The sequence below is a fragment of the Paenibacillus sp. FSL R7-0216 genome (assembly GCF_037969915.1).
Taxonomy (GTDB): domain Bacteria; phylum Bacillota; class Bacilli; order Paenibacillales; family Paenibacillaceae; genus Fontibacillus; species Fontibacillus rhizolycopersici.
In genome coordinates this window covers 4,760,321-4,817,991 of record NZ_CP150222.1, presented here as the reverse complement: position 1 = coordinate 4,817,991, position 57,671 = coordinate 4,760,321, and the positions used below count along the sequence as shown (strand labels likewise).

Below are 57,671 nucleotides of genomic sequence, written 5' to 3'. Positions count from 1 at the left end.
GCGAAGCGCCGTTCGACTACGGTATCCAAGCTCGGGATTTGCTAAGAACCTGTCTGCACCAAGGCGAAAATGGGGTGGGTTATCCAATGTGGAACCCGGACAACAAGCTGATCAAGTTTATTCCGAATTGCGAGTTTTCCGATCCTTCCTACCATTTGCCTCATTTCTACGAGTTGTTTGCGTTGTGGGCGTATCCCGAGGACCGTCCGTTCTGGAAGGAAGCAGCAGAGGCGAGCCGTCAATACCTGCATCTCTCATGCCATCCGGTCACGGGGCTTGCGCCGGAGTATGCCTACTACAACGGTACGCCAAACAACGAGCGGGGGTTTGGCCACTTCTATAGCGATGCATATCGAGTGGCGGCCAATGTGGGCCTCGACTGGGAGTGGTTTGCCGCCGATCCTTGGCAACGGGAAACAGCGGGAAAAATCCAGGCGTTCTTCGCCGATAAGCACCCAGAGGATTACCGCCGTTACACGATATCGGGCGAACCGTTTAATGAACCGGCACTGCACCCGGTCGGACTGCTCGCCACCAACGCGATGGCCTCGCTGGCGGCCGAAGGCCCTCAAGCGAAAGCGAGCGTCGAGTTGTTCTGGAACACCCCGGTTCGAACCGGCAAGCGCCGCTATTACGACAATTGCCTGTACCTGTTTGCGCTGCTGGCGCTCAGCGGGAACTACCGGATTTGGATGCCGCAGGGCGAGGAGGCGTGATGGGATGCCTGCGAATTTTCAGGCAGATCCCGTCAGCTACTTAACGAGGCACGGTTGAAGTAGTAACGGACTCCAGCGCCGTTATTTCGTTGATTCGGGAGGATTCCGGATGCTAACGGACCGAGAAGACGTTATTTCCACGTATTCTTCCTTGTACACCACGGTTGGGGCCAAATAAGGGCATCAGGGTCCGTTAGCATGGGAAATAGTCGGGAAATAAGAAAATAACGTCATTACGGTCCGTTACAGTTCCTGCGATGCAAAAAAACGCGAGCCCGGATGACTCCCGGGGCTCACGTAATCTGAGAAATTCGTTGGTGCTCGGCGAAATGTTGTACAATGGGCATCATTTTGCTGGGCTGAACCAACTTATATCGAATAATGTTGTAAAAACTAATATTGCATAAACTACAACATTTCGCAGCGGCGGTGAGGAGTGGGCGGTGACCCAAGTGTGTAGACACGCTCAGTGCACGCGCCAGCTCCCTAAGCACCCGCTAGCTCCACCCACGCCTGCTGTGCGCCACGCGCCAACGCGCCGCGCGCTTCCCGATCAGCCTTTCACGGCGCCGGCGGTCAGGCCGCTGACGATGTATTTTTGACCAAACAAATACAGGATAAACACCGGCAGGGACGTTAGCACCAGATTAGCGAAGATCAGGTTCCACTCCCGACTGTACTTGCCGTAGAAATTGTAGATGGACAGCGGCATCGTCCAGGTCGAACTGTCGGTCAGGAAGTACAACGGAATCGTGATATCGTTCCACACCGACATGAAGACCATGATCGCGACCGTGGCATTCACCGGCAGGATCAGTGGCGTTACGATCCGGAAGAACACGCCAAACACGCTGGCCCCTTCAAGGAACGCAACTTCGTCGAGCGCTTTCGGGATCGTTTTGATAAAGCCGCTGTACAGAAACACGCTAAATGCGGTGTTCAGCGAGGCGTAAATGAGAATGACGCTGGTGATGCTGCCGTAGAAACCAAGCGCCTGCACGATCCGGATGGTCGTGATCGTCGACATCGGGGCGATCAGGCCCATAAAGAAGTACATATACAGCGTATTCGCGAATTTCGTCTCGCGCCGAGCCAAGATAAAAGAGGCGGCGGAAGAGGCGACGATGTTGATCACGGACGAAATGCCAGTAATCAATACGCTATTCCCGAAAGCCCGAGCGATCCCCCCCTCTTCAAATACGCGCGCGTAGTTGGAGAACATCCATTTTTCGGGCAGCTTTAGTGAGAAATCGAGCACTTCGGCGCTCGTTTTGAACGAGCCGAAGATCATGATCAAGATCGGTAAAATGATGAGCAACGATGCCAGTAGCAGAAGGCCTTCGACGATGTAGTTACGAATGGCGAGTTTGCGCGTGAATCCCATTATTCGGTGACCTCCTTACGCCGCATAAAGATGAGCAGCGGGATGGCAATGATGGTTACAGCCACGAACAATAGTGTATTGATGGCCGTACCCAGCCCCCAACTTCCTTCGCCGAAGGACCGCAAAATGATTGTACCGACGACCTGGGAGGCGTTGCCCGGCCCCCCGCCCGTCAAGACGAAGACCTCCGAGAAGACCTTAAGTCCGCCGATGAGCGTGAGCATCAGGTTAATATTGATCGCTGGCAGCAGGAGCGGCAGCGTGATTTTCGTGAACTTCTTCCAGGATCCGGCCCCGTCGATGGTCGCCGCTTCGTAATACTCCTGGGAGATAGATTGGAGTCCAGCCAAGTAAATCGCCATTTGGAAGCCGGCATGTTGCCAAATTGAGATGATAGCGATGGTCCAGATGACGATATGCGGATTGGTGAGCCAAGCCTGGCTCAGGGCGTGGAGTCCGACCGCATCGAACATCCGGTTGATGGCGCCTTCGGTGCGTAAGATCGGCGTAAAGACGATGCCGATGACCAGGATGCTAAGGATGGACGGGGAATAAAAGATCGCCCGCAGCAGGTTCCGCGTTTTCAATCGCATGTTGAGCGCGACCGCCAGCACAATGCCGATCAGGTTTTTCCCGACCACGGTGACGACGGCAAAAATCAAAGTGTTTTTAAGCGCCAGAATCAGCGTTTTGTCGGAGAAGATCTTTCGGAAGTTCTCCCAACCGACGAAGTCGATCGTTAGGCGATCCAGCCGCCAATCGGTAAAGGAATAATAAAAGCCCGTAAACGCCGGAATGACGAAAAAGATCGAGTAGATCAATAACGCCGGTAGTACGAGATAATAGGAATATAGATTTTTGACCGATGCTTTTGATTTCATGTTCTCCCACCCCATTATAGACTGGGGCAGCATAAAACCCCGGACGGGACTTTATGCTGCCTGCCATTCTTCCGATTTAGAAACCGGGGATTTCTTTATCTTTCATCAGTTGGCTGAACTTTTCGTCCCAGGATTTCAAGACTTCTTCCGGCGTTAATCCACCGGCAAATTGATCCTGCAGCAGCCGGTACAATTCGCTGCGGTCTACCAGCATGAAGGCGTCGGTCGTCAGCACGGTTTTCTTCGGCGTGATGTAGTTGTCGACGATCTCCTGCTTGTAGGCCGGCAGTTCCGGCGTGTTGACGTCATTCAAGTTCGATACGTAACCTTTGGAATCGACAATTTTCTGAGCGATTTCCTTGGAACCCATGAAGTTCAAGAACTCCTTCGCTTCTGCCAAGTGCTTAGCTTTCTTCGGAATGAACAGTTGGCCGCCAAGCGGGCTGGCTCCCAGGCTGGCATCCTGCTCGGAAGGGATCGGGAAGACACCCAGGTGCATGTTAGGGTCTTGCTTAAGCACGCCTTCGATCAACCAGTCGCCCATGAACATCATCGCAACTTCCTTGTTCAGGAATTTGCCAACCGCCATATCGTAGCTGTCGCTGAGGACGTCGGTGTTGGTGTAGCCTTTTTTATACACTTCATATTGCTGTTCCAGGAAGGTTTGGAATTCCGGAATGTCGGACCATTTTCTCTTGTTGCTGTTCAATTCATCAAAGAAGGTTGGATCGTTTTTGGATACGAAGTTGGCAAAAGCGGCAGCCGGCCAAATATTGGCGGACCAATTGTCCTTATACGGCATGAATACCGGAGTAACTCCGCTCGCTTTGATCTTCTCGCAAACGGCCAGGAACTCTTCGAAGTTGGTTGGAATCGACAGTCCCAAATCATCAAAGATGTCCTTGTTGTACACGACGCCCTGCATCCCTGTATCCTGGCTGACATGGAAGCTATAGATATGCCCATAAGCGGAAAGGACGTCTTTGTTCAGAATCCGGCTGGCCCAAGGCTCGTTATCCAGAATCTCGAAGTTGCGCTCCAGATTCAAATCCGTGGTGGCGCTGGCCAAGTTGTATTGAATGATGTCCGGTGTTTCCTCAACGGCCAGCTTGGTTTGCAGGACCGTTGTCGTTTGCTCGGCTGGAATCAACTGAAGATTCACTTTGATGTTCGTTTGCTTCTCAAACTCATCCAGCAGATCTTGTTGAATGAAGGCGGAGTCCTGTGAGCTCTTGGAGATCGCTAACTCGATGGTAACTTTGTCTCCTTTGGCGGCACCGGTGTTCGTACCTTCCTTCGCGGCATTGCCGGACTTCGCGCCTCCCGATCCGCAGGCTGCGAGCGATACGGCCAGCAAACCGGCGACAATCGCGGTGGTCGTTCTTTTCATTGTGTGATTCAAGGCAAATCCCCCCGTCTTTATGATGTGGCTTTGAATGCGCTTGCAACTTGATTATAAAATCCAGGGCAGCTAAGGTACATGTCTGAGGGTGACAGATCATGTGTAAAATTGTGAACTTGAAACCGTTGTCATGACGTGAAGCGAAATGGTACAGTTAAACCATCCAACAAACGCATAAGGCACAGCAAGGAGGCCTAAGCCAACGTCATGAGACCTTTTTCCCCTCGCAAAAATCAGCTCAGTCTGCAAAACAAAGTCTTTTTAACTTTTGTGGCCTTGCTCTTGTTTATACTCGGCTGCTTTATCGTATACGTGAATCTGGTCGTCATTAAACCGTTGAAGGAGAAAACGGTCGAGGCCAAGCTGGCAGCGGCGACGAAGGTCAGCCAGCAGCTCGACGATTACGTCGACAGCCAAAACCAGCTGTCTCAGCGGATCTTATCCAGCAAGGACATCTTTGCCATCCTTGAACGAGGGTATCAAACCGATGTGAACATCGAACGGCTGAATCAAAGCCGCAGACTCAAGGATCTGATGTTCCAGGCCATCGGACCAAGGATGAACATCAAGGATATGGTGATTTACGACAAGGCAGGACGGCAGATCGTGTCTTACCTTGGGGAACGGGGCGACGCGGCTTCTTTGGAAGGCTATTTAAAGAAAAGCCTGATGAACGGGAGCTGGAGCGGCAGCGGATTTGTGCTGGAACGACAAGGAGATACGGTCTCCTTTATTCGGCCCATTAACAACCAGAATGGCAAGGTTTTCGGGTATCTCAGCATTCTATTGGACGAGACGTTTCTGCAAAGGATGACGCATGGCATAGGTGCTGGAGAGGTGTATATCTTGGACCAGGTAGGCCGGTCCGTAGCCGGTTCCATGTCGGAAGCGGAGCATGCGGAGCTTACGGCAAGAGATCGGGACAGCGGAGTTTACGCGGATAATTACCGGAATTACGTAGCCTATTCCCGCTCGGAGAGCACCGGATGGACAACCTATCTCGTTACGCCAAAAGGGGACGTGCTGGGGCCGGTGAACTCGGTGAAGTACCTTTCCATCCTGTTGATAACGTCGTTGTTGCTATTGTCTTTCGTCTATATTTATTTCTCTTCGCGAAACCTGTTGTTGCCCATTCGTAAGCTGCGCAGCCAGATTTGGAGGATCAGCTACAGTAACATGAATATCAAAATGGACACTCGTTCGCAAAACAATGAACTGATCTTGCTGAATGAGGCGTTTCAGGATCTCATGGAACGTCTGCAGGAGTCGATCGAACGGGAGAAAATCGCTCTTCACGAGGAGGTCAAAGCGCGAAACTCCGCGCTCCAGGCCCAAATCGCGCCGCACTTCATCCATAACGTGCTCTATTTGATCAGTATCGCTGCCCAAGAGGGGAAGACCGAGGTCGTTTCCGATATGTGCAAGCATTTATCGGACAGCTTGCGTTACATCGTGTCTTCTCCCTACGCTCACGTGACATTGGCCGATGAACTGGAGCATACGCGGCACTACTTGTCGCTCGTACAGCAGAAATACGAAGAGGACCTGGTATGGGAGATTCATGCGGACGAATCCGTGCGGAACGTACAGTTGCCCCGGCTGGTGCTGCAGCCTTTCGTAGAGAATTGCATCGAGCATGCCTTCTCCCGCAGCGACCCGCCTTGGCGGATTGATATCACGGTGAAGCAGTTCAACGGACTATGGGCGGTGGAGATCAAGGATAACGGAGATGGCTTTCCTTCCGGGAAAATAGCTGAGATTATGGATAACCTGCGGGCGGCGGACGCCGATAGAGAGGGAGAAGCACGGGGGACCTCAATCGGCAACATGGGTATCGTGAACAGTGTGGGACGGCTGAAATTGATGTATCAGAACCGGCTGTTCTTTAACGTGTTCAATCACGCCGACGGAGAAAAAGGGGCTACGGTGCAGATCATCGGATCGTTAACGAAAGACTTCTACTGAACAAGGAGGGCACAGCATGTACAACGTGATGATCGTGGAAGACAGCAAACCGATCTTGCGGAACATTCGAACGCTGCTTGGCTCCCTGGAGCTCCCGGTCCAAGTGGTGGCGACGGCGACGAATGGAGAGGAAGCGCTGGAGCTGATCCGACAACAGCCCGTGGACCTGGTGCTGACCGATATCCGCATGCCGAAGATGGACGGGTTGACGTTGATTGAACAAGCAAAGCAACTCCGCCCGCAACTGTTGTTCATTCTGATCAGCGGGTACAACGATTTTGAGTACACGCGCAAGGCCATCAATTTGCAGGTCTTCGATTACTTGCTGAAGCCCATTGAGCGCAAACAGCTGGTGGAGGTCATGAATCGGGCGATCGAGCGGCTGCAAAGCCGGATTCCCAGCGAAGCGGAGCTGTTCAAGGAGATTGTGGAGCCCGGGTTTTATGAGGAGCTGCAGCTTGGCGACCAATTTCGCCATTACGGTAAGGCGCTGATTCTCATCCGGAGACAGCCATTTGCAGGAGGACGAGAGCTTTGGAATCTAGAGGGGCTGCAGCGCAGGCTGGGGGAGTTATTTTCCCCGCATCTGTGCTGGGTGTTTCCAACCCAAATGGCTAGTCAGTTCCTCGTGTTGGTGCAAAAAATGGCCGTGGAGCCCTATTCCTCGGTGTATGAATGCTTCGAGTCGATTCGCCGTACCTTAGAGGCTGAAGGGCTACCGGTATCGGTTGGCGGGCAGCTGCAGTCCGGCGATCCGGACAAACTCCCTGAGTTGTATCATCGCGTATCGGGGATTTTGGATAAAGAGCAACGTATTCACCACGGCGTGGTGATCGATACGGAGACCCCGCATGGGCTCGGCGGTTTGGACAGCCCGGAATTGGATCGGGCGACAGTGGCCGCCTTCACCGAGCTCATCCAGGGTCGGGGGAAGGAGAAGTTCTTGTTAAAGCTGAACGAGCAACTGGCGAAATGGGCCGTCGACAATATCCGGCTCACGGAGCTGGAACGGTTCGTCGCGTTGTTGGTGGATGCCTTCTCCCAAGCCTGGAACGACCAAGGCTCCGGACACCGTTTGGAGCTCGAGGCGACATCACGGGGGTTGCTTTCGGTAGATAGCTTCGAGAAGTTCTGCCAGGGGTTTCAGGAATGGGCAAAGCAATCCTTCGAACGAGTTCAAGCGCAGAACCGGAAAAGCGGAGAGGAGCTGTTTCGGCAGATTGAGGAGTACGTCAGGCTAAACTTATACTCGTATCTATCGATTGCCGATGTAGCCCTCAAATTTCATGTCAGCCCTTCGTATATCAGCCGGGTGATGAAGAATTATGCGCAAAACACGTTTGTGCAGTATTACACGGGACTAAAAATCAAAGAGGCCTGCAGGCTGATGGCCTGCAAGCCGGAAATGCGAATTAAAGAGGTGTCCGACGCCTTGTCTTTCAGCGATCAGCACTATTTCTCCAAAGTGTTCAAGGAATATACGGGGTATAGTCCGACGGATTATAAGGAACGTTGTCCTCCAAACAGTTCCGACAGCAGCTCGTAGGAACGCAAGCGGGCCTTATGGTCGTAGACCTGCGCAGCGACGATGATCTCGTCGGCCTCGGTCTCCGCCAACAGGTGTTCCAGCCGATTCCGCACGGTCTCCGGCGACCCGATCGCCGAATAGCTAAGTTGGCGTTCGACCAGGGCTTGCTCCTGCGGCGTCCAGTCCAGTTGGTCGACCGGCGGGCTAAGCTGCGCGGTGCGCCGGCGGATCAGGTTGAGGAACTGCTGCAGCTGGGAGGTCGCCAGGCGGCGGGCCTCCGCGTCGGTATCGGCGACGATCACGTTAACGCCGATCATCGCGTAAGGCTTCGCCAGCTCCTCCGACGGGCGGAAGTGCGTGCGGTACAGATCGAGCGCCGGGAGCAGGTAATCCGGCGCGAAATGGCTGGCGAAAGAGAACGGCAGACCGAGTTGGGCGGACAACTGTGCGCTGAAGCCGCTGGAGCCAAGCAGCCAGATCGGGATATGCAGACCTTCGCCGGGAATCGCCCGTACGCGCATGGAGGAACCCGAGACGGGCTGGAAGTAGTTCCGCAGCTCGGAGAGCCGCTCCGGAAAGTCCTGCCCGTCGCTGCCGGGCCCGCGCCGCAGCGCATGCGAGGTCAACGGGTCGGAACCTGGCGCCCGACCGAGACCGAGATCGATCCGCCCCGGGTATAGCGACTCCAGCGTGCCGAACTGCTCGGCGATGACCAGCGGCGCATGATTCGGCAGCATGATGCCGCCGGAGCCGACGCGGATCTTCTTCGTGCCGCCGGCGATGTGGCCGATGACGACCGAGGTCGCCGAGCTGGCGATGCCGGGCATGCCGTGATGCTCCGCCAGCCAATAGCGATGGTAACCCCAGTCTTCGGCGTGCCGGGCTAGATCCAGCGAGTTGCTCAGGGATTCCGTGGCGGTGCTGCCGGCCGTGATTGGCGCCAGGTCGAGAATGGAGACGGGAATATGGGATAAACGATGCGATGAATCGTGTGAATGTTGTGGGTTGGGCATAAATACAAGCCTCCTTAGGCATGAAATAGATACGAAAGCCTAATTTCTATTATAATCGAATTTTAAGTAAATGAGAAAAACAATCACCAATCCGATAACAGTTATGAATAGGAGGAAATAACATGAGTGAACATGCTAGCATCACGAATCCCATTTTACGCGGTTTTAATCCGGACCCCTCGATTTTACGGGTCGGTGACGACTACTATATCGCGACGTCCACCTTCGAGTGGTTTCCAGGCGTACAGATTCATCATTCCCGGGATCTTGTGCACTGGCAATTGATCGGTCATCCGCTGACTCGGGTTTCGCAGCTCGACATGCTGGGTAATCCCGGGTCCTGCGGGGTATGGGCTCCGTGTCTCAGCTATGATAACGGTTTGTTTTATCTCATCTACACGGACGTCAAAAGCCGCCACGGCGCATTCAAGGACACCCCGAACTATCTGGTCACGGCTACCGATATTCACGGCCCTTGGTCGGAGCCGGTGTATTTGAACAGCAGCGGTTTTGACCCTTCCTTGTTCCACGACGATGATGGGCGCAAATGGCTGGTGAATATGCTGTGGGATCACCGGAAAGGAAAGAATCATTTTGCCGGCATCGTTCTGCAGGAATATGATCCGCAGCAACAGAAACTGGTTGGCCCGGTCAAGAATATCTTTGTAGGCACGGAGCTTAGGTTAACCGAAGGCCCGCATTTATATAAAAGAAACGGTTACTATTACTTGCTCACGGCGGAAGGGGGCACGTATTACGATCATGCGGTTACGATGGCCCGATCGCGCACGATCGACGGACCGTATGAAGTCGACCCGACCAATCCGATTCTGACGTCGTCGGGTAAACCGCATCTGGCACTGCAAAAGGCGGGGCACGCCTCGCTGGTTGAAACGCAAACGGGCGAGTGGTACATGGTACACCTAACCGGGCGGCCAACGAAAGACATCTATTGCACGCTTGGCCGGGAAACGGCGATCCAACGCGGTGTCTGGACGGAAGACGGCTGGTTCCGGCTGGAGACCGGCGGGAATGATCCGCGGGTCGAGGTGGATGCGCCTGCGTTGCCGCCGCATCCGTTCGAACCGGAGCCGGAGCGCGACGATTTCGACGGCGGTGGGTTCGAGCTCGGCGTTCACTGGAGCACGCTTCGCGTTCCGCCTACGGAGGATTGGTTGACCTTACGTGAGCGCCCCGGCTTCCTGCGCTTGTATGGCCGCGAGTCGATGAACTCGCTGTTCCGGCAAAGCTTGGTGGCTCGGCGGCAGCAGTCGTTTCATTGCCTGGCGGAGACCGTGGTGGAGTTCGAGCCGGAGACGTTCCAGCAGATGGCCGGCTTGACCGTCTTTTACGATACGAATGATCATGTCTACTTGCGGATCTCTCGGGATGAAACGAAGGGGAACAGTTTGAATCTCATCCAAACGAAAGCCGGGGTTTATGACGAGCTGCTGGAAGAGGACATCTCGATCAAAGGCGCTACGCGCTGCTGGCTGCGAGTGACCATCGAACGAGAGTTGGCGCGTTTCGCCTACAGCCTCGATGGAGAGACCTGGCAGGCGGTCGGCAAAGCGGTTGACGTTAGCCACTTGGCGGACGATCCGGCGGAGAAAGTACGCTTCACCGGCACCTTCCTCGGCGTATGCGCCCAGGACCTTAGCGGGATGCGCAAGCCTGCCGACTTCGACTATTTTATTTACAGGGAGCTCGATTAATTCACACCGAAGGGAGAGGACGTGGGATGTATTTAAGAGAGGTGACGCTCCTGAAAGACAATATGCCTTCATCGAGAGAATACCCGTTCTCTCTCCCGTTAGTCCGGAAGTTGAACAAGCTTCGTCTTAGCCGTCCGGTCACGTTTTTTGTCGGGGAGAATGGTTCAGGTAAATCCACCCTGCTGGAGGCGATCGCCTACCAATGCGGGTTTAATCCGGCCGGAGGCGGGAGAAATAACGTCTACGAGGTGGACCGGTCAGAATCTGCGCTCGGCGATTATATCCGCCTCTCATGGAATCCGAAAGTCACGAACGGCTTCTTTCTGCGGGCGGAATCGTTCTATTCGTTTGCCTCGCATATTGATGAGGTTGCGGCAACTCCGTCCTATGGAGGGCGATCTTTACACAGTCAATCGCATGGCGAATCGTTCCTCAGTCTGTTCAAGTACAGATTTGGCAGCCGGGGCATTTATCTGCTGGACGAACCGGAAGCCGCGTTGTCTCCAGCCCGGCAGCTGGCCTTGATGCGGATCATTCGCGACTTATCGGATCGCGCCCAGTTCTTGATTGCTACGCATTCGCCGATTCTGATGGGTTATCCGGATGCGGACATCTTAAATTTCGATGGAGCTCAGCTGGATACGATTCGTTACGAGGATACGGATCATTACCAAATCACGCGCCGTTTCCTCGAAAACCGGAACAGCGTTCTTCACACGCTGTTTGAGGATGAGGACGAGGATGACACGGTTTAGCCGAAATAACTGCAAAAATGCAGTTCTTTAACCGAATAACGCCGATTTACGCGAAATAGCTGTAAAAATGCAGTTTTTGACTGTTTTTTTCGGCCTAACCGCAAATAAGTCCAAAATACCAGCACTTTTGCAGGTATTTTGGACATTTGTCGATTTTACCCGCAAATAACTGCAGTTTTGCAGTTATTTGCTAAGCAACACGACAACAGCCCCCGGTCCGTTGGACCAGGGGCTGTTCAAGTTCCGCTTTAAAAGAAGATCAACCTTTCACCGCGCCGGCGACAACGCCTTTGACGATGTATTTTTGCAGGAAGATAAAGACGATGATCGAAGGCAGCACGGCCATAACCATGGCGGTCATCGCGTATTGCCAGTCGGAGGTGTATTGTCCGACGAAGGTGTAGGCGGCCAGCGTTAGTGTCTTCGTTGTCGGCGAGCCGTTAACCATAAGCAATGGAAGCAGGAAGTCGTTCCAGATCCACATGACGTCGATGATGATGATCGTGGTGGTCACCGATTTCAACAGCGGGAAAATCACGCTGAAGAACAACCGGAAGCCGGAGGCGCCGTCGATTGTGGCGCTTTCGTCGATTTCCTTCGGAATCCCTTTCACGAAGCCGTGGTAGATGAATAGGGCGAGCGGAGCGCCGAAGCCCCAGTACAAAATGCCGAGTCCCCACGTGCTATCGGAGAGATGGAAGTTCTTCGCCATCTGCAGTACCGTCAGCATGATCGATTGGAACGGAATCAGCATCGGCATGATACAGATGAAGTAAATGATCGAACTGGCTTTCGATTTCGTACGGGCCAGCTTGTACGCGGCGATGGACGAGATCAACACGATCCCGGCCAAGCCGAGGACGGTAATGACCGTATTGTTGAGGAACAGCCGCGGGTAGTTGATGAACTCCCAAACATAGCTATAGTTGGCAAAGGTTAATTTTTTCGGTAAAGCGATCACGTCGGTCATGACCTCGGAGAAGCTCTTCAATGAGTTGATGATGGTCAGGAACAACGGATACAGGAACAAGATTGAGAGGAGCACCATCACGATTTCCAGGACGATGCGGCCTGCACTATTCTTTTTCATTACGCCTCAACCTCCCTGCGTTTGAAGATAGTAAGCTGGATCACCGTAATAATCAGCACCGCTACGAATAGAATCAGCGCTTTGGCTGTACCGTAGCCGTACAGGTTGTTCTGGAACGTATCGCGGTAAATGTCGTACGCCACGCTGTAAGTCGTACCGCCAGGGCCGCCGCCGGTCAAGGACAGGATGACGTCAAACACCTTGATCGAGTTGGTCAGCGCCATAAAGACGGAAATCGTAATCGATGGAGCCAGCAACGGCAGCGTGACGTTAAAGAATCTGCGGATCGGGCCGGCACCGTCCACCGTAGCGGCTTCTTTCAAATCTTCCGGAACCGATTGCAAGCCCGCAATGTAGATCACCATGTAAAATCCGATCGATTGCCAGATCGATACGAACAACACCGAGATAAAAGCAAGTCCGGGTTCACCCAACCAGCTTAAGGCGAATACCCCCCAGCCGGTGCTGGCACCTAGCGATTCAAAGCCTTGCATGAAGATGAACTTCCAAATAAAGCCGACGATAACCAAGCTGAGGATGTAAGGAATGAAGAAGGCTGCTCTGAGCCAGGTTGTGGTCTTCAGCTTCATATCGAGCACCAGCGCCAGCAAGATCGCCAGCACGTTGATCAACACGATATAAAGGATGGCGTATTTGATCGTAAACCAGGCCGCATGCGAGAAATTCGCATCGCCCATAAAAATCTGCTTAAAGTTGTCGAGCCCGACAAATTTCGGATGCTTGGAGATCCCGTTCCATTTGGTCAGGGAATAACGTATCGTCATGATGAACGGATAATAGAAGACGGCGATGATGGAAATCAGAATCGGCAACGTGAATACGCCAAACTCCAATTTCTCGCCCCGTTTTCTCCCTAGTTTGAACATAATGGCACCTCTTTTTCGTGACGTATTGTTTAAAGATCGGGTGAGGTTGGTTCCCTGCACACCTTGACTTTTTCGGCTATAATGATTATAAAACAGCGGTATTGCCGCCAAAATGGATTTAAGAAAACAGTTAAGGGTAAAAAGGTGAACTCGCTTTTTTCCCCGACGTACTAGAAATGAGGGGCTATGTTCAACCGCATCTTAAGCATGCTAACGACGCTTACTGACCGGATTTCGCGCAGACTGGTCAATAAGCTTATTTTGTTGTTTACAACGATTATTATTCTGGTGGTTGGGCTCTTGACGGTCATCTCCTATCAGATGCTGGAGCGAGAATCGGTAAACCATAGCATGGCTAGCACGACAAACAACCTGAAGTTGATCAATCAGAAGCTGGAGGATTATCTCGCCGGCATCGAGCAGTTGTCCTTGCCGCAAATCCACTATGAAGAGATCCTGCAGGCGATTATGAACGAAGAATCGGATTATGCGTCGAAAATGTACCTGGAAGATTATTTGCGCGAGCTGTTCTATTCGCGAAATGACCTGGAGAGCATTTATCTGTACCTGATCGATCAGCAGAAATACTACGCCATCACGCGAGAAGCTTATAACATCACGGTTCGGTCGAGCTATCAAGAGGGGATCCCCGAGCAGCCTTGGTACAAGCAGGCGATGGAGAGCCGTCACAACCAGTCTTATCAGTCATTTATCGTTCCCGGGTCCAAGTCGGGGTATGTCATGAACGAGGAGCCTAGCTTTATGGGTTATCACCGTGTCTTGCGTTCCTTGGTGACCCGCGAACCGAAAGCGGTGATCTCGTTCTATTTAAAACCGACGGTCAAGGACCAGATTCTGAAGGATGTTCCATTCGAGAATGGCGAGCACTTGCTGTACCTGGATCCAAACAATGTCCCTTTTCATGTGGATGAGCCTGCTTTCCTGGATCAAGTGGGACAAGCGCCATGGCTTGCCCGGCTTGGGGAGGATGCGTTGATGAAGCCGCTGACCTGGACCGACGAGGCGGGCGATAAGTATTTAATCGTCTATAACATTGAAGCGAACGGGGGCTGGAAGCTGGTTAAACCGATCCCGTACAGCAATATCTACGCAGCCGCCAAGGCAACGCGAAATTTGGGGTATTTGATCGGTTTGATTTTTTTGCTGATTTCGCTCATTCTGGTCGCGTTATTCTCCAATAAAATTACGAGCCCGCTCAAAGATTTGTCGCTTCAGATGCGCCGCTTTAGCGAAGGGACCTTTGACGCGGAAATTCCGGTGAAGGGCCGGGATGAGATTGCCTATTTATCACGGCATTTCAACCGCATGGTACGGCGGACGAACGACTTGATCAATGAACGCTATAAGATGAAGCTGGTGGAGAAGAACGCCATCCTCAAAGCGCTGGAGGCGGAGATTAACCCGCACTTTTTGTATAACGCGCTGCAGGCGATTTCGACCAAAGCGTTGAAGAGCGGGGACGAGGAGGTGGCCGAGATGGTGGATGCCTTGGCATTAACCCTAAGATATTGCATAAGTGGAAAAGACATCGTAAACGCTAGGGAGGAGCTGAAGCACATCGAACGTTACCTCGCGCTGCAGAAAGCCCGGTTTGGCAGCCGTTTGCAGGTCACGGTCGAGTGGGAAGAGGCCCTCAAGGAGCTGCAAATTCCCAAGCTGTCCATTCAATCTCTGGTCGAAAACTCCATCAAGCACGGGCTGGAGAAAATGTCGAGCGGCATCTCCATACGGATCCACGCCGAGCTGGGCGACACCCATGCTGTGATTTCGGTGCGGGACAACGGTCCGGGCATTTCTCCGGATCGCATGGAGCAAATCCAAACTTCGTTCCGCCAGGAATGGGAGGAACAAGAGGGAGAGAACATCGGGCTCAAAAACCTGTATACCCGCCTGAAACTTCTCTATGGCGAAGAAGCCGAGCTGAGCATCCAAAGCGATAAGCAGGGTACGGAGATGCGGATGATGATACCGCGGGGGGGCAGCAGTCATGTATAAAGTGTTGATTATCGACGACGAGGAACCGCTTCGCGAAGCGATTCGGATTTTGGGGAATTGGCAGGACCTTGAGGTTGATGAGATTTGGGAAGCGACTGACGGTAAGGCGGGGCTTGCGATGCTGGAACAGCACAAGCCGGATATCGTCATGGTCGACATGAAGATGCCTGAGCTGAACGGGGTCGAATTCTTGCAAATCGTGGAGCAGGAGTATCCCGAACTGTTGACGATCGTCATCAGCGGGTATAACGACTTTGAATTCACCCGTCAAGCGATCCATGCCAGAGTGGTGGACTATCTGCTGAAGCCGGTCAATCGCCAGGATTTGAACCAGGCGCTTCGCAAAGCGGTTGACGTGCTTCAGGCCAAACGTCAGATCCAAAGCGAATCGATCACCCGGAATATTGCCTTTAATATGTCGCTTCCAAAATTGAAAGAGAAAATCTATCTGTCGATTATTGAGCGCAGCTTTAAGAAGCAAAGCAATCAAGCGTTTCTGCCATTGATTGGGGCCGATCATCAAGATCATCGGTTTGGCGTGCTCGTCCTGCGGATCATGAATATGGAGGTAGTAAAGGACAGCCGGTTTAATCGCGACCGAGAGCTGCTGTATTTCGCCGTGGCAAACGTCATCAACGATGTCGCCGTGGACAGCCTGCAATGCTTCAGCTTCGCCAATCCGAAGCAAGAGCGGGAAATGATTGCGGTCTATACGGCGCGAGGGGGATACCCGCAAGAGATTGCCTTCCGTGCGGGGGAGTTGATGCGGAAAGTGGCCTCCACCTTAAGCGACTTGTTTGGGGTGCTGGTTGCCGGAGGCATCGGGCGATATTGCGAGGATGTGATGGATCTAGCCGCCTCCTATGAAGAGGCGATCTCCGGCATCCAGGGTATCGATTTGTTGAAGCTCAAAGGAAATGCCGTCATCGGGGAATCGGACAAGCCGACGGTTAAGGAGACGTTCTCCTTCTCCAGCCGCATGCCGATTCTGCGCGGGGCCCTGGAGGCGGGCAATCTCAACCATGCCAAATCGGTTATGTCTGAATTCGCCAAGAGTATTCGAGTTTCCGGCTTCTTCAGCATCGGTGCCGCCGACCGGATCCTGCGGGAAATCGTCGTGCTGATGAACGATACGGCTTCGGAGCTTAGTGTTCCGGCGGACAAGCTTCCTTCCTCCGGGGGAGATCGATCGCTGCAGGCGCTGGGGTTGCGAACGGATTTTGCCACGTTTGACCAGTTCGAAGCCTTGCTGCTGGAGTTGGCCGAGTATTATCACGAGCAAGTCCGTCGGTCGATGGCCGCGGGCCGTCCGTTCAGTGTCGAAGATATCAAGGAGTATATCGACAATCACTATTTTGAGGACATCAAAATTTCGATGTTCACGGAGAAGTATTTTCTGAGCCGCGAGTATTTGATGAAGCTATTCAAGCAACAATATGGCTGCGGGATCCACGAATATGTGCAGAAGGTTCGCATGGACAAGGCCAAAGAACTGTTGGACGACTCCATGCTTAAAATCCAGGAAATTTCCGAAATGTTGGGCTATAAAGACAAGAACTATTTTAGCAAGGCGTTCCGGAATTACTATGACCTGTCGCCTTCCGAATACCGTCAACAGCAGGAGGAAAGGGTCAAAAAGTGAACTCGCAGGAGGACTCCACTTTTTTACCCTTAAATCACCACATATCTACATTTTTTCACCCGAGCCTTTTCTTTAGAATAAGGAGCATAACCAATGATCAACAAAAAGAAAGTGGGGGCGTTAGTTAATGAAGAAGAAAATCCTGGCCTTATCGTTCAGCCTGGTGCTGCTTATGGGCCTGTTATCCGCATGCGGAGGCAACAATAACGCGGCGAATAACGGAGCGAACAACGCGGGTGCCGGCAATGGCGCTGCAACGGATGATTCCAAACCGGTCACGATCAACATGTTTACGGCTTCTCCGGAATATACCGATGCGTTTAACGCCTACATTGCGGAATATAAGAAAGTGAAGCCAAACGTGACGATCAACCTGGAGATCATGCAGGCGGACTACAACACGGTATTGAAATCGAGAATCGCGGCAGGCAGTACGCCTGACGTATTCCAAACGACGGCAGGCGGCGATATCGACACCTTTGCAGAATATAGCGCGGATTTGACGGATCAACCGCTGGCTGCTGCCATGACGGACGCCGTTCGTGCGAATATGACTTCTTCCGACGGAAAGGTTCTGGGTCTGCCTGTCAAAGGCAACCTGTTCTCCGTCATCTACAACAAGAAATTACTGGATGAAGCAGGAGTTACCACTTTCCCGAAAACGACGGCCGAACTGGACGACGCGATCGCTAAGCTCGAAGCTAAAGGCATCACGCCTTTCGCAAATGCGTATAAGGAATGGTGGGTATGGAAGCACGTATTCCAGCATTTCGTGAATGCAGCAGCTCAAGACGCTGGCGTAACGACGCAAGACCTGGTCAATAGCTTTATTGCTGGGGATGTCAAAATCAAAGATTACCCTGTCCTGTACAACAACTTCTTTAGCTTCATCGATACGACGGTGAAACATGGTACCGACAAGCCGCTGGAACGCGACAGCAATGCGCAAGTCAGTGACTTCGCATCCGGCAAAGCAGCCATCATGATCGGTAAAGGCGCATGGGACGAAGAAGCGATCAAGAAAATTACTCCGGACATCCAAATCGGCATCGCGGGTTATCCGGTCAGCGACAAAGCAGAGCAAGCAACGATCATCACCGGTGCGGACCAAGCTTTGCGCATTAATAAAGATTCCGCAGTTGTGAACGAAACAATTGAATTCTTTAACTGGTTGTACACGTCCGAATACGGCAAGAACTGGTTCTCTACTGTAGCGAAGGTTATTCCGCCGATCAAGGATGCTCCTCTTCCTGATTTGGATATGCCGAAGCAAATGAACGAAATCCTGAAATCGGAGCCGTCGGGCGACCTGGCGATCAACTACTCGCTGGATACGTTCCATCAAAAATTCGGCGAGATCATGCAAGCCTACATCGGCGGCAGCAAGTCGAAGGATCAAGCGGTAACGGAAATCGAACAAGCTTGGGTACAACTGGGTTCGGCTCAATAATATCGAAAGTCTCGGTTGTTCCTTAAACACAAATGAACCCAGCACCACCTCCGGTGCTGGGTTTTGTTTTTACTTATGACGGTTGAAGGGGAGTGCGAAGGTGATGAGCAGAATCGCGATTCGGGAAAATGGCTTACATCTGGTATTGGAGGTAACCCAAGAGCAGGATGTGCGGCTGCTTCATTTTGGGGCAAATGCGCTGGACGAGGCGCGGATCCGGGAGGAGCGCAAACCGGGCTTCCGCCTGATGGAGCTGCAGCTTACGGGAGAGGACCGGGACGAATACCATGGGCGAACCCATCGGGCATCGTACCCGGGGCTGCGGATGGTTTACGCCGGCCATACGAACGGCCGCAACGAATTCGGGCGGAAGCTGGAGGTTGCCCTGCGCGACCCGAAGACCGGGCTGGAGGCCGTACAGCACGTACAATTTTACGATGGGGTGCAGACGGTCCGGGCCTGGGTGGAATTGTTTAATGCCGGTTCGGCGGCGGTGGGCGTCGAATATGTCTCTTCCTTCGCATTGACCGGCCTGGATAAGGAAGGCGGACAGGATAGGGACGACAAAATGGTATTGTCCATTCCCCATACCGGATGGCAAAGCGAGCTGCAATGGCGGGCTTACCGTTTACCGGAGCTGGGGTTATCCCATTTAACCGATCGCAGCTCCAAGCGGATCACCTGCAGCAATACGGGCTCCTGGTCGGCGGCTGAGCATATTCCAATGGCGGTGCTGGAGAACCGGGAAACGAACACCAGCCTGTTCTGGCAAATCGAGCACAACGGTTCTTGGCATTGGGAAATCTTCGACCAGGTTGATCAGTTGACCTTGCTCCTCAGTGGCCCGACTGAACACGATAACCACTGGTGGGTATCGCTCGCGCCGGGGGAGCGGTTCGTCAGCGTTCCGGTCGCGGTTGGGGTGACCAATGGCGGCTTCGAAGCGGCGATCGGGCAACTGACCGCTTATCGTCGCCGGATTCGCCGGCCAAACGATGATAACCGGGAGCTGCGGATTATTTTCAACGATTACATGAACTGCCTTTGGGGCTCCCCGACGACGGAAAAGCTGCTGCCGTTGATCGACGCCGCTGCGGAAGCGGGCTGCGAATATTTCTGTATCGATGCCGGCTGGTACGCTCCAGGCGAATGGTGGGACGGCGTCGGCGAATGGCTGCCGTCTTCGGAACGGTTCCCGGAAGGGATCAAGTACGTGTTGGACTATATCCGGGGCAAAGGGATGGTGCCGGGGTTGTGGCTCGAGCTGGAGGTGATGGGCATCAACAGTCCGAAGTTGGCAGACACCGATGACAGCTGGTTCTTCCTGCGCCATGGCAAGCGGGTGATGGACCGCAGCCGGTACCAACTGGATTACCGCAACCCGAAGGTAGTGGCCCATGCCGACGAGGTGATTCGCCGGTTAGTGGAGGATTACGGGGTCGGTTACATTAAGATGGATTACAATATCAACGCCGGGATCGGGACGGAAGCGGCTGCGGATAGCTTCGGCGACGGGTTACTGCAGCATAACCGCGCGTACCTCGCTTGGCTTGACCGTATTTTCGCGCGGTATCCGGAGCTTGTGATCGAGAACTGCTCCAGTGGCGGGATGCGGATGGATTACGCGATGTTGAGCCGTCATAGCATCCAGTCGACCAGTGATCAGGAGAACTATGTGAACTATGCGGCGATCGCCGCCGCATCCCCTTCGGCACTGACGCCGGAGCAATCCGCCATCTGGTCGTACCCGCTGCGGGAAGGCGACGACGAGGAGGTCGTCTTCAACATGGTCAACGCGCTGCTGCTGCGCGTGCACCAAAGCGGCCATCTGGCCGAACTGAGCCCGCGACGCCGGGTACTCGTGAAGGAAGCGCTGGATTACTACAAGGCGATTCGCGCGGATATTCCGGAAGCGTTGCCGTTCTGGCCGCTGGGGTTGCCGAAGCAACAGGACGATTGGGTCAGCCTGGGGTTGCAACGGCCGGGAAGCGATAAGGTTTACTTGGCCGTGTGGCGAACCCGCGGGGAGACTTCGTCTCAGATCCTGCCGCTTTCAAAGCTGCAAGGGGAGACGCTGGACATTCGGTGCGCATATCCGCAAGACTTGGATTGCGCCTGGAGCTGGGATTCCGCAGCGGGTCAGCTAACGGTGACCCTGCCGCCTGCACCTTCCGCTCGATTGTTTGAGATTCGTCGCCGCAAGCCGTAACGGAACTCGTATGAAAGATCCGCATCGCTGCTTATCGCAGGGGATGCGGATTTTTTATGTGGGCGGGGGAGTTGGAGGTAGTAGGTAGACCGAGGTTGGACACCGAGTGAGGTTATTCTATCGTGCGGGCATGTTTGGGAGTGGCGGGGGCGATGCTAAGGGGGCTACGGCACGATTCCGGGTTCGACTCCGAATGGGTTGTACTTCTATTGTTGACATGAAACCTAATGGTGTCATATAATCGTTTTATTAGGAAACCATTTGGTTTCATATAGATCCAATAAATATTTTGGCAAAGAGGAGAATAGATGATGGATCAAAATAACACAGGCAAGCTGCCGGACATTCGGCATACGATTCTGCTAAATGCACCCATCTCCCGGGTATGGGAGGCGGTTGCAACGTCGGAGGGGATTGCGGCCTGGTTCATGCCGAATACCTTCCAGCCGGTAGAGGGGTATGAATTTGTCCTGCATGCCGGTCCCTTCGGGGATTCCCCCTGCAAGGTGACAGTCCTGGATCCGCCGCGCCGGTTATCGTTTCATTGGGGCAAGGATTGGACGCTCACGTTTGAACTGGAAGAGAAGGACAATCAAACGGAATTCACGTTGATTCACGGCGGCTGGACCGCCGACCAAGTTACCGAGTTCGGCCAACCGCACGAAGTCGTTCGCGGCAACATGGATCAAGGCTGGGCCGGTATGGTGGGCAAGCTGGCCGAATACGTTCGGGTGTAAGCCATGGGGGAGGCGGCCTCTGCAAAACACGACGTGTTCCAGGCGATCGCGGACCCGACGCGCCGGGAGCTGCTGCAGCTTTTAGGCGGGCGGGAACTGCCGCTGAAGGATATCAGCGGCCGGTTTCCGATGAGCCGTACGGCAGTATCCAAGCATCTGCGCATCTTGGCCGAAGCCGGACTTGTGCAGGAGCGCAAGGTCGGGCGGGAGACGCGTTATCGTCTGGATGCGGATCCGCTGCTGGAACTAAAGCGTTGGTTGGAGTACTACGAGCGTTTCTGGGAGAACAAGCTGTCCTTGCTCAAGCATTATGTCGAAACCGATCCGGACGCAGAGCCGGCGGGGCTTCGCCCCGTTCCTCCGCCGTCGACAGGCAGTACAAACGAATCCCCGGGCCACTAGGCCGGGGATTTTTGGGTTGTCTGCTTCTCGATTTGGTATATAATGGGTTTGTATTCATTCAAATTGTACCTATCCTACCCAATCGTTAAGGAGGTTGTTGACATGAAGTACACGAGTTTGGGAAGAACCGGATTGAAGGTGAGCCGTCTGTGTCTGGGGACGATGAATTTTGGTCCGACGACGGATGAGAAGGAAGCGTTTAAGATCATGGACGCGGCGATCGATGCCGGCGTCAATTTCTTTGATACGGCCAACGTCTACGGTGGAGTTGAGCATCGCGGCTGGACCGAGGAGATCATCGGGCGCTGGTTCGCGCAAGGCGGCGGCCGGAGAGAGAAGGTAGTGCTGGCTACGAAGGTATACGGGGCCATGAGCGATCCGGCAGTAGACCCGAATGAAGGCGCTCCCGGCTTGTCGGCTTATAAAATTCGCCGCCACCTGGACGATTCGCTTCGGCGGCTCGGCACGGACCATATCGAACTGTACCAGATGCATCATGTCGACCGGAACGTGACCTGGGAGGAGTTATGGAATGCCTTTGAGGTAGCGCAAAAACAAGGCAAGATCGGTTACGTCGGCTCCAGCAATTTCGCCGGGCGTGATCTTGTAAAGGCGCAATATGAAGCCAAAACCCGTGGGGCGCTGGGGCTGGTATCCGAGCAGCATAAATACAGTCTGCTTTGCCGCTTGCCGGAATTGGAGGTTCTGCCGGCGGCCGAAGAGCTGGGAATCGGCGTTATTCCGTGGAGTCCGCTGGACGGCGGTATTCTCGGGGGCAATCTGAATCCGCAGCCTGGCTCGCGAACGGCCAGACAGGGTGAACGGGTCGAAAAGCTGCGTCCCCAGTTGGAACGGTTCAGCAAACTATGCAACGAACTAGGCGAATCGGAGGCTACGGTGGCCTTGGCCTGGACGCTAGCCCATCCTGCGGTGACGGCGCCGATTATCGGGCCGCGGACCTTGCAGCAATTCGAGGAGTCGCTGCGGGTTGTTGACGTTGAGCTGAACGAGGAGACGCTGAAGGCGATTGACGAGATCTTCCCGGGTCCGGGCGGAGAAGCGCCTAAAGCCTATGCATGGTAATACGACGAAGGAGAATTTGGTGATGATTCGATACGAACGAGGCACGGAGCTGGAAATGGGGGCGATCTATCAGGCGTTTCTGCGTGGATTTGCCGATTACATCATCCAATTTAACCTGACCGAAGCGGAGTTTGCGGAGCGGTTTTTCGGTCCGGAAGGCAACGCGCTGGAGCATTCCTTCGTGGCTCTTGATGGAGAAGAACCTGTAGGTGTTGTCCTAGGCGGCAACAAGGTTTATGAATCCGTCCAGACCCTGCGCTGCGGTGCGCTGGCCGTAAGCCCGGAATACCGGGGCAAAGGCGTAAGCGCGGGGCTGATGGATCTACACCAAGAAGAAGCGCAGCGGGCCGGATGCAAACAGTTGTTTCTGGAAGTCATCGCCGGAAACGATCGGGCGATCGCCTTTTATCTGAAGCGAGGATACCGCCGCGTTTACGACGTCTCGTTCTACACGCTTCCCGATGCATCCCGATTGGAGGCCCCACTTGGGGCTTCCGCGGGAGGATCGGTAGAGCGGATCGAGTTCGAGGTGTTTGCTGACATGGTGGATGCTTGGAAGTATTTTCACATTAACTGGCAGAACGACTTGGAATACCAGCAACTGAGTTCTTCTAACGCATATTATGGTTTCCGGGTGGACGGCGAATGGGTAGGGGGGCTCTCCATCAGTTCGAGCGGCAAGATCAACCTGCTGATCGTTAGCCACCGGTATCGAGGGAAGAGTATTGCCACCCGGTTGCTAAACGCCGCCCACGAGGAGCTGGGTTTTGTGAAATTCACCGCCTCGACTCCCGACAATGCGCTGCTAGAAGGATTCCTGGATCGGCATGGATTCGTGCGCGATAAGATTCGCCTGCATGAGATGTACCTTCGGTTATAAAAAATGGGCGTACCGGACCTGAAGTGTTGACACCAGACTTGGATATCGTTTATCATCATGTAGACCGATCGGTCTAATCTATGCGGAAAGGTACCGGTGCGCATGTCCAATCAGAACCCAACCCGGCAGCTGCTGATCGAAACGACGGCAAAGCTGTTGCAGAACCAAGGCTATAACGCAACGGGCCTGAATCAAATCACCCAAATGAGCGGTGCGCCTAAAGGGTCATTGTATTACCATTTCCCTGAAGGCAAAGAGCAGCTTGCGTGTGAAGCCGTAAGTTATACGAAGAACGTAACGTTAGCGAGTCTTCGCGCGGTACTGGATGCGACATCGGATGCAGTCGGGGCCGTGCAATCCTTGCTGACCCTCATTGCGGATAACTACGACCGCGAGGATGCGGAGCTGGGGGTGCCGATTGGCATCGTCGCTCATGAGACCGCCCGCAGTAACGAGAATATACGTCAAGCCTGCTGCGGAGTATATAACGCCTGGATTGGCGAATTCGAGAAGAAGTTTACCGCCTCCGGCTATAGCGCGGAAGAATCGGCCGACCTTGCGCTCCTCATCAACGGGATCGTGGAAGGCTCGATCATCATGTGTCTGACGCAGAAGAGCAGCCAGCCCCTGCGTACAGCAGCCCGACTGATTCCGCGGCTCTTTCCATCCTGAACCTTTCGGTTCTAGGACCTTCGGGCGGAGGAGGAAGGAGTTTCGCGGTGTTATATTTTAAATTTTATATATAGAATGGTCTAATAGGAAAACGAGTCAAACTCCAAGGCAAGCCTTGCCTTGTTCATATATAAACCTTACTAGAGACAAAAAGTCCAAAATAGGAAGATGTGGAGGTAACCCTACAAATGAATACGTCAACGCTGACATCGGGTCAAGGATCCGGTGTAGAAGGGATCAGGCGTCTGCCGATTACGATTGCCCTGGTCATTGGGGCCTTTGTGTCCATTTTGAACGAAACTTTGCTGAACGTAGCTTACACCGACCTCATGCAGGAGCTGAAGGTGGGGGCTTCAACCATACAATGGCTTTCTACTTCTTATATGTTAGTGATCGGGATCTTGGTGCCCATTACGGCGCTGTTGATCCAATGGTTTACGACTAGGCAGATGTTCCTGTCGGCGATGATCCTGTTCCTGATCGGAACCGTCGTCTGCGGGATCGCGCCTTCGTTTGCCGTGCTGCTGTTAGGGCGGATCATTCAGGCGATCGGGACGGGGCTGCTGCTCCCGGTGATGATGAACACCATTCTGACGATCTATCCTACTGAAAAAAGAGGCGCGGCCATGGGCACCATCGGCCTGGTCATCATGTTTGGTCCAGCGATCGGCCCTACCTTGTCCGGTCTCATCTTGGACGCATTGGATTGGCGCTGGCTGTTTTATCTGGTCATCCCTTTAGCGGTGCTATCCATCGTCTACGGCGCGCTTTATTTGCGGAACGTCTCGGAACTGACGAAGCCGCGGGTGGATCTGCTGTCTATTCTGCTGTCGACGGTCGGCTTCGGCGGTATCGTGTATGGCTTCAGCCATGCAGGGGAAGGGGAGGGCTGGTCAAGTCCGGTCGTCTATGCCTGCCTGATTGTTGGATTTATCGCTTTGGTTTTATTCGTCTGGCGGCAATTGAAAGTCTCCGAGCCAACCTTGGATGTTCGCGTCTTTAAATATCCGATGTTCGCCTTATCGGCGGTGCTGCTGATGGTCATGATGATGACCTTGTTCTCGACGCTGATTATCCTGCCGATGTACTTGCAAGGAGCATTGCTGCTGGCGCCGTTTGCGGCCGGACTCGTGCTGCTTCCCGGCGGGGTCATCAACGGCCTGATGTCGCCGGTGGCGGGCAGACTGTTTGATAAATTCGGCCCACGCGCGTTGATCGCGCCGGGACTTATCATCGTTATTGCCACGCTGTGGTTCATGCGCGGACTGACGACGGGCAGCTCGACCGGCGAGGTTATTACTCTGCATATCACGCTGCTGATCGGTATTTCGCTGGTCATGATGCCCGGGCAAACCACAGGGCTGAATCAGCTGCCGCGCAGCTTGTATCCGCATGGCACCGCGATCATGAACACGCTGCAGCAGGTGTCCGGCGCGATCGGCACCGCGCTGTTCATCAGCATTTTCTCGCACGGCCAGGAGCGTTACCTGAAAGCAGCGGCCAATCCGCAGGATCCGGCGGAGCTTGGAAACGCGCTGGTGTCCGGGATGCAAAATGCCTTTACGATTTCCATGTACGTCGGCGTGGTGGCGCTGTTGATCGGCTTGTTCCTGCGGCGTACCTACGCGCCGGATGAAGCGCAAGAAGCGGCGGCCGGCCATCCGGAATTCAAGCCGGAGGTTCAACCGGAAGTGCGTTAATCCGTAAGGATGAACTGCATATCTTTCACAGTGCCAAAGGATCGAGGGGGGATTCACCCTACTCGGTCCTTTTATCTTTTTTATGGCAAAAGAGATTTTTAAGCATCCTATCTTACTTTTTTGAATTATACTTCCATTTGATAATCAAGTTTAGTATAAAGACTACAATTAATAATGCTAATAATATATTTGTTGTGGTGAGGGTAATGCTTAATTCGTCAATATTATTAGATATTTCACTTATTCTAACCCCAGAATTCGAATCGAATCTTGTGATGCTATTTGCTATATCCTTAAGATCTTGAATGATTTGAGAACTATCCAAAGCCACCGCTCCTTTCTATTAAAATAAACATTCGCTATATAAAATTATCACAAAAGGGATAAAATGGCGATTTTCCTCTCTACTAATCCATATTTTAGTAGTATTACTTAACTGGTAAAAATATACATAGGAGTTATTAGAAATGAAGCAAAAAAAGTAGAATTTCAGCTCTATTTTCACTGGCCTCTGTATTACTATTCACGTTTGCAGGAGGAGCTTCTGCTGAGGAAGAACAGATCCATACCGTAAAACTAAATGACATCAGCGTTGAATTACCTTAAGATCCTAATTTGTACGATTTCGTTAGGAACGAAACTTCCACTGAAGTAACAGTAACAGTTATTGAGAGATCTTCTGGAAAAGTTGAGACAACAATAGGAGAGTTGAAAGATAACAATTATTTTACTAGAGAAATTGCTCCAGCTGCTACTGACATCAAAACTATTTATCAGGACTATAACGATGGGTTTGCAATTGCGAGACTATACGCTGTTCTTTCAGTCTATAGTTCAGGTTCTTTTGGGCAAATTAATTCTGTGTTAGATACTTATTGGGCTAATGTAGGAGACGGCGTCTATACTATTGAAGATGCCCATGCAAATTCAGTTAGCGGTACGGGAAAATTCCCTACTAATAAGATCTCAGTGTCAGGTACCGCAGTAATTGATGTTGCTTTTGATCAAACAGGAGGTTTTGACCTAGCAGGTATAGGATATAGTTTAACTACTTCAAATCATTTCCGTAAGGCTATTCAAAAAGGTTACACATACACTTACGGTAACTAAAAAAAAAGAAATTTCATTAGCATGTTTCCGGAGCAACTCGATCCTTATGGAGAGAGTTGCTTTAATTATGGTTATGGATGTTTACTTATGACCAAATGTGAACATTCTGGAAAACTTGCGGATTTCGATTGAACATCGGGCGGTGAACAGGGATGATGGCATAGGAACAAGATCCATTCTGAACGGGAGTGAGTCGATGATATCCACATCTTCCCGCATGATCGGCGTGTTGCTGGCGCAAGTCGGCACGCCGTCTGAGCCGACCGCCAAGGCGGTACGGCCCTTTTTGCGCCGTTTTCTATCCGATCGGCGCGTCATCGATTACCCGCCGTTGCTGTGGCAGCCGCTGCTGCGCGGCGTGATCCTGGCCGTCCGCCCGAAGCGCTCGGCCAGATTGTACGCTAGCATTTGGGGGGACGAAGGGTCGCCCTTGATTTCGATCTCGCGCCTCCAGCAAGCCGGCCTGCAGCAGCGGCTCGGCGACCGTTATAAGGTCGAGCTGGGCTTCGCCTACAGCGAACCGGACATCGCCCAGGCGATGAGCCGCCTGGAAGCGGCGGGGGTGGACCGCATCCTCGTCCTGCCGCTGTACCCGCAGTACTCGTCAACGACCACCGCCGCTATCTATGATGCGGCTTGCTTCGCTGCCCTCGGCAAGGATCGGCGCACGGGGCCCTCCGCGAAGCGGTTCGTACCGGAGCTGCGCCTGGCGGGTGCGTTCTTCGACCATCCCGGCTACATTCGCGCAATGCAAATGCATCTAACGTCGCTGCTGCAGCGCCTTCCCCAACCGCCGGACCGGTTCCTGCTCAGCTTTCACGGCATTCCGCAGCGTTATGCGAATGGCGGCGACCCGTACCCGGAGCAGTGCCGGGAAACCGCGCGCCTTTTGGCGGAGGCCATGGGCTGGACGTCGGAGCAATGGGACCTTGCGTACCAATCGCGGTTTGGTCCGGAAACCTGGCTGGGCCCCTCCACGGGAGAACAACTGCAGCGTTTGGCCGACAGCGGGGCGAAACGCCCGCTGGTCTACGCGCCCGGGTTTGTGACCGACTGCCTGGAGACGCTGCATGAACTGGGGGTCGAAGCGAGGGAGGACTTCGCTGCCCGAACCGAAGGCGCTACGGGTGGCGACGGTTTAGTGGTCGCCCCTTGCCTGAACGATCAGCAGGAATGGCTAGATCTCCTAGCGGAGGTCGTGCGCAACAACGCGAAGGGTTGGACGGACACCTGAGCAAGTCTGAAACAGTAGGCCTTTAAAGGGAAGACATGCGAACGGAATGGCTATACTGTCAACAAGAGAGTACATAAGGAAAAGGGGTATCTGTTTTTATGGAACGTTTTTTTAAACTAAAAGAACACGGAACAACCATCAGAACCGAGCTGCTCGCCGGGTTAACCACCTTTTTGGCGATGGCTTACATCCTGGTGGTCAACCCCGCGGTGCTTAGCGCCGCGGGTGTTCCGTTTGATCAAGTTTTCATGGCGACGGTCATTGCTGCCGTAACAGGCACGCTGTTTATGGCGCTGTTCGCCGGTCATCCGATCGCCATTGCGCCCGGCATGGGGTTAAACGCCTATTTTACCAGCGTAGTGGCCAGCACTGGTTTGTCTTATCAGACCGTGCTCGGCACGGTGTTTTTTGCCGGCGTGCTGTTTCTGCTGTTGAGCTTGACCCAGCTGCGGGAAGCGCTAATTCGCGCGATTCCCGATTCGTTAAAGTTCGGGATTACCGCGGGAATCGGGTTATTCATAGCTTTTCTAGGCCTAAAAATGTCCGGTATCGTTGTGGCTAATCCAGATAATCTGGTCACTTTCGGCGATTTGCACCGTTCGGTGACCTTACTGACCTTGTTTGGTGTATTTGTCACGCTTGTCCTGATGGCCCGCCGCATTCCCGGCGCGTTGTTCATCGGTATGGCGCTGACCGCGGTGCTCGGCTATTTCACCGGCCAGCTGAAATTGGACGGCTTTGTCTCTGTACCTCCGGCCCCAGTGTTCTTCGATCTGGATTTGTCCAGCGTCTTTAGCCAAGGGTTGTATACGACCGTATTCGCGTTTTTGCTCGTGACGTTGTTCGATACGACCGGCACGCTGATCGGCGTCACCGAGCAAACCGGCGCAATGAAGAACGGAGAGCTTCCGCGGGCCAAGGCCGCGCTGCTTGCGGATGCGACGGCAACCACCGTCGGCTCGATGTTCGGCACAAGCCCGACGACCGCCTTCATTGAATCGACGACCGGCGTGGCTGCAGGCGGCCGCACAGGGCTGACGTCGCTCGTCGTAGCGGTTCTGTTTCTGTTGTCGATGTTCATCTCGCCGCTGGTCGGAGCGATCTCGGGTTTGCCGGCCATCACCGCCCCCGCGCTGATCATCGTCGGATGTTTCATGATGGAAGGGCTGGCCCGGATTCAATGGAAATCGTTCGACGAGGCGTTTCCGGCCTTTGCCATTCTCTTGATGATGCCGCTCACCGCGAGCATCGCCACCGGCATCGCCGTCGGGTTCATTACGTATCCCGTGATGAAGCTGGTCAGCGGCAAAGGGCGGGAGGTTCATCCGCTGCTTTACGTATTTGGCGTGATCTTCGTGATCCAGCTGGCCTTTTTCCCGGCGCACTAAGGAAATGAAGAAGATTTTGTTACCCGTTTTAACCTGGGTGAGACCCTTTTTTCGGCGGGCCGTCATATAATGAACGTGTAAGCCATACAATGGATATCCTGAGGCGATTCGATCGCCTGATGTGCTGAACATGGAAAGGCGGACCTGAGATGAAAAACTGGTTTGCAGCGCTGCTTCCATTAGCGCTGGTTGTGATGTTGCCTGCGTTCGACGCCAAGGCACCGGCATCGGCAGGATTCCTTGCTGGAGCGGGGAACCAAACAACAGCTGTCGGGACGGCGGAGATCCGGGTCCCGGAGACGATCACGGTCTATTTGAGCGCAGTCGATCTTGGAACCGGCGGTGGAACGCTGACCGGAGATCCGATCTTGTGGTATCAGGGGGAAGAAGCATCGGCCATCTTCGCTGAACGCGAACCGGATGCCGGGATCGATGGACCGCCGGACGGCTATTATATCGTGAATGACACCGAGGAAGCGATCGCGTACCCCGTTTCTCCGAATGCCGAGGTTCGGCTGCAGATTTATGACCGCACCGGTCAGCCGGAGGATATCGAGATCGTGGGGGATGAAGCGGTATCCTTGCAGAAATTCAGCGAGTTGTTCCGGAATACGGATCTGCTCGACCTTAGCCAATTTCCTTATCATCTGACTCTTAAGGACGGCCAAGTCGTGCGGATCGTGCAGCAATACGTTCCTTAACGCGAAACTTCCCTCGCCAAAATTAAGAAGCCCAAAGCCGGAGATCGATTCCGGCTTTTTTTATGTCAATGTTTGTCAACAAAAACGTGTAGCACTATTTTGTGATTGTAGTATAATATTTCCTTAGACGTAGTGCTTTGTACCTAAAGTTTTCCAGCCATTAGGGTTGTGGTATAGCCTCACATCAAGGGGGTAAAGTATGGATGGATACCCATCAAATTCATAACAAGAACGTCTGGATGCTGAGGCTGCTCGCTGGCTTTTTTGCCATTTCCAGTTTGCTCCTCATGATCGTCAACCGGAACCTCGATGCGGAAATCCCGCTTCTGGGCGGTTCGATGCTCTTGGTGCTGGGCGGAATGGTCGGCAGCCGCAAATGGCCGCGTTTTACGATGGTACTGACCATCGTCATGCTGTCCGTTTATCTCAACGTGATGGTCATGAAGGACATGACCGTGACGAGTTATATATTTTTGGGATTGCTGCCGCTCCTCAGCTTGATTTATCTCAATTATGCGGCGGTTGTCTTGGCAGGCACGCTTCACTTGGGATCGGGTCTATATTATGTTTTTGCCCACAGGGAGCTATTATTCAGCGGACAATTGAATCTGAACGACGCTATGTATTTCTTGGTTTACGGATTGTTTATCCTTTTGTTCACGGCCATCTATATCCTGGTAACCAAGAAATTGTCCCAACGCGCCGAAGACAGCGAGCGGCGTTTGCGCGATATCCTTGAAAGCGTATCCGTTGGAATCTGGACCTATGATTTCAGTACAATGGAACTTGAGGTCTCCGACGGTTTTGAGCAAATTACCGGGTATTCGAACCAAAGCTTGAAGGGTCAGGTCACCCGTTTGCAGGCGATGATCCACCCCGAGGACCTAGGCTTGTTCTACGAGGTCCAGCAGGAATTGATTATCCAAAGGTCCAGCTCGGTGATCGAGTGCCGGATCGTTCGGCCGGACGGGGAGATTAAATGGATTCAGGGCCGAGGGCGACCCCATTTCAACTCGCTTGGGAACCTCGTGCGCCTGGAAGGAGTTGTCATCGAAATTACCGAGCGGAAGCATCTGGAGGAAACGATTCATTTCTTGGCGTTTCACGATGAGCTGACCGGACTAGCGAACCGGACGAAGTTTGCCTCAAGATTTGCAGAAGTGAAGGGGCAGGGCGAGCCGGTGGCGTTGATGTTTCTGGACCTGGACAATTTTAAGGAAGTGAACGACACATTTGGGCATGAAGCCGGGGATGAATTGCTAAAGCATATCGCTGGCCGGCTTGTTTCTTTGGTGCGGTCCGAGGATATGGTGTGCCGCTTGGGCGGGGATGAATTCGTCATTTTATTAGTGGACTTGAGTGAGGACGGAGTCTTAAAAGTCATGGAACGCATTCGGACAAGCCTGGCTGAAGGTTATATGTACCGCGGAATCCAAGTTGGCGTTTCGGCAAGTATAGGCATTAGTATGTCGCCGGACGGGGATGCCAGCTTGGAGGACATGCTCCGACTTGCCGATGCCACGATGTATGACGTTAAACGGGGCGGCGACTCCATCCGGCTTACCGCCGAACGGAACATGCCGCTGCCCAGCTGACCTACTTCTTCGTGCCTCTGTTTTCTTTTCGTTCTAAATAAACAGCCCCCAGCCACTGGCTTGCGGCAAACAGCACTACCATACCGAGGATCAGCAGAAAACGGTTGTCCCCTTTGCGCAGCAGCAGTTGCAGAAGGAACAGGGCAACCGCCACCTCGGTCCACATCAGGCCACGTTTACGCAGCGCCTTGAGGTCGTACGTCCCGGAACTCATTTTCCGTAGATTCCATACGGCGACGACGCCCAGAACGAGGAGAAAAATCAATGATCCGATCCAATCTTCTCTAGAAAATATAGACAATATGCGAACCCCTCTTCAATCGGTTGTAAGTACGACTTACTTTGCATTTTAGCTTAACCAATCGGGTCTGGCAAACCGGCGGGGGTTCAAGCCTTGGGCATGCGCGTTTGTCAAGGACATATCCAACAGCCATTATTTTAAAAATAAGATATCTTCTTTTTAACTAGACAAAAAAGAGGATGATGGAGAATGGCGATCACCAAATTTCTCAAGCTGGTCGAAATCCAGACCAAGGCGGCAAGCATGATTCCGCTGTTGTTCGGCACGATTTACGCCGTCTACCGGTTCCATGTATTCGAAACTTGGCATTTTGTGCTCATGCTGATTTCCCTGTTAAGCTTTGACATGACCACGACAGCGATCAATAATTATTACGATTACAAAAAAGCTGCTCGCAAGCATGGCTACGGGTACGAAACGCACAACGCGATCGTGAAATACAACATGAATCCGGCGGCGGTGCTGACCTTGATTATTTTAATGTTTCTCATCGCGGTGACTGCTGGGGTGATCCTGTTCCTTCAAACCGGGTGGCTGCTGCTGTTGCTCGGCGGATTGTCTTTTGCGGTGGGCATCTTGTACTCCTTCGGGCCGATTCCGATTTCCCGAATGCCGCTGGGAGAAATATTTTCCGGCTTGTTCATGGGATTTGTTATTATATTTGTATCGGCTTACGTCCATGCGGGCGACCGTTTGGCGTCGTTGACGCTGGAGGGTGGCACGGTGACGCTGCAGGTCCATTTAGTTGAGACACTGTTGGTATTCCTGATCTCCATCCCAGCGATCCTAGGGATCGCGAACATCATGCTGGCCAACAACATTTGCGATATGGAAGAGGATATCGAAAATAAACGCTACACCTTGCCGGTGTACATCGGGAAAGGACCGGCGCTGATCCTGTTTAAACTGCTCTATTATGCGGCCTACGTGGATGTGGTTGTACTAGCCATCCTGGGGGTTAACCCGTTCATCCTGCTGCTGGTGCTTATTACCGTGGTGCCGGTGTCGAAAAATATCAAAACGTTTACCGCACAGCCTACCAAGCAGTTTACGTTTGGCTTGTCGGTGCAAAATTTCCTGCTGACCAATGCGGCGCGCATTGTCGCGCTGGGCATCGCCGTCGTTCTCACCTTCTGACTCTTTGAACGATGGCGGCGCAACCTCGCGATCCCTGCCTTCGCTTGCGTTAGCTTAACATGAGGCGGAGGCGAAGGACGAGATGGACAAGATTCGGTTTGGCCTAATCGGCGGAGGCTGGCGGGCAGAGTTTTATTTGCGGATTGCCCGCGCGCTGCCGGAGCGTTTTGAAGTCAGCGAGATCTATATGCGGGACGAAGCGAAAGGCCGGGAAGCCACCCAAATCTGGGGCGTCCCGGTTACTTCGCGTCTCGAGGCGTTCCTGGAGCGGCGCAACTTCGATTTCGCCGTGTTGTCGCTGCCCCGCGCAGTCACGCCGGACTTCCTGATCCGGCTCAGCGAGGCGGGCATCCCCGTCTTGACGGAGACGCCGCCGGCGGCCGATTTGGACGGGCTGCACCGGCTCTATGAAGCGGTGGGCCCCGCAGCACAAATCCAGGTGGCCGAGCAGTTCCTGTTCCAGCCGATGCATGCGGCCCGCTTAGCCATTGCACGATCCGGCCTGCTGGGCGAGGTGTCGCATGTGCAGGTCTCCGCGGGGCATGGCTACCACGGCATCAGCTTGATCCGGCAGCTGCTCGGAGTGGGATTCGAGGAAGCGGAGATTCGCGGGGAGCAGATTACTTCCCCGCTGGTGCAAGGCCCCGGCCGCGGCGGGTGGCCGACCGAGGAGCGGATCGTCTCCTCGGCCCAGACAATCGCGCTGCTGCGTTTCGGCGAGCGGACGGCCTTGTTCGATTTCACCTACGATCAATATTTCTCGCCGATCCGACGCCATCGCGTGCTGGTGCGCGGAGACCGGGGTGAAATGGAGGGCACGGAGCTGCGCTATCTCCGTGACTACCGCACCCCGGTGGAGCTGCAGCTGCGCCGGGTGGATGCCGGCCAAGACGGCAGCCTCTTGGGTTATTACCACGAAGGTGTGTTGGCCGGCCCGGACTGGGTCTACGAGAATCCGTTCCGTCCCGGGCGGCTCAGCGACGAAGAGATCGCCATCGCCACTAGCCTGGACCGGATGGGACGTTACGTGCAGGGAGGCCCCTCTTTCTATAGCCTAGCGGAGGCCGCACAGGACCAATACCTCTCGCTGATGCTTGAGGAAGCCGTTCGATCCGGTCAGACGGTGCGAACCGAACGCCAGCCTTGGGCAACAAGGCAACCCTAAACCCTAAACGCAAACAAAGAGCCGCCCGGTTGATGCCGGACGGCTCTTTCTGCGTTTTGACGAAACGGTTAGTGTCGTTTCCTTGGGGCGATCATGACGCCTGCGCCGATGGCGATCAAGGCGATGGCCAGAACGGGCTGACCGAAGATCAGCCGATTGTACAGCGAACCTAGCGAGAACACGGCGAAAAACAACAGCGACAGCACCGTCAAAATGTTGATCGGGATCAGCAGGTACCGGTTGCGGTTGCCGAACCAATAGAACTCGAACAAACCGACGGCCGGGGCCAGAATGAAACCTGGCCACAAATACTCCCAGCTGTTGAACAACGTAGCTAGTTGGCAGACGAGACCCACGGTGAACAGGATTCCTCCGGGGATGAGGAGTCCCGTTGCCTTGCGATCGGTCACCGAGAAATACATCCAGTGGAAGAACAAGCCGAGCGGAAGGACAAATAAGGTGGGCCAGAAGTTGCCGAATAGCGTTCCCGCGCTGATCGCTTCCTTGCGGAAGAAGAGGAGGTAGATACCGAGCAAGATGAGCGCGGGACCGATCCATGATTTTTTATTCAAATTCATATCCAATCTCCTTTGCCTATGTACTTAACTGATAACAGCATACTACAAAAGCGCAAGGATGACTTCAGTCTCTAGGGGAGCCGAGAAACTGGACCTAAGTCCAGTCTAACTGTCGAGAATAAAAACGGCCCGGGGAAGAAACGCTAACCTAAGGAATAGGCAGAGCGACCTTTCCCATCCATTATCAAACGCTCAGGAGGTTAGAACGACATGGAAAATAACAAGCAACAACGGAAACCCGGCACCGGAAACGGCAGCAGCAACGGGCAGAACCAAACGACCGGTAATGGAGGAGAAGCGGATAACGGCCGCTTGGCCACGATCAAGAACCACCGTACCGAAGGCGGAGAGACGTTAAACGAATTTATTTCCGGCGAAGATAAGTACGAGGGATAAGTGGAAAAAAGCCGAAAGCCGCTGCACAGGATCCTGTGCAGCGGCTTTCTTGCGCAGGTTATTTTTGCGTGCTATGCTGCTTGGTCGAAAGCTGACCGGCGGGGTTACCGTGGCCGCGTTTTTTATTCTTGGCTTGCTTCTGTTGCTGATCCTGAACCTTCTCGACGAATTCGTGCAGATTTTCCATGAGGTCGATCGTCTCCTTGGCTGAAGTGTAGTTGTGATCCCATTTTCCTTGATTACTATTCCCCGTTCCCGCGTTTTTCATCAGGCGACGGACTCTATACTTGCTATCGCCGGACAGGTACAATGAAGGGGACAACTACGGGAAAAGAGGGTGCAAACCATGGAACATAGCAACAATCGTCAACTGCGATGGGGGATCGTCGGCGGCGCAGGCATCGCGATCAATGCAGTGATGCCGGCGATTCAGCAGTCTGCCACGGGTAGCCTTGCTGCGGTCGCCAGTCGCAACCTGGACAAAAGCCGGGAGGTTGCCGATCGATTCGGCATCTCTAAAGCATATGGCAGCTATGAAGAGCTGCTTACGGATAAGGATATCGACGCCGTGTATATCCCGCTCCCTAACCATTTACATAAAGAATGGGCGATTCGCGCGATCGAGGCCGGCAAGCATGTGTTATGCGAGAAGCCGATCGCGCTGACGGCCGCCGAGGCCGAAGAAATGGCGGCAGCCGCCGCCAAAGCTGGCGTTATGCTGGCGGAAGCGTTTATGTACCGCCATCATCCGCGTTGGAGTCGAATTCGCGCCATCCTGGACGGCGGCGAGATCGGCGAACTCCGCGCGATCCGCGGGGCATTTACGTTCAACAACGCCGAGGATCTAGCCAACATCCGGTTAAAGCCGGAATGGGGCGGCGGCTCGTTGTACGATGTCGGCTGCTACCCGCTCAGCGCGGCGCGGTTCCTACTCGGCCAAGAGCCGGAAGCGGTCACGGTGTTGGCCCAGTTCTCCGACCGGCACGGCGGCGTCGACATGATGGCTTCCGGGCTCGCGGAATTCCCCGGCGGCGTTGGGCTGACGTTCGACTGCGGCATGTGGACGGAACACCGTCAGCTCCTGGAAATCGTCGGCTCGGAAGGGACGATCGAGCTGCCGTTGGCTTTCACCGCCGGCGGAGAGGACGCCGCGTTTACCGTTACCGTGCGCGGGGAGAAACGTACGGAGAAGCCGGAGGCGATCAATCCCTACGTGGCCGAGCTGGATGATTTCGCCGCCGCTGTGTTTGGCGAACGTCCGCAGAGCTTCGCCCCGGCCGACGCCGTCAAGGGCATGGCCGTGCTGGAAGCCTGCCTGACTTCGGCGAGAGAGAGACGGCGGGTCGAGTTGTAGATGATTTGAGTGAAGGAACACCGGGCATTCGCTCGGCTCAGGACACTCCGGTAGGGGGCTGGGCTCGAGGGAATGCCTTTTTGTCATGTAGCATTTCAATTTTAAAATGGTTGACAGTGCCAAAAACGAGACGGTATAATTCAAACTAATTGATAATGAATATCATTATCATAAATCGTCTGTCCTGCCGGCAGCGAGAAACTTGAACTTCCTCATGGCCAGAGGAAGGACAGTAAGGACGAAGATTATGAAGAAAACTTATATGGCAGTGCTGCTGGTTGCTCTATCCCTTGTCTCTTTGTTTATCGGAGTCGGGGAGCTGTCCCTAGCCGCCCTGCTGCGTTTCGATCCGGAACAATGGGAACTCTTGCGCATCAGCCGGATTCCCCGGTTAATCAGTATTCTCATCGCCGGAGTCAGCATGAGCATCGTCGGTTTGATTATGCAGCAGCTGACCCGCAACAAATTCGTATCCCCGACGACGGCGGGAACGATGGACTCGGCGAGCTTTGGCATTATGGTATCGCTGCTTGTCTTTACGACCGCAGGGCCGCTCGTCAAGATGTCCGTCGCCTTTGGGTTTGCTTTGCTGGGTACGTATCTTTTTATGGCGATTCTCAATCGGGTGAAATACAAGGATGCCATCTTCATCCCGCTGGTCGGGCTGATGTTCGGCGGCATCGTGGAATCGGCAACGACCTTTTTCGCTTACAAATACAATTTGATTCAGAGCATGTCCGCTTGGCTGTACGGAGATTTCTCCATGATCATGCAGGGCCGATACGAGCTGCTGTATATCAGTGTCCCGCTTGTGGTGCTCTCCTACGTTTACGCCAATAAATTTACGGTGGCAGGCATGGGTGAGGAGTTTTCCGTCAATCTCGGATTGAACTACAGACAGGTCGTCAATATCGGATTGGGCCTGGTGGCGCTCGTGACGGCTGTTGTCGTGCTGACGGTGGGGTCGATTCCTTTTCTTGGACTCATCATTCCAAACCTGGTCACGATGTTCCGCGGAGACAACCTGAAAGATAATTTGACCCATACAGCTTTGCTGGGCGCAGTCTTCGTGCTGGCCTGCGACATCTTGGGTCGAGTCATCATCTATCCGTACGAAATCTCGATCGGCCTGACCGTCGGGGTGATCGGAAGCGGGATCTTCCTGTATCTGCTGATGAGGAGAAGGACCTATGAGTCATAACGCCAAACTATGGACCCTTGTCGGCATCGCCGTTCTGCTTGCGATCGTTTTTATGACGATCGATGCGGGAGGACAGTGGGACTACATATTACCGCGGCGGGGCAAGAAACTATTTGCCATCCTTCTCACGGGTACCGCCATCGCCTTTTCCACGGTCGTGTTCCAGACGATTACGAACAACCGGATCTTGACGCCGAGTATCATTGGGCTGGATTCGCTTTACATGCTGTTGCAGACGGTGATCGTCTTCCTGATCGGCGGCACGGCTTTGACGATGATGAGCAAAAATTTGCGTTTTGTCATGGCGGTTGGATTGATGGTTGTGTTTGCGATGCTGCTCTACCGCATGCTGTTTCGTAGGGAAGGGCGCAACATTTACCACCTTCTGTTGATCGGGATTATCTTCGGGACGTTCTTCTCCAGCGTGACTTCCTTTCTGCAGAAGCTGATCGACCCGAATGAATTCCTGGTCATCCAGGACAAAATGTTCGCCAGCTTTAACAACGTCAATTCCGATTTATTGTTGATTTCGCTGGCAGGGGTGCTGTTGGTGGCGATCTATTTTACGAGATTCGCGAAATATTTGGATGTGCTGTCCTTGGGACGGGATCATGCGGTGAACCTCGGCGTCAGCTATGAGTATGTCGTCAAGCGGATGCTGATCGTCGTGGCGGTTCTGATTTCGATTTCGACGGCGTTGGTCGGACCGATTACGTTCCTTGGCCTATTGGTTGCCAATGTGGCGTACCAGTTCCTGAACACCTACCGCCATAAGACGTTGATTCTCGGCGCGTCCCTGATTGGCTTTATCGCTCTGGTTGGCGGGCAGCTGATCGTTGAGAGGGTGTTTACCTTCTCCACTTCGCTTAGTGTCATCATCAACTTTGCCGGCGGGGTGTACTTCATCTATCTGCTGCTAAAGGAGAATAAATCGTGGTAAAGGTCAGTGGATTAACCAAACATTATGGCGGCAAAAAAGTCGTCGACAACGTTTCGCTGGAGATTGCCAAGGGCAAGATCACTTCCTTTATCGGACCCAACGGAGCGGGGAAAAGCACCCTACTGTCCATGATCAGCCGGCTCATTGCCAAGGACGCGGGAGAGATCCAGATCGAGGGCCGGGAAATCGGCAAGTGGAAAAGCGGGGAGCTTGCCAAGAAAATTTCGATTCTCAAGCAATCCAACCATATCAATATTCGGCTTACGGTGCGGGATCTCGTCAATTTCGGGAGATTCCCGTATTCGCAGGGGCGCCTGACGAAGGAAGACGAAGCCTATGTCGACGAAGCGCTCCGTTACATGCATTTGGAATCGATGCAGCACAAGTTTCTGGACGAATTAAGCGGCGGGCAGAAGCAACGGGCGTTCATTGCCATGGTCATCGCGCAGAACACCGAATATGTGCTGCTCGACGAACCTTTGAACAATCTGGATATGAACCATTCGGTGCAAATCATGAAGGTGTTGCGCCGATTGGTGGACGAATTAGGGAAAACGGTGATATTGGTCATCCACGACATCAACTTTGCCTCCTGCTACTCCGATTACATCGTGGCGCTGAAAGAGGGCAAGGTGGTCAAGGAAGGCCCGACAGATGAAATTATCGAACCGTCCGTGCTTCGGGAGGTTTACGATATGGACATTCCGGTTCAGGAGATCGACGGCAACAAAATATGCGTGTATTTTCATTCCATATGACTAGATTAGGGGGAGTTTGAAAAGTGAAGGCGAAGAAAATTACGTTTATGCTTGCTACATTAACGTTGGTATTTGCGCTTGCGGCATGCGGCGCGAACAACAATAGCAGTAATGGTGGGAATAAGGGCGGCGGTAATGAAACGGCGTCCGGCACCAATACGGCGGAGCCGGTAACGGCAGCGCCTGCGGAGAATGAGGAAATGACGATCAAGCATCAACTCGGGGAAGCGACCTTGAAGAAGAATCCGGCGAAGGTCGTCGTATTCGACTACGGTACGCTCGAAACGCTCGATAAGCTTGGCGTAGAGATTGCGGCCGTACCTCAGGGGAATTTGCCAAGCCATCTGGAGAAATATAACGACAGCAAATACACCAACGCGGGTACGTTGTTCGAGCCGGATTTCGAGAAGCTGAATGCGTTGAAGCCGGACGTGATTTTCATCTCCGGACGGTCTTCCGAAGCTTACGAGGAGTTGAACAAGATCGCACCGACGATCTTCTTGGGCGTGGATACGCAGCGCTATATGGAGTCCTTCACGGAGAACGTGAAGACGATCGGTGAACTCTTCGGCAAAGAAGCGGAAGCCGAGAAGGAGTTGGCAGCCATCAATGATTCGGTTACAGCGGTGAATGAGCTAGCTTCGTCTGGCGGCAAGAAGGGGCTGATCATCCTGACGACCGGCGGTAAGGTCAGCGCGTTTGGTCCAGGTTCGCGCTTTGGCATTATTCATGATGTATTGGGTGTCACGCCGGTGGATGAGAGCATTAAGGTCGATACCCACGGGAACTCGATCTCCTTCGAATTCGTAGCCGAGAAAAACCCGGATTACCTCTTTGTCGTAGACCGCGATGCGGTCGTCACTGAGGAAGGCAAACAGGCGACGCCTGCCAAGGAAATCGTTGAGAACGATCTCGTCAAGAAGACGAATGCTTATAAAGACGGCAAGATCGTGTATCTTGACCCGAGTTATTGGTACCTCTCCGGCGGCGGGTTGATCTCTGTGCCGGAAATGATTAAGGAAGTGCAGGAAGGGATTCAGTAAATCAAAACGCGGGCTGCATGGGAATTCCCATTGCAACCCGCTTTTTTGTTTGCTAACGGACTCAGGAGCCCTTATTCCGGCCAGCAACGGTCAATTAGCTCTTAAAAGGACCCAATAAGGGCTTTGGGGTCCGTTAGCAGAGAAATCGACGAGTGAGATGTTAGCGCACGTGCATCTCGTTCGGATGCGAGCCTTTGCGGCGGTTGAGGTTCAAGTCGCTAATCCGCTCCATTTCGGCATCCGTAAGGTTGAAGTCAAATACGTTGAAGTTCTCTTCGATCCGCGTTGGGGTGACCGATTTCGGAATGACGATCGTGTTATTCTGCAGATGCCAGCGGAGCACGACCTGAGCCGGCGTCTTCCCGTGAGCTTCAGCGATGGATTTGACCACCGTATCAGAGAGCACCTCGCCGCCTTGCTCCAGCGGACTCCAGGCTTCAACGAAGATGTCGTGTGTGGCACAGAAAGCTTTCAGCTCGTTCTGAGCCAGATGCGGATGGCATTCCACCTGGTTCAACACCGGTTTGATTTCCGTTTCCTTCAACAGGCGCTCCAGATGCTCGATCTCGAAGTTACATACCCCAATCGCTTTGACGCGTCCGTCACGGTACAGCTTCTCAAGCGCTTTGTATGTCTCTACATATTGATCCACTTGCGGCATCGGCCAGTGAATCAGGTACAAATCGACATAATCAAGCCCAAGTCTCGCCAGGCTTTCGTCATAGGCGCGCAGCGTATTGTCGTAGCCTTGATCGCTGTTCCATACCTTCGTAGTAATGAATAGCTTCTCGCGAGCAATGCCGGCTTGCTTGATCGCTTTGCCGACGCCAACCTCGTTGCGGTAAATCATCGCCGTATCGATCGAGGTATAGCCTACCTCCAGCGCCTTGGCCACTGCGGCTGTAGCTCCTTCGTCCGGCACCTGCCAAACCCCAAACCCCAGCTGGGGCATTTGCAATCCGTTATTTAAAGTTACGAAATCCATCGGTGTCGCTCCTTCTCTGTCTGCTACTTAATTTCAGGGTGAGTATAGCATTCTCGGATAGGGTTTTCAAATGGCGGAGGTGAATCGGAGACGGCGGTAGATTCTTCATCGAGCCCTCATGGAACCTTCATACAGCCCGGAAGGGGACATGTTACTATTTATTATAGATTTTAGAATAAGTCTAAGTGCAATAACAAATTGAAGGGATGATAGATTGAATGGATAACCGGTTGACAACGAATCAAGGAGCCCCGGTAGGCGATAATCAAAATTCACGTACGGCAGGTGGACGCGGCCCCACGTTGCTGGAGGATTACCATCTGCTCGAGAAGCTGGGTCACTTTGACCGCGAACGGATTCCAGAACGCGTCGTACATGCACGTGGGGCGGGTGCCCATGGCGTATTCGTGGCGGAACGCAGCATGGCAGCGTACACGAAAGCCCATTTTCTGCAGGAGGCCGGTCGTGAAACTCCGGTGTTTGTCCGCTTCTCTACGGTCATTCACGGTCAAGGTTCCCCAGAGACGGCCCGAGATCCGCGAGGGTTTGCGGTGAAATTTTATACGGAGGAGGGCAATTACGATTTGGTGGGCAACCATATTCCGGTCTTCTTTATCCGTGATGCGATCAAATTCCCGGATATGGTTCACTCGCTGAAGCCTGCACCGGATACGAACATCCAGGACCCGGCGCGGTATTGGGATTTTATGACCCTGTCGACCGAATCCACTCATATGATGACTTGGGTATTTTCGGACCATGGGACACCGGCGAATTACCGCCAAATGGATGGCTTTGGCGTCCACGCATTTAAATGGATCAATGCCGAAGGCAAGATTACGTATGTAAAATACACCTGGAAATCGAAGCAGGGTGTGAAAACTCTCTCGGCAGCCGAAGTTCAAGAAGTGCAAGGCCGTGATTTTAATCATGCGACACGTGACCTGCACGAGCATATCGCGAACGGAGAATTCCCGCAATGGGAGTTGAACGTGCAATTGATGCCGGTGGAGGATTTGGACCTCTGGAGCTTCGACCCGCTTGATCCAACGAAGGTATGGCCGGAGGATCATTATCCGCTGGTGAAGATCGGTACGATGACGCTGAACCGTAACCCCGATAACTTCTTCGCGGAGGTGGAGCAGTCGGCCTTCTCGCCAAGCGTGCTCGTTCCCGGGATCGAACCATCCGAGGATAAGTTGCTGCAGGGCCGGTTATTCTCTTATCCGGACACCCAGCGTTATCGGCTCGGCGCTAACTACCTGCAAATTCCGGTTAACTGCCCGTATGCTTCCGTACGTAACCATCAGCGGGACGGCCTCATGAATATCAAGCAAGATCCGTCGCCGATCAACTATGAACCCAACAGCTTCGACAGCAGTCCCAAGGAAGATCCGGCCTACCGAGATAGCGTGGTACCGGTCAGCGGACATATCGGTCGCGAGAAAATTGCGAAAACCGACGATTTCACCCAAGCAGGCGAGCTGTACCGGAGTTTCACGGCCGAAGAGAAGGATCACCTTATCGCCAACCTGGTGAACGATCTGAAGCAGACGCCGGAGCAAGTCCAATTGCGTGCCGTGTGCAACTTCTTCCGCGGGGACAGGGAATACGGCATGCGTCTTGCGCAAGGGCTCGGCGTGGATATCAGTAGCTTTATTCCCTCCAATTCCCAGGGATAACGAATCCCTTTTAAATAAAGAAGGCATTTTCCGCACCCATAGGGTTCGGGGAATGCCTTTTTGTGTGAGGAATCTTCCGCTTTCATTAGGAAATCTATGGTAAACTGGGGGCAGTGGAAAGGGGATGAATCGATGACTACAACAAAGGATCCGGTGATTAGACTGACGGATTTACGTATGAGCTACGGAGGACGCCAAGTTCTGAACGGCGTTGATTTGGAGGTGTATCCGGGGCAGATTATCGGTTACATCGGGCCAAACGGAGCGGGTAAGAGCACGACGGTCAAGATTATGCTTGGCCTGGTTGAAGGTTATCAGGGGGAGGTGCAAGTCTTTGGGCAGCATCCCGGAGACGGCGGCATCGATTACAAGAAGCGAATCGGATACGTGCCGGAAATCGCCGAACTTTACGATACGCTGACGGCAAGAGAATATTTGACCTTCATTGGCGAGCTGTACGGGTTATCCGCCGATGACGCAGAGATGAAAGCTAGGCGAATGATGACGGAGTTTAGTTTGGGGGACGTGTTTAACTCCCGGGTTACGACGTTCTCCAAAGGGATGAAGCAAAAGGTGCTGCTCATTTCCAGTCTGCTGCACAATCCGGACGTGCTGTTTCTGGACGAGCCGCTGAGCGGCCTTGACGCCAACAGTGTCATGGTTGTTAAGGAAATGCTTGCTCTACTGGCTGCTCAAGGCAAAGCCATTTTTTATTCGTCTCATATTATGGACGTGGTCGAGAAGATTAGCAGCCGAATCGTCCTGTTAGATGGAGGCCGCATTGTGGCCGACGGCAGCTTTGACGAGTTGAAGGAACAAAACCACGAAGGGTCGTTGGAACAGATTTTCAACCAATTGACCGGGTTCAACGAGCATCAGGATATCGCCGGACGTCTCGTGTCTATCGTGCAAGAGGTGTAGCTTATGGAAGAGATGAAGAGCTTGCGAGTGTTGGACCGATTCCGCGGATTATTCGTGAAAATGGGCGTGGACTACCCCGTGATGCGACGAATTCTTCAGGTCAAGCTGACGATGGACGCTAGAAGAGTGCCAACGATGGTGAATAAATCGAGGAAGAAGCAGCAAGCCGAAGCCGAGGACGGGAATCAGTTCTTGCGTTCGCTTTGGTTATACGTTATTTTTGGCGGACTCAGCTCGATGTTTGTATTGATGGGGGACAATTTGCTGTTTCAGATGAGCATCCTGTTCGGCATTATGATGTTTATGGTCATGACCGCGATGATTTCCGATTTCTCCTCGGTGCTGCTGGACATCCGGGATCGGAGTATCCTGGCGACCAAGCCGGTAAACCGCCGCACGATTACGATGGCGAAGACAGTACATATTTTTATTTATTTGTTTTTTCTGACCGGAGCGATCGCAATTATTCCGCTGGTGGTCGGACTGTTTCGGCAGGGGATCGGTTTCTTTGCCTTGATGCTGCTGGAACTGATCCTGATGGACTTGCTGATCGTGGTGCTGACCGCGCTGCTATATTTGGTTGTCTTGCGCTTTTTTGACGGCGAGAAGCTGAAAGATATGATCAATTACGTGCAGATCGGCATGACAATCACCATTGCGGTGGGGTATCAGGTGTTGGTCCGACTATTTGATTTTACGGCTATGGATGTTGTCTTTAAGCCGGCGTGGTGGCAGTACCTGCTGCCTCCGGTATGGGTCGGTGCCTCCTTTCAAACGGTGCTGCATCCGGGGGGAGGTTTAAGCTATGCCGGGCTGGCGGGATTGTCCATCCTTGTTCCGTTGGCGGCCTTTCTGCTGTACCTGAAGCTGATGCCGGCGCTGGAGCGAAACCTGCAGAAGCTGGCGGAGCCTAGTGCCAAGGTCACGAAGGGTTCGGGGAAGGCGCTGCGCCGAATAGCGGATCTTCTTTGCTCTACGCCGCAGGAAAGCGCATTTTTTCGATTTGCCTGGTCATTGATGGGCACAGAGCGGGAATTTAAGTTGAAGGTATACCCTTCCTTGGGCTTTGCGATCGTGTTTCCCTTTATCTTCTTGTTCTCGAATGGGCTGAATCAAGGGTTGGAGGGGATATCGGGCACCCGGATGTATTTGTTCATTTATTTTAGCGGTATCATGCTGCCCACGATCATCATGATGCTGCGCTACTCAAGCCGATATAAGGCGGCCTGGATCTACCAGACGGCCCCGATTTCCGGTGAAGCGCCGATCTACAAGGGGGCTTTGAAGGCCTGCCTGGTCCGGTTGATGTTGCCCTTGTACTTGGTGGAGGCTGCGATATTCGCAGTGTTGTTCGGAGTTTCCATTCTGCCGGACCTGATCGTAGCAGGACTGGCGATGCAATGTTTCGCCATACTTTGTTTTCTATCCCTACGCAAGGGTCTCCCTTTCTCGGAGCCGTTCGAAGCGGCGGGGCAACAAAATCAAACTTTCGTCATCATGGGGCTCATGCTGCTGCTGGGCGGGTTCGGCTTGCTGCACTGGCTGGCAACGATCATTCCATTTGGGGTTGTTGCCTATGGCGTCCTGATGATCGCAGGGGCATGGTTGGGTTGGAGGATGGCCTTCCGGATGCGTGTTACGGAAAAGGAGGGAGCGCCAAATGGCAACTAACGCCAGCGGGCCGCGGATTCGTCGCGAAAAGACAACCGTGGCCCTGATGATAGCGTTGTATTGCCGTAAAATGCACGGTGCCAACGGGCAGGCCGACCTGCGGCAACCGCGTGCCGCCCGTGTTGAAGCAACCTCTTTATGCGCTGAATGCGCCGAGCTTCACCGATATGCCGAGCAGCGGCTGGACCGCTGCCGGTTCGGGGAAGGCAAGACAACCTGCTTGGCATGCCCCGTGCACTGCTATGCGGCCATCCAGCGGGAGCAAATCCGCAGGGTGATGGCTTTTGCCGGACCGCGGATGTTATGGCATCACCCGATTTTAGCGGTGAGACACCTGCTCGATGGGCAAAAGAAAGCCATTTCACAGGAATGTCAAAATTCAGCAACTACCAAAAAACGTTGATCTGATGCGGTTTTTTTCGCAAAAATAGCAATTGTGACATTTCTCATGTGATTTCTGTCACAAAATTATTATTTTTTGTCCGTTCGTTTTCATCATCCGGTGATAGAATTCACATTAGATAATAATCATTAGAAAGTAGGGAAAAGAAATGCTGGATCCGATTGTGCTTGCTCGCCTTCAGTTTGCAGTGACAACGATTTTCCATTTCTTCTTCGTCCCGGTATCCATCGGTCTGGTGCTGCTCATCGCGATCATGGAAACCATGTACGTTGCCAAGGGGAAAGAAGAATACAAACGGATGGCGAAGTTCTGGGGGAAACTGTTCCTTATCAATTTTGCGGTAGGGGTCGTGACGGGGATTCTTCAGGAATTCCAGTTCGGCATGAACTGGTCGGATTATTCCCGGTTCGTCGGGGACGTTTTCGGTGCGCCGCTGGCGATCGAAGCGCTGTTTGCTTTCTTTATGGAATCGACGTTTATCGGACTTTGGATTTTCGGTTGGGACCGTTTATCCAAGAAGGTCCATCTGCTGTGCATCTGGCTGGTCGCTTTGGGAACGACGGTTTCGGCGCTTTGGATTCTGGCCGCCAACTCGTTTATGCAGCATCCGGTCGGTTTTGAGGTGAATAATGGACGTGCGGAGATGAACGATTTCTTCGCATTGGTCACCAATGGACAATTGCTGGTGGAGTTCCCGCACACGGTTCTGGGCGCTTTTGCCACTGGGGCTTTCCTGATCGCCGGGGTCAGTGCGTATAAAATGTTAAGACGTCAGGATACCGCCTTCTTCAAAAAATCGTTTACGATCGGCATCATCGTCGCATTGATCGCTTCGTTTGGGACGGCGTTGTTCGGTCACCAACAAGCGCAATATTTGGTCAAGACGCAGCCGATGAAAATGGCCGCCTCTGAAGGCCTTTGGGGCAAGTCGGGCGACCCTGCGCCTTGGACGTTGTATGCCCATATCGATTCGAACGATGGCAAGAACAATTTTGAAATCAAAATTCCTTACCTGCTGAGCTTCCTGTCCTACAGCAAGTTCTCCGGCGAGGTCAAAGGCATGCACGAGCTGCAAGCCGAATACGAGCAAGCTTACGGTCCTGGGGACTACATTCCCCCTGTTCGGACGACCTTCTGGAGCTTCCGGATCATGATCGCCGCCGGCTGCTTGATGATCGTGCTTGGGTTGTACGGCGCGTATCTGGCTTGGCGCAAAAAGCTCGATAATCCGAACACCTGGTTTTACCGCTTTATGTTGTGGTCGATTTCATTGCCGTTTATCGCGAACACTTCCGGCTGGATCATGACGGAATTCGGACGTCAGCCGTGGACGGTATTTGGGCTAATGCAGACGAAAGACAGCGTTTCGCCAAGCGTAACGGGCGGACAGATCCTGTTCTCGCTGATAGCCTTTACAGCGATCTATTCGGTGCTCGGTGCCGTGTTGGTTTACCTGTTCGTGAAAGTCATCAAGAAGGGACCGAATGACGAAACGGGAGACGGCGCGGATCATTCGGCGGATCCATTCGGTAAGGAGGGATATCATGCTGTCTCTTAATGAGCTCTGGTTTGTCCTTGTCGCGGTGTTGTTTATCGGTTTCTTCTTCCTGGAAGGTTTTGACTTCGGGGTGGGGATGAGTACCAAGTTTTTGGCTAAAAATGATATGGAACGACGCGTCCTGATCAATTCGATCGGACCGTTCTGGGATGCGAACGAGGTTTGGCTGTTGACGGCCGGCGGCGCAATGTTTGCCGCTTTCCCGAACTGGTACGCCACTTTGTTTAGCGGATATTATACTCCGCTGGTCGTATTGCTGCTTGCCTTGATTGCGCGGGGCGTTGCCTTTGAGTTCCGCGGTAAAGTGGATAGCGGGAAATGGAAGGGGACTTGGGACTGGGCGGTTTTCATCGGAAGCCTGCTGCCTCCGTTCCTGCTGGGCGTCGTATTCTCCGGCTTGCTGAAAGGGTTGCCGATCGGCGAAGACATGGAAATGAAAGCCGGATTGTTCGATATGGTTAACCTGTATACCTTGGTTGGCGGCATTACGGTCGTGATGCTTTGCCTCGTGCATGGGCTGCTATTCGCTTCCTTGCGGACAACCGGGAGCTTGCAGGAACGGGCCCGCAAGCTAGCTCATAAGCTGCTCATTCCGCTCGCCGCCCTGTTTGTGATCTTCGGCGTGATGACGTACTTCGAAACCGACGTGTTTGAAGTGCGCGGTGTGTTGATCAGCTTAGTAGCGGTCCTGGGCGTCGCCGCCTTCGTGCTGGCTGGCTGGTTCATCCGTAAACAAAGAGACGGCTGGGCGTTTGGGATGACGGGCGCGATGATCGTGTTGTCGATCGCTGCGGTATTTGTCGGCTTGTTCCCACGGGTCATGGTCAGCTCGATCAGCGATGCCTTCTCCTTAACGATCGATAACGCGGCCTCCGGGCACTACTCCCTGAAGGTCATGACCATCGTGGCGTTAAGCCTGCTACCGTTCGTGCTGGGTTATCAAATTTGGAGTTATTTCGTCTTCCATAAACGCGTACACGAGAAGGAGCATTTGGAATATTAATGGGACGCGGATTAATGAAAATCACGGGGATCAAGCAGGTCATGGGGTTCATGGCCTTGCTGACCCTGGTTCAAAGCTTTGCAATCATCTGGCAGGCCAAATGGTTGGCGGAGATCGTCTCCGCTCTGTTTGCCGGGGCCAAGCTGCAGGAGCAAGCCGGCGGGGCCGGTTTGTTCCTGCTTGCTTTTATCGTGCGGCAGGTCTGTGGCATGCTGCAGCAGAGAACGGCGTACGCTTTTGCCGAGGAGACGGGTCGTACCCTGCGGGAGCGGGTACTGGAGAAGTTGTTCCAGTTGGGGCCGCGGTTTGCCGGAACGGAAGGAACCGGAAATTTGGTAACTCTCGTCTTGGAAGGCGTGACGAAATATCGTAATTATCTGGAGTTGTTTATTCCGCGCATGCTGGCAACGGGTTTAACGCCGGTTCTGATTTTGGCCTATGTTTACAAGTTGGATCTGGCTTCCGGGATTATTCTGACGCTGACAATGCCGATCCTAATCGCCTTTATGATCCTGATCGGGCTTGCGGCGCGCAAGCAAACCGAACGTCAGTTGAAATCCTATCGCACCTTATCGAATCATTTCGTTGATTCGCTGCGCGGGCTGGAAACGTTGAAATTCTTAGGGCGCAGCAAAGCGCATGTGACTTCGATCGAGCGGGTTAGCGACTCCTATCGGTCGGCAACGATGCGAACGCTGCGGGTGGCATTCTTGTCCTCATTTGCCTTGGATTTCATTACGATGTTATCGGTCGCTTCGGTGGCAGTCAGCTTGGGACTGCGGTTGGTTGATGGCGATATGGTGCTGCTACCGGCATTAACCGTGCTGATTCTGGCGCCGGAATATTTCTTGCCGGTGCGGATGGTCGGTGCCGATTTCCACGCGACGCAGGACGGCAAAGCCGCCGGGGAAGCGATGAATGAGATCATCGCCGCGGTGGACGAAGAGGCGGCTAAGGCCGCGCCGGTTCCGGCGGAAACGGTCTGGACCTGGACACCGGAGAGCACGCTGAGTTTGCGTGGGGTTGGGGTGATCCACGAGGAGGAAGCCCATCCGTCGTTGACGGAGGTGAACCTGACGCTGGGCGGCATGGGCACCATTGGGATTATCGGCGAGAGTGGTGCCGGTAAATCAACGTTGATCGACGTGCTCGGCGGCTTCTTGCGGCCGACCTCGGGCCGGTTCGCGCTGAACGGAACGGAGCTGGGCGATTTGACGTCGTCGGGCTGGCGGGAGCAGATCACTTATATCCCTCAGAACCCGTATATTTTCAGCGGATCATTGGCGGACAATATCCGCTTTAACGCGCCGGAAGCGACGCGGGAAGAGGTGGAGCGCGCGGCAACGGCGGCCGGATTGGACGGGCTCATTCGCGGCTTGCCGGGCGGGCTCAACGAGCTTATTGGCGGCGGCGGCCGGCCGTTGAGCGGCGGCCAGGAACAGCGCGTGGCGCTCGCCCGGGCCTTGCTCAGCCGGCGGCCTATCATTCTGCTCGACGAACCTACGGCGCATTTGGATATCGAGACGGAATATGAACTTAAGAATACGATGCTGCCTCTGTTTGAGGGGAAGTTGGTCCTCCTCGCGACCCATCGGCTGCACTGGATGCGTGAAATGGACCGCATCGTGGTGATGGAGCAGGGCCGAGTGGCGGAAGCGGGGACGCATACCGAGCTGATGGCCAAGCGGGGAGCGTATTATCGGTTGGCATCGGCGCAGCGGGGGGAGATCGTATGAAGCAGGAATCCTGGATTCGGCCCTATTTTCGATGGTATCGCGGTAGGTTTAGCTTATATCTTATTCTGGGCGTGCTCACGCTGCTTTCTGCCGGGATGCTGATGTTTACTTCCGGCTTCTTGATCTCCAAGTCGGCGATGCAGCCTTATAATATATTGCTTGTATATGTACCGATCGTCGGCGTGCGCACGTTCGGAATCAGTCGGGCAGTGATCCATTATGTCGAACGGCTGGTTGGTCATGATACCGTGCTGCGAATCTTGGCGAAAATGCGCGTGCGCCTCTATCGCGTGCTGGAACCGCAAGCGTTGTTCATCCGCTCCCGTTTTCGGACGGGGGATATTCTTGGCGCCCTTGCCGATGATATCGAGCAGCTGCAAAACGTGTATATCCGCACTGTGTTCCCTAGCGTTGTGGCGCTGATCTTGTATGCCGCAGCAGTGATTGCCATGGGCGTGTTCGACGTCGCGTTTGCGCTGTTGTTGGCAGCGTACATTTTCGTGCTTGTCGCGGTGCTTCCTTACCTCTCATTGCGGTTAACGCGGCGGACAAACGAGGAGGTTAAGCGCGAGCGGAACGGGCTGTACCAGAAGTTGACCGATGCCGTGATGGGGATCGGCGATTGGGTGATCAGCGGTCGGACGGCGGAATTCCTCGCGTCGTATGAGCAAGATGAGGCTGCGGTGGCTCGCAAGGACCGTAAACTGCGGGCTTGGGCCCGCTGGCGCAGCTTCATCGGTCATCTCGTCGTCGGCCTCGTCGTGATCTCGATGGTATACTGGGCCGGCGGCGAAACGGCAGCCGGACGGATCGACGCCACGCTGATCGCGGCGTTCGTGTTGATCGTGTTCCCGCTGTCGGACGCGTTTCTGCCCGTGTCCGAAGCGGTGGAGCGCACGCCGCAGTACCGCGTGTCGCTGGACCGGCTCGCCCGGATCTCGGGCGAGGGTGCCAGCGTCAGCGCGCCTGGCGATGCGGTGCCCGCTGCGGCGGGCGATGCCGTCTCGCGCACCGCTGACGTTCGGCTGCGGGACGTCCGCTTCGCCTACGCGGCGGAAGACGCCGATTCGGTAGACGGCGTCTCGCTGGATCTTCCGCAGGGCAAGCGGGTGATGGTGATCGGCCGCAGCGGCGCCGGCAAGTCGACGCTGCTGAAGCTGATCCAAGGCGCGCTTGCCCCTAGCCACGGGACGGTGCAGATCAACGGTATCCCAGCCGCCGCCTACGGCGACCGGATGCCGGAGGTGATCTCCGTCCTGAACCAAAGCCCCCACCTGTTCGACACGACGGTGGCGAACAACATTCGGCTCGGCCGTCCGGCGGCGACGGACGAGGAGATCGGCCGGGCCGCGCAGGCGGCGCAGCTCGGCCCGCTGGTTGCATCGCTGCCGCGGGGGATGAACACGCCGATGCGTGAAACGGGTCGGCGGTTCTCCGGCGGCGAACGGCAGCGCGTGGCCCTGGCGCGGATCCTCCTGCAGGATACGCCGGTGCTCATCCTCGATGAGCCGACGGTCGGTCTCGATCCGCGCACCGAACGCGAGCTGCTGGCGACGATCTTCCGCACGACGCAAGGCAAGTCGCTGATCTGGGTAACGCATCACCTCGTCGGCGCTGAACGGATGGACGAGATCGTGTTCATGGAGCATGGACGGGTCGTCATGCGCGGCAGCCATGCGGAGCTGCTGGCTCGTGAGCCGCGGTACCGCAATCTGTACCGGTTGGATTGTCCGGAGGAGTAAGACACATACTGAGAGTAGGCGGCGATGCTAGGGAAACCGGCGTCGCCGTTTTTTTATGCAGCAAGGTTGGCTGAACTGCAAAAGTGCATTTCATTTCCGTGAAATTCTCCATATGAGCCTATTGAGATGCAAATGTGCAGTTGATTTCAACCTAATCGACCTAGTACGGCCTGAATAGTTGAAAAGAACGCAGTAAACCTCCTATTTTCCTTACGCATATGCCTTTTGTGCTTCCGTTTTCGAAGGGGAGTCGATATAATGGTGTTTAATATATTTCACAAGGTGTAAGCTTTACACGCACTCTATCGGATAGAAACCAAAATGCAGCGGACGGGGTGAGGGGATGGAGCTCAGGCAAATCCAATACTTTATGGAGGCGGCCAAGCTGGAGCATGTGACGGAAGCGTCGTATGCGCTGCATGTGTCGCAGTCGGCGGTCAGCCGGCAGATCTTTAAGCTGGAAGCAGAGCTGGGCGTCGATCTGTTTGTCCATGAAGGCCGCAAGGTGAAGTTGACGCCGATTGGGCGGCAGTTCCTGCAGCATATGGAACAGATGATGAAAGTAATCGAGCAGGCGCAGCAGGAGATTCACGAATATCTCGATCCGGAGCGCGGGACGGTGCGAATCGGCTTTCCGAGCAGCCTCGCTGCAAACCTGGTACCAACGGTTGTATCGGCTTTCCGACGCCGGTATCCGGAGGTCCATTTTCAACTGCAGCATGGATCGTATCGAGAACTCCTGGACTGGGTTGGCGGCGGCGTGATGAATCTGGCCATGATCGGCCCGGTCCCCCAAGGGGAACTGCAAGTGACAGGCGAGGCGTTATTCCGCGAAAATTTCAAGGTGCTGTTACCCGCCGGGCATCGATTAGCCGGCCGCGACTCGGTAGGGCTGGATGACCTGCGGGAGGATGTGTTCGTCTTATTTCCTAAAGGATTTATCCTGCGGGAAATCGTGGTCGATGCTTGCGACAAAATGGGTTTTCAACCGAAGGTTTCGTTTGAAGGGGACGATCTGGACGCGATCAAGGGACTGGTGGCCGCCGGGCTAGGTTTGACATTGCTTCCGGAGATCGCATTAGGGGAGCATATTCCCTCCACGATGGTGTCGCTGCCAATGATGGAGCCGCAAGTGACCCGGGACGTCGGGGTAATCATTCCGGCAAATCGGGAGCTTGCGCCGACCGAAAAGCTATTTTGCGATTTTTTGAAAGAGACATTACCTTCTACTTATGGAGTTTAGAATTCATCGAAAATTGATATCAATAAGGGCCGTGAATTTTATCACTTACACGGTCCTTTTTTATTGAAAATATGTTACAATTTATTCGGATTGTTCAAGGTTGAGATGTGCAAATTTTCACTAACTCGAAACGGGTTAGAGGCATCCAAAGGAGGAACACTATGCATGAACTGAAGTTCGGCAGGGAGTCCTCAGATTATCGCAAAGGAGAATCGAGTATGTCAGAAACAGTTACTGAAACGAAAGCGGAGCAATCTGCAGCCCCGAACGCAAGCGGACAGCAGGAGCTCCTGGAGCAGCTCTTGAAGCCGGAGGTACAGCAATCGTTGACGGCTCTGGTAGAGCAACTTCCGAAATTGAATGAACTCGTAGGGGTTTTGACGAAATCGTATGATTTTGCCAAAGGGGTGGCTGCGGATGATGTCCTGAAGAGCGACACCATCGGCGCGATTTCGGAAATTGCCGGGCCGGTCGTTGGTAAAGTGAAGCACCTGGCGGCGAACGTGATCGAAGCGAAGGATCGCGCCGAGGACAGTCAAGAAGTGATCGGCGTGTTTGGGTTGATGAAAATGCTGAAGGATCCGCAAACCCAAAAGCTGCTTCGTTTCATGAACGCTTATCTTCAAGTCTCCGGTGAACGGGACCGTCATCAAAACTAACGGAGGAATACGATTATGTCAAAACATATTGTAATTTTGGGCGCCGGCTACGGCGGCGTACTCAGCGCATTGTCGGCCCGTAAGTTCATGGATAAATCACAAGCTCGGATCACGGTGGTCAACCAATTTCCGACGCATCAGATCATCACCGAACTGCATCGCCTTGCGGCGGGCAGTATTTCCGAACGCGCAGTATCTTTGCCGCTGGAGAAGCTGTTCAAGGGGAAAGACATTGATTTGCGGATCGCCAAGGTAGAGAATTTTTCGGTCGATAAGAAAGAAGTGAAACTCTCCGACGGCACCGTCTTGTCCTATGACGCTCTTGTCGTGGGTCTGGGCAGCATTACCGCTTATTTCGGCATTCCGGGCTTGGAGAAGTACAGCATGGTTCTGAAATCGGCGGACGACGCCAGACGGATTCACGAGCATATTGAATCGCGCATTCGTGAATATGCTGCTTCCGGTAATGAAGCGGACGCGTCTATCGTAATCGGCGGCGGCGGATTGACCGGCGTTGAGCTTGTTGGGGAAATCGCTGACAAGCTGCCAGAATTGACGAAGAAATATGGCGTGAATCAAAGCGACATTAAGCTAATGCTCGTGGAGGCGGGACCGAAGATTTTGCCGGTACTGCCTGACGTATTGATTGAACGCGCCACAGCCAGCCTTGAGAAACGAGGCGTGAAGTTCTTGACGGGTCTGCCGGTAACCAATGTGGAGGGCAACACGATCGATTTGAAAGACGGGCAAAAAATCGTGGCAAACACCTTCGTTTGGACGGGCGGCGTGCAAGGGAATCCGCTCGTTGGCGAATCGGGGCTTGAAGTGAACCGTGGCCGTGCTTCGGTCAATGATTTCTTGCAGTCCGTCTCGCATTCGGACGTGTTCGTTGCCGGCGACAGCGCCGTTTACATGGGCGCGGATGGCCGCCCTTACCCGCCAACGGCGCAAATCGCTTGGCAAATGGGCGAGCTGATCGGCTACAACTTGTTCGCGTACCTGTACGGCAAGCAAATGAACGGGTTTAGCCCGGTTAACTCCGGTACGCTGGCCTCTCTGGGACGCAAAGACGCCGTGGCGACGATCGGTGCGAGCAATACCCAGCTGCGCGGGTTGCCAGCAACGATGATGAAGGAAGCGAGCAACATCCGGTATTTGTCTCATATCAAAGCACTGGACGCTTTGGCTTACTAAACTCAAGTCGATAAACAAAAGAGTCGCCTGAAGGACGAATCCTTCAGGCGACTCTTTTGTTTTCATTGGATTGTTTATACGATACCGTGAGCCAGCATCGCATTAGCGACCTTCAGGAAGCCGGCGATATTGGAACCTACAACCAGGTTGTCGGCATGGCCGAATTCCTCAGCCGCGTTCACGCTGCTTTGGTAGATATTGCGCATAATGTCCTTGAGCTTGGCATCCACTTCTTCGAAGGTCCAGGCGAGTCTAGCGCTGTTCTGCGCCATTTCCAACGCAGAGACGGCAACCCCGCCGGCATTGGCAGCTTTGGCTGGTCCAAAGTATACGCCGTTGTTCAGATAAACCTCGATGGCCTCCAGCGTGGACGGCATGTTCGCCCCTTCAGCCACATATTTGACGCCATTTGCGACAAGCTTTTTCGCTGCAGCTTCATTTATTTCGTTTTGGGTCGCGCAAGGCAGGGCAATGTCGCAAGGGAGGCTCCAGATCTTCTGGCAGCCTTCTACATACTCCGCAGATGGATGCTCGTTTACGTATTCGCTGATCCGTTTCCGTTCCACTTCTTTCAAGCGTTTCACCGTTTCGAGATCAATGCCGTTCTTGTCGTACACATAGCCGTTCGAATCGCTGCAGGCGACGACTTTGGCGCCAAGCTGCTGCGCTTTCTCGATGGCATAAATCGATACGTTACCGGAACCGGAAACGACGACCGTTTTCCCTGCGAAGCTATCGCCCCGACTCGCCAGCATCTCACTCGTGAAATAGACCAGCCCGTAGCCCGTAGCTTCGGTCCGCGTCAAGCTGCCTCCGTAGGTGAGGCCCTTACCGGTCAATACGCCGGTTTCATTGCCGTACAGCCGTTTGTATTGGCCGAACATGTAGCCGATCTCGCGGGCACCAACGCCGATATCACCAGCCGGTACGTCGGTGTCTGGGCCGATGTATTTGGACAACTCCGTCATGAAGCTTTGGGTAAAACGCATCACTTCAAGGTCGGATTTGCCTTTCGGATCGAAGTCGGATCCACCTTTACCGCCGCCAATCGGCTGACCCGTCAGGGAGTTCTTGAAAATTTGCTCGAACCCGAGGAATTTGATAATGCTGGCATTCACGGACGGATGGAAGCGGAGGCCTCCTTTGTACGGACCAATTGCACTGTTGAACTGTACCCGGAAACCGCGGTTTACCTGTACTTTGCCTTGATCATCAACCCAAGGTACGCGGAAGCTGACCATTCTCTCCGGTTCGACGATCCGCTCGAGAATCCCTTGCTCCTGATATTTCGGATGTTTAGCGAATACGGGTACCAAGGAGTCGAGGATTTCTTTGATGGCTTGGTGAAACTCAAGCTCCCCCGGATTCCGTTGTTGGACGGTTTCATATACCTGATTTACATAATTGCGAGCTGCCTCCAGGCCTGCTTCGCGCTGCTGTGTTAAAGCCATTGTCCACTCCACCTTTCTTGTGTGTATTATCGGATGAGTACGTTCACCATTTCACGATATTTATGACCTCTATTGTAATATTGATGTAAGCTATTAACAAAGCTAATTTGAGATCAAGTTGATGATCGCATGAGATGAACTGGAGCGGATGGACGGCCTTGCGGCCAGATGATCCAGGAGTATTATGCCCGGGGAAGCGGGGGTTCAGACGAAAAAACGGCCGGTTCCGCAAGGTCGATGGATGCGGTACTGGCCGTTTTGGGTCATCCTGATTATTTCTGGAAAGAGTTCCAATTCACGACTTGATCTACCGAAAGGCGTGGCGTTGGATGAGCCGCTTTTGCCGCTTTGCCGATCGCGATCAGCAGGATCGGTTTCAAGGTTTCCGGGACCTC

Annotated in this window: 51 protein-coding genes (2 of these 51 running past the window's edge); 39 read left to right on the top strand and 12 right to left on the bottom strand. The window is 53.7% G+C overall.

Going from position 1 to position 57,671, the window contains the following annotated elements; genetic code table 11:
• Positions 1–716, top strand: the 3' portion of a protein-coding gene (locus MKZ15_RS22150) for a glycosyl hydrolase family 8 (RefSeq protein WP_339818224.1). Its footprint begins 436 nt before the window's first position; the window shows 716 of its 1,152 coding nt (coding positions 437–1,152); the start codon falls outside the window, past its left edge; its stop codon occupies positions 714–716.
• A 553-nt stretch (positions 717–1,269) separates the two neighbouring features.
• Here MKZ15_RS22150 and MKZ15_RS22145 read toward each other — a convergent pair.
• The 3 genes from MKZ15_RS22145 to MKZ15_RS22135 all read right to left on the bottom strand — a co-directional run bounded on the left by MKZ15_RS22145 (position 1,270) and on the right by MKZ15_RS22135 (position 4,383).
• A complete protein-coding gene (locus MKZ15_RS22145; protein ID WP_155604836.1) occupies positions 1,270–2,100 on the bottom strand; it encodes a carbohydrate ABC transporter permease in 831 nt (276 codons plus the stop codon).
• Positions 2,100–2,981: a sugar ABC transporter permease gene (locus tag MKZ15_RS22140; protein WP_155604837.1), complete on the bottom strand. Its 882-nt coding sequence runs from the start codon at positions 2,979–2,981 to the stop codon at positions 2,100–2,102. The genes MKZ15_RS22145 and MKZ15_RS22140 overlap by 1 nt, the downstream gene beginning before the upstream one ends.
• Positions 2,982–3,057: 76 nt before the next feature.
• Positions 3,058–4,383, bottom strand: coding sequence for an ABC transporter substrate-binding protein (locus tag MKZ15_RS22135; protein ID WP_155604838.1), 1,326 nt, complete (start codon positions 4,381–4,383; stop codon positions 3,058–3,060).
• 207 nt (positions 4,384–4,590) lie between these two features.
• Between MKZ15_RS22135 and MKZ15_RS22130 the strand changes: the two genes are divergently transcribed.
• Together MKZ15_RS22130 and MKZ15_RS22125 are read left to right on the top strand one after the other, a co-directional pair.
• Positions 4,591–6,348 carry a histidine kinase gene (locus MKZ15_RS22130; RefSeq protein ID WP_339818223.1) on the top strand — a complete coding sequence of 586 codons (1,758 nt, stop codon included), beginning with the start codon at positions 4,591–4,593 and terminating at the stop codon, positions 6,346–6,348.
• Between the two features lie 16 nt (positions 6,349–6,364).
• A complete protein-coding gene (locus tag MKZ15_RS22125; protein ID WP_339818220.1) occupies positions 6,365–7,894 on the top strand; it encodes a response regulator in 1,530 nt (509 codons plus the stop codon).
• Here the strand turns inward: MKZ15_RS22125 and MKZ15_RS22120 are convergent.
• Positions 7,849–8,889: an LLM class flavin-dependent oxidoreductase gene (locus MKZ15_RS22120; protein ID WP_339818217.1), complete on the bottom strand. Its 1,041-nt coding sequence runs from the start codon at positions 8,887–8,889 to the stop codon at positions 7,849–7,851. The two genes, MKZ15_RS22125 and MKZ15_RS22120, sit on opposite strands and share 46 nt — an antisense overlap.
• A gap of 122 nt (positions 8,890–9,011) precedes the next feature.
• Between MKZ15_RS22120 and MKZ15_RS22115 the strand changes: the two genes are divergently transcribed.
• Together MKZ15_RS22115 and MKZ15_RS22110 are read left to right on the top strand one after the other, a co-directional pair.
• Complete coding sequence (locus MKZ15_RS22115; protein WP_339818215.1) at positions 9,012–10,604, top strand: glycoside hydrolase family 43 protein; 1,593 nt, start codon at positions 9,012–9,014, stop codon at positions 10,602–10,604.
• Positions 10,605–10,630: 26 nt separating this feature from the next.
• Entirely contained in the window at positions 10,631–11,359 is a 729-nt protein-coding gene (locus MKZ15_RS22110) for an AAA family ATPase (protein ID WP_339818213.1), read from the top strand.
• 259 nt (positions 11,360–11,618) lie between these two features.
• On the opposite strand, the gene MKZ15_RS22105 is transcribed toward MKZ15_RS22110, so the two are convergent.
• Both MKZ15_RS22105 and MKZ15_RS22100 read right to left on the bottom strand, forming a co-directional pair.
• A complete protein-coding gene (locus MKZ15_RS22105; protein WP_155604844.1) occupies positions 11,619–12,449 on the bottom strand; it encodes a carbohydrate ABC transporter permease in 831 nt (276 codons plus the stop codon).
• Positions 12,449–13,339: a sugar ABC transporter permease gene (locus MKZ15_RS22100; protein WP_193417146.1), complete on the bottom strand. Its 891-nt coding sequence runs from the start codon at positions 13,337–13,339 to the stop codon at positions 12,449–12,451. The genes MKZ15_RS22105 and MKZ15_RS22100 overlap by 1 nt, the downstream gene beginning before the upstream one ends.
• A 183-nt stretch (positions 13,340–13,522) precedes the next feature.
• Here MKZ15_RS22100 and MKZ15_RS22095 point away from each other — a divergent pair, with 183 nt between their 5' ends.
• The 15 genes from MKZ15_RS22095 (at position 13,523) to MKZ15_RS22025 (ending at position 32,155) form a co-directional block, all read left to right on the top strand.
• Complete coding sequence (locus tag MKZ15_RS22095; RefSeq protein ID WP_193417021.1) at positions 13,523–15,352, top strand: sensor histidine kinase; 1,830 nt, start codon at positions 13,523–13,525, stop codon at positions 15,350–15,352.
• A complete protein-coding gene (locus MKZ15_RS22090; protein ID WP_339818208.1) occupies positions 15,345–16,994 on the top strand; it encodes a response regulator in 1,650 nt (549 codons plus the stop codon). Before MKZ15_RS22095 ends, MKZ15_RS22090 begins: the two co-directional genes overlap by 8 nt.
• A gap of 127 nt (positions 16,995–17,121) precedes the next feature.
• Positions 17,122–18,444 carry an extracellular solute-binding protein gene (locus tag MKZ15_RS22085; protein WP_193417023.1) on the top strand — a complete coding sequence of 441 codons (1,323 nt, stop codon included), beginning with the start codon at positions 17,122–17,124 and terminating at the stop codon, positions 18,442–18,444.
• Positions 18,445–18,547: 103 nt separating this feature from the next.
• Positions 18,548–20,653, top strand: a complete 2,106-nt coding sequence (locus MKZ15_RS22080) for a glycoside hydrolase family 36 protein (RefSeq protein WP_339818205.1) — start codon at positions 18,548–18,550, stop codon at positions 20,651–20,653.
• A gap of 311 nt (positions 20,654–20,964) precedes the next feature.
• Positions 20,965–21,390, top strand: coding sequence for an SRPBCC domain-containing protein (locus MKZ15_RS22075; protein WP_155604850.1), 426 nt, complete (start codon positions 20,965–20,967; stop codon positions 21,388–21,390).
• A gap of 3 nt (positions 21,391–21,393) precedes the next feature.
• Positions 21,394–21,792 (top strand): metalloregulator ArsR/SmtB family transcription factor, encoded by a 399-nt coding sequence (locus MKZ15_RS22070; RefSeq protein WP_193417025.1) that lies wholly within the window; start codon positions 21,394–21,396, stop codon positions 21,790–21,792.
• 102 nt (positions 21,793–21,894) lie between these two features.
• The gene (locus tag MKZ15_RS22065; RefSeq protein ID WP_339818201.1) at positions 21,895–22,875 is read left to right on the top strand and encodes an aldo/keto reductase; all 981 of its coding nucleotides are present in this window, start codon (positions 21,895–21,897) and stop codon (positions 22,873–22,875) included.
• 22 nt (positions 22,876–22,897) lie between these two features.
• Positions 22,898–23,755, top strand: coding sequence for a GNAT family N-acetyltransferase (locus MKZ15_RS22060; RefSeq protein ID WP_339818198.1), 858 nt, complete (start codon positions 22,898–22,900; stop codon positions 23,753–23,755).
• 102 nt (positions 23,756–23,857) lie between these two features.
• A complete protein-coding gene (locus tag MKZ15_RS22055) occupies positions 23,858–24,427 on the top strand; it encodes a TetR/AcrR family transcriptional regulator (RefSeq protein WP_339818196.1) in 570 nt (189 codons plus the stop codon).
• 188 nt (positions 24,428–24,615) lie between these two features.
• The gene (locus tag MKZ15_RS22050; RefSeq protein WP_339818194.1) at positions 24,616–26,127 is read left to right on the top strand and encodes an MDR family MFS transporter; all 1,512 of its coding nucleotides are present in this window, start codon (positions 24,616–24,618) and stop codon (positions 26,125–26,127) included.
• 708 nt (positions 26,128–26,835) lie between these two features.
• On the top strand, positions 26,836–27,237 hold the full coding sequence (locus MKZ15_RS22045; RefSeq protein WP_339818192.1) for a hypothetical protein: 402 nt from the start codon (positions 26,836–26,838) through the stop codon (positions 27,235–27,237).
• Positions 27,238–27,433: 196 nt separating this feature from the next.
• Positions 27,434–28,471, top strand: coding sequence for a ferrochelatase (gene hemH, locus MKZ15_RS22040; protein ID WP_339818189.1), 1,038 nt, complete (start codon positions 27,434–27,436; stop codon positions 28,469–28,471).
• Positions 28,472–28,569: 98 nt separating this feature from the next.
• The gene (locus MKZ15_RS22035) at positions 28,570–29,859 is read left to right on the top strand and encodes an NCS2 family permease (RefSeq protein WP_339818185.1); all 1,290 of its coding nucleotides are present in this window, start codon (positions 28,570–28,572) and stop codon (positions 29,857–29,859) included.
• A gap of 149 nt (positions 29,860–30,008) precedes the next feature.
• Positions 30,009–30,560, top strand: a complete 552-nt coding sequence (locus MKZ15_RS22030; RefSeq protein WP_339818182.1) for a hypothetical protein — start codon at positions 30,009–30,011, stop codon at positions 30,558–30,560.
• A 203-nt stretch (positions 30,561–30,763) separates the two neighbouring features.
• Positions 30,764–32,155, top strand: a complete 1,392-nt coding sequence (locus MKZ15_RS22025) for a sensor domain-containing diguanylate cyclase (protein WP_193417033.1) — start codon at positions 30,764–30,766, stop codon at positions 32,153–32,155.
• Position 32,156: 1 nt separating this feature from the next.
• Here MKZ15_RS22025 and MKZ15_RS22020 read toward each other — a convergent pair whose 3' ends face one another.
• The gene (locus MKZ15_RS22020; protein WP_155604861.1) at positions 32,157–32,456 is read right to left on the bottom strand and encodes a hypothetical protein; all 300 of its coding nucleotides are present in this window, start codon (positions 32,454–32,456) and stop codon (positions 32,157–32,159) included.
• Positions 32,457–32,645: 189 nt separating this feature from the next.
• Here MKZ15_RS22020 and menA point away from each other — a divergent pair, with 189 nt between their 5' ends.
• Positions 32,646–33,593, top strand: coding sequence for a 1,4-dihydroxy-2-naphthoate polyprenyltransferase (menA, locus tag MKZ15_RS22015; RefSeq protein WP_155604862.1), 948 nt, complete (start codon positions 32,646–32,648; stop codon positions 33,591–33,593).
• 82 nt (positions 33,594–33,675) lie between these two features.
• Entirely contained in the window at positions 33,676–34,758 is a 1,083-nt protein-coding gene (locus MKZ15_RS22010) for a Gfo/Idh/MocA family oxidoreductase (RefSeq protein ID WP_339818179.1), read from the top strand.
• 68 nt (positions 34,759–34,826) lie between these two features.
• Here MKZ15_RS22010 and MKZ15_RS22005 read toward each other — a convergent pair whose 3' ends face one another.
• Entirely contained in the window at positions 34,827–35,336 is a 510-nt protein-coding gene (locus MKZ15_RS22005) for a hypothetical protein (RefSeq protein WP_193417036.1), read from the bottom strand.
• A gap of 210 nt (positions 35,337–35,546) precedes the next feature.
• Between MKZ15_RS22005 and MKZ15_RS22000 the strand changes: the two genes are divergently transcribed.
• On the top strand, positions 35,547–35,732 hold the full coding sequence (locus MKZ15_RS22000; protein WP_155604864.1) for a hypothetical protein: 186 nt from the start codon (positions 35,547–35,549) through the stop codon (positions 35,730–35,732).
• 58 nt (positions 35,733–35,790) lie between these two features.
• Here MKZ15_RS22000 and MKZ15_RS21995 read toward each other — a convergent pair whose 3' ends face one another.
• Positions 35,791–36,000: a DUF4023 family protein gene (locus MKZ15_RS21995; RefSeq protein WP_240908599.1), complete on the bottom strand. Its 210-nt coding sequence runs from the start codon at positions 35,998–36,000 to the stop codon at positions 35,791–35,793.
• 78 nt (positions 36,001–36,078) lie between these two features.
• Between MKZ15_RS21995 and MKZ15_RS21990 the strand changes: the two genes are divergently transcribed.
• From MKZ15_RS21990 to MKZ15_RS21970, 5 genes are all read left to right on the top strand, one after another.
• Positions 36,079–37,086 (top strand): Gfo/Idh/MocA family oxidoreductase, encoded by a 1,008-nt coding sequence (locus MKZ15_RS21990; RefSeq protein ID WP_339818174.1) that lies wholly within the window; start codon positions 36,079–36,081, stop codon positions 37,084–37,086.
• A gap of 247 nt (positions 37,087–37,333) precedes the next feature.
• Positions 37,334–38,287, top strand: coding sequence for an ABC transporter permease (locus MKZ15_RS21985; RefSeq protein WP_339818171.1), 954 nt, complete (start codon positions 37,334–37,336; stop codon positions 38,285–38,287).
• Positions 38,277–39,227 carry an iron chelate uptake ABC transporter family permease subunit gene (locus MKZ15_RS21980; RefSeq protein WP_339818168.1) on the top strand — a complete coding sequence of 317 codons (951 nt, stop codon included), beginning with the start codon at positions 38,277–38,279 and terminating at the stop codon, positions 39,225–39,227. Before MKZ15_RS21985 ends, MKZ15_RS21980 begins: the two co-directional genes overlap by 11 nt.
• The gene (locus tag MKZ15_RS21975) at positions 39,221–39,985 is read left to right on the top strand and encodes an ABC transporter ATP-binding protein (protein ID WP_213622271.1); all 765 of its coding nucleotides are present in this window, start codon (positions 39,221–39,223) and stop codon (positions 39,983–39,985) included. Before MKZ15_RS21980 ends, MKZ15_RS21975 begins: the two co-directional genes overlap by 7 nt.
• A 47-nt stretch (positions 39,986–40,032) precedes the next feature.
• Positions 40,033–41,028, top strand: coding sequence for a siderophore ABC transporter substrate-binding protein (locus MKZ15_RS21970; RefSeq protein WP_339822551.1), 996 nt, complete (start codon positions 40,033–40,035; stop codon positions 41,026–41,028).
• A gap of 160 nt (positions 41,029–41,188) precedes the next feature.
• Here MKZ15_RS21970 and MKZ15_RS21965 read toward each other — a convergent pair whose 3' ends face one another.
• Positions 41,189–42,013 carry an aldo/keto reductase gene (locus MKZ15_RS21965; protein ID WP_339818163.1) on the bottom strand — a complete coding sequence of 275 codons (825 nt, stop codon included), beginning with the start codon at positions 42,011–42,013 and terminating at the stop codon, positions 41,189–41,191.
• A gap of 218 nt (positions 42,014–42,231) precedes the next feature.
• Between MKZ15_RS21965 and MKZ15_RS21960 the strand changes: the two genes are divergently transcribed.
• From MKZ15_RS21960 to MKZ15_RS21910, 11 genes are all read left to right on the top strand, one after another.
• Positions 42,232–43,695 (top strand): catalase, encoded by a 1,464-nt coding sequence (locus MKZ15_RS21960; protein WP_339818161.1) that lies wholly within the window; start codon positions 42,232–42,234, stop codon positions 43,693–43,695.
• A gap of 132 nt (positions 43,696–43,827) precedes the next feature.
• Complete coding sequence (locus MKZ15_RS21955) at positions 43,828–44,616, top strand: ABC transporter ATP-binding protein (RefSeq protein WP_193417043.1); 789 nt, start codon at positions 43,828–43,830, stop codon at positions 44,614–44,616.
• 3 nt (positions 44,617–44,619) lie between these two features.
• Complete coding sequence (locus tag MKZ15_RS21950; RefSeq protein ID WP_339818158.1) at positions 44,620–46,287, top strand: hypothetical protein; 1,668 nt, start codon at positions 44,620–44,622, stop codon at positions 46,285–46,287.
• Positions 46,277–46,690, top strand: coding sequence for a nitrous oxide-stimulated promoter family protein (locus tag MKZ15_RS21945; RefSeq protein ID WP_155604872.1), 414 nt, complete (start codon positions 46,277–46,279; stop codon positions 46,688–46,690). Before MKZ15_RS21950 ends, MKZ15_RS21945 begins: the two co-directional genes overlap by 11 nt.
• Before the next feature lie 151 nt (positions 46,691–46,841).
• Complete coding sequence (locus MKZ15_RS21940; RefSeq protein WP_339822548.1) at positions 46,842–48,248, top strand: cytochrome ubiquinol oxidase subunit I; 1,407 nt, start codon at positions 46,842–46,844, stop codon at positions 48,246–48,248.
• Entirely contained in the window at positions 48,235–49,251 is a 1,017-nt protein-coding gene (cydB, locus tag MKZ15_RS21935) for a cytochrome d ubiquinol oxidase subunit II (protein WP_213622266.1), read from the top strand. The genes MKZ15_RS21940 and cydB overlap by 14 nt, the downstream gene beginning before the upstream one ends.
• On the top strand, positions 49,251–50,987 hold the full coding sequence (cydD, locus tag MKZ15_RS21930; RefSeq protein WP_339818154.1) for a thiol reductant ABC exporter subunit CydD: 1,737 nt from the start codon (positions 49,251–49,253) through the stop codon (positions 50,985–50,987). The genes cydB and cydD overlap by 1 nt, the downstream gene beginning before the upstream one ends.
• Positions 50,984–52,729, top strand: coding sequence for a thiol reductant ABC exporter subunit CydC (gene cydC, locus MKZ15_RS21925; RefSeq protein WP_339818152.1), 1,746 nt, complete (start codon positions 50,984–50,986; stop codon positions 52,727–52,729). The genes cydD and cydC overlap by 4 nt, the downstream gene beginning before the upstream one ends.
• A 343-nt stretch (positions 52,730–53,072) precedes the next feature.
• Positions 53,073–53,972 carry a LysR family transcriptional regulator gene (locus tag MKZ15_RS21920; RefSeq protein ID WP_339818149.1) on the top strand — a complete coding sequence of 300 codons (900 nt, stop codon included), beginning with the start codon at positions 53,073–53,075 and terminating at the stop codon, positions 53,970–53,972.
• Positions 53,973–54,190: 218 nt separating this feature from the next.
• Positions 54,191–54,631, top strand: a complete 441-nt coding sequence (locus MKZ15_RS21915) for a DUF1641 domain-containing protein (RefSeq protein WP_339818146.1) — start codon at positions 54,191–54,193, stop codon at positions 54,629–54,631.
• A gap of 15 nt (positions 54,632–54,646) precedes the next feature.
• Positions 54,647–55,825, top strand: coding sequence for an NAD(P)/FAD-dependent oxidoreductase (locus MKZ15_RS21910; protein ID WP_193417049.1), 1,179 nt, complete (start codon positions 54,647–54,649; stop codon positions 55,823–55,825).
• A gap of 74 nt (positions 55,826–55,899) precedes the next feature.
• On the opposite strand, the gene gdhA is transcribed toward MKZ15_RS21910, so the two are convergent.
• On the bottom strand, positions 55,900–57,276 hold the full coding sequence (gene gdhA, locus MKZ15_RS21905) for an NADP-specific glutamate dehydrogenase (RefSeq protein ID WP_339818143.1): 1,377 nt from the start codon (positions 57,274–57,276) through the stop codon (positions 55,900–55,902).
• 272 nt (positions 57,277–57,548) lie between these two features.
• A protein-coding gene (locus MKZ15_RS21900; RefSeq protein WP_213622261.1) for a nitroreductase family protein crosses the window boundary here: on the bottom strand, positions 57,549–57,671 show its 3' portion. The gene runs 528 nt beyond the window's last position; the window shows 123 of its 651 coding nt (coding positions 529–651); its start codon lies beyond the right edge, outside the window; the stop codon is at positions 57,549–57,551.

Coding starts and splice junctions, on each gene's coding strand:
- MKZ15_RS22145 (WP_155604836.1), bottom strand. CDS start 2,100: ATGGGATTCACGCGCAAACTCGCCATTCGTAACTACATCGTCGAAGGC.
- MKZ15_RS22140 (WP_155604837.1), bottom strand. CDS start 2,981: ATGAAATCAAAAGCATCGGTCAAAAATCTATATTCCTATTATCTCGTA.
- MKZ15_RS22130 (WP_339818223.1), top strand. CDS start 4,591: ATGAGACCTTTTTCCCCTCGCAAAAATCAGCTCAGTCTGCAAAACAAA.
- MKZ15_RS22125 (WP_339818220.1), top strand. CDS start 6,365: ATGTACAACGTGATGATCGTGGAAGACAGCAAACCGATCTTGCGGAAC.
- MKZ15_RS22120 (WP_339818217.1), bottom strand. CDS start 8,889: ATGCCCAACCCACAACATTCACACGATTCATCGCATCGTTTATCCCAT.
- MKZ15_RS22115 (WP_339818215.1), top strand. CDS start 9,012: ATGAGTGAACATGCTAGCATCACGAATCCCATTTTACGCGGTTTTAAT.
- MKZ15_RS22110 (WP_339818213.1), top strand. CDS start 10,631: ATGTATTTAAGAGAGGTGACGCTCCTGAAAGACAATATGCCTTCATCG.
- MKZ15_RS22105 (WP_155604844.1), bottom strand. CDS start 12,449: ATGAAAAAGAATAGTGCAGGCCGCATCGTCCTGGAAATCGTGATGGTG.
- MKZ15_RS22095 (WP_193417021.1), top strand. CDS start 13,523: ATGTTCAACCGCATCTTAAGCATGCTAACGACGCTTACTGACCGGATT.
- MKZ15_RS22090 (WP_339818208.1), top strand. CDS start 15,345: ATGTATAAAGTGTTGATTATCGACGACGAGGAACCGCTTCGCGAAGCG.
- MKZ15_RS22085 (WP_193417023.1), top strand. CDS start 17,122: ATGAAGAAGAAAATCCTGGCCTTATCGTTCAGCCTGGTGCTGCTTATG.
- MKZ15_RS22080 (WP_339818205.1), top strand. CDS start 18,548: ATGAGCAGAATCGCGATTCGGGAAAATGGCTTACATCTGGTATTGGAG.
- MKZ15_RS22075 (WP_155604850.1), top strand. CDS start 20,965: ATGGATCAAAATAACACAGGCAAGCTGCCGGACATTCGGCATACGATT.
- MKZ15_RS22070 (WP_193417025.1), top strand. CDS start 21,394: ATGGGGGAGGCGGCCTCTGCAAAACACGACGTGTTCCAGGCGATCGCG.
- MKZ15_RS22065 (WP_339818201.1), top strand. CDS start 21,895: ATGAAGTACACGAGTTTGGGAAGAACCGGATTGAAGGTGAGCCGTCTG.
- MKZ15_RS22060 (WP_339818198.1), top strand. CDS start 22,898: ATGATTCGATACGAACGAGGCACGGAGCTGGAAATGGGGGCGATCTAT.
- MKZ15_RS22055 (WP_339818196.1), top strand. CDS start 23,858: ATGTCCAATCAGAACCCAACCCGGCAGCTGCTGATCGAAACGACGGCA.
- MKZ15_RS22050 (WP_339818194.1), top strand. CDS start 24,616: ATGAATACGTCAACGCTGACATCGGGTCAAGGATCCGGTGTAGAAGGG.
- hemH (WP_339818189.1), top strand. CDS start 27,434: ATGATATCCACATCTTCCCGCATGATCGGCGTGTTGCTGGCGCAAGTC.
- MKZ15_RS22035 (WP_339818185.1), top strand. CDS start 28,570: ATGGAACGTTTTTTTAAACTAAAAGAACACGGAACAACCATCAGAACC.
- MKZ15_RS22030 (WP_339818182.1), top strand. CDS start 30,009: ATGAAAAACTGGTTTGCAGCGCTGCTTCCATTAGCGCTGGTTGTGATG.
- MKZ15_RS22025 (WP_193417033.1), top strand. CDS start 30,764: ATGGATACCCATCAAATTCATAACAAGAACGTCTGGATGCTGAGGCTG.
- menA (WP_155604862.1), top strand. CDS start 32,646: ATGGCGATCACCAAATTTCTCAAGCTGGTCGAAATCCAGACCAAGGCG.
- MKZ15_RS22010 (WP_339818179.1), top strand. CDS start 33,676: ATGGACAAGATTCGGTTTGGCCTAATCGGCGGAGGCTGGCGGGCAGAG.
- MKZ15_RS22005 (WP_193417036.1), bottom strand. CDS start 35,336: ATGAATTTGAATAAAAAATCATGGATCGGTCCCGCGCTCATCTTGCTC.
- MKZ15_RS22000 (WP_155604864.1), top strand. CDS start 35,547: ATGGAAAATAACAAGCAACAACGGAAACCCGGCACCGGAAACGGCAGC.
- MKZ15_RS21995 (WP_240908599.1), bottom strand. CDS start 36,000: ATGAAAAACGCGGGAACGGGGAATAGTAATCAAGGAAAATGGGATCAC.
- MKZ15_RS21990 (WP_339818174.1), top strand. CDS start 36,079: ATGGAACATAGCAACAATCGTCAACTGCGATGGGGGATCGTCGGCGGC.
- MKZ15_RS21985 (WP_339818171.1), top strand. CDS start 37,334: ATGAAGAAAACTTATATGGCAGTGCTGCTGGTTGCTCTATCCCTTGTC.
- MKZ15_RS21980 (WP_339818168.1), top strand. CDS start 38,277: ATGAGTCATAACGCCAAACTATGGACCCTTGTCGGCATCGCCGTTCTG.
- MKZ15_RS21970 (WP_339822551.1), top strand. CDS start 40,033: ATGCTTGCTACATTAACGTTGGTATTTGCGCTTGCGGCATGCGGCGCG.
- MKZ15_RS21965 (WP_339818163.1), bottom strand. CDS start 42,013: ATGGATTTCGTAACTTTAAATAACGGATTGCAAATGCCCCAGCTGGGG.
- MKZ15_RS21960 (WP_339818161.1), top strand. CDS start 42,232: ATGGATAACCGGTTGACAACGAATCAAGGAGCCCCGGTAGGCGATAAT.
- MKZ15_RS21955 (WP_193417043.1), top strand. CDS start 43,828: ATGACTACAACAAAGGATCCGGTGATTAGACTGACGGATTTACGTATG.
- MKZ15_RS21950 (WP_339818158.1), top strand. CDS start 44,620: ATGGAAGAGATGAAGAGCTTGCGAGTGTTGGACCGATTCCGCGGATTA.
- MKZ15_RS21945 (WP_155604872.1), top strand. CDS start 46,277: ATGGCAACTAACGCCAGCGGGCCGCGGATTCGTCGCGAAAAGACAACC.
- cydB (WP_213622266.1), top strand. CDS start 48,235: ATGCTGTCTCTTAATGAGCTCTGGTTTGTCCTTGTCGCGGTGTTGTTT.
- cydD (WP_339818154.1), top strand. CDS start 49,251: ATGGGACGCGGATTAATGAAAATCACGGGGATCAAGCAGGTCATGGGG.
- cydC (WP_339818152.1), top strand. CDS start 50,984: ATGAAGCAGGAATCCTGGATTCGGCCCTATTTTCGATGGTATCGCGGT.
- MKZ15_RS21920 (WP_339818149.1), top strand. CDS start 53,073: ATGGAGCTCAGGCAAATCCAATACTTTATGGAGGCGGCCAAGCTGGAG.
- MKZ15_RS21915 (WP_339818146.1), top strand. CDS start 54,191: ATGTCAGAAACAGTTACTGAAACGAAAGCGGAGCAATCTGCAGCCCCG.
- MKZ15_RS21910 (WP_193417049.1), top strand. CDS start 54,647: ATGTCAAAACATATTGTAATTTTGGGCGCCGGCTACGGCGGCGTACTC.
- gdhA (WP_339818143.1), bottom strand. CDS start 57,276: ATGGCTTTAACACAGCAGCGCGAAGCAGGCCTGGAGGCAGCTCGCAAT.